This is a genomic window from Streptomyces sp. A18 (assembly GCF_059026065.1).
In genome coordinates, this window is record NZ_JBWLKL010000005.1 from 285,914 (window position 1) to 340,251 (window position 54,338).

Here is a 54,338-nt window from a genome sequence, read left to right on the forward strand (position 1 = left end):
GTCGCCGCGGCGCAGTCGCTCGATGTCCTGGGGCACGGCGAGCAGCGTCCGAGGCCCGGTGACGGGGTGGGTCCGCGGCCGGCCGTCGGCGGTCGCGCTCAGGGCGACGGATGCGCCGCGCACCCGTTCGGCCCCCGCGTCAGTGGCCCGGTGGTGGCCGCGGCAGGCCGCGGCGATCTCGGGGGCGGCCAACTGCCACTCCACCAGGAGGCGGTCGGTGTCGTCCGCGCCGTTGATGCCGTCGTTCATGCGGCCGTAGAAGTTGGGCAAGTACTGCGCGGGCCGGGCGGCCAGCTTGCCGATGTTGAAGTAGGCGTTGCGCCGCACCAGCGGATCGAAGGTCCACGACACCTGGGCGGCGCCCCGCTGCAGCGCCCAGGAGCGCTGGTGCGCCTTGAGGGCGAAGCCGACGCTGCGGCCACGCATCCGGGCCGATACGCCGGCGATGTGGCTGTGCAGGGCGCCGTCGGGCGGTGGGCCGAAGAACCCGATGCAGGCGCCGACCAGTTCGCCGCCCTCCTCCGCTCCGTCGAAGGCTGCCGTAACGTAGCTGCCGGCCTTGTCCATCGCACGCAGCAGTTCGGGGGTCGCAAGTGCGTTCTCGCCGCCGGGTTTCCAGATGCCTTCGAAGAGGCGGCAGGCCGCCTCCAGATCCGCGAGGGCGCTGATCGGCCGCACATGGCAGCCGGCCTCGTACGCCGCGGCACCGGCCGCGGTCAGCGCATCGGCCGCGATCCGATGGCCGGGATCGGGATCGGGCGCGAGCGGAGGGGCGGCGGACCTGTCCGTCATCGGGCACTCCCGCCGGTCGCCGCCGCGTCACTGTCGCGCGCCGAGTGTGGGGCGGCGGCGAGAAGGTCGCCGACAAGTGCCGCCAACAGCGCTGTACGACGCGGGAGTTCAGCGACGACCACGTGCTCGTCGGCGGCGTGTGCGCCGCCGCCGACGGCGCCGAGACCGTCCAGGGTCGGGATGCCCACACCGGCGGTGAAGTTGCCGTCCGACGCTCCTCCCACCGCGGCGGCGGTGAGTTCGCCGATGCCGAGGTCCACGGCCAGTTGCCGGGCACGGCGGTAGAGGGCGTCCGACGCGGCGTGCGGCAGGGGCGGACGGTTGGGGCCGCCGGTCACGTCCACCGTCGCACCGTCGAGCACGGGCCGCAGCCCTCGCAGAGCGGTGTCCACGCGGGCCTGTTCCTCGGCGTCGCGTACGCGGACGTCGACGGAGAACCGCCCGTGGGCCGGGACGGTGTTGGTGGTGGTTCCGGCGGTGAGGACGGTCGGGGTGACCGTCGTACCGGCTTCGGTGTCACAGAGCGCGGCCACCGCGAGCATCTGGTGGGCGGTCTCGATTCCGGCGTTCACACCGCGGTGCGGCTCCAGGCCCGCGTGGGCGGCCCGTCCTTCGACTCGTACCTCGTACAGGGAGACTCCTTTGCGTTCCGTCTTCAGCGCTCCGCCGTCTGCGGAGGCCTCCAGGACCAGCGCCGCGGCGCAGCCCGCCGCCTCGGACTCGATCAGCTCCCGCGACGACGGCGAGCCGAGCTCTTCGTCGCCGGTGATCAACAGGGTCAGGCCATTCATGGCGCCGGTGCCGGAGCCAAGGGCGGCGAGCGCGGCGACGGCATGGAAGGCCATGACGAGTCCGGCCTTCATGTCGAAGCAGCCGGGCCCACGCAGCACGCCGTCGTGGACCGTGAACGGGTGGGTGGCCGATGAGCCGATGGGCCACACCGTGTCGTGATGGCCGAGGAGCAGGACGCGCCGCGGGCCGCTGCCCAGGCGCCAACGCAGATGCGTACGGCCGTCCAGGGTGAGCAGGTCCGGCCCGGCGCCCAGGTGCTGTGCGCCGATGGTGGCGACCGCCTCGGCGCTGCGGGCCACGGCGGCGAGGTCGGCCGACGGGGACTCGGTGCGCACCAGGCGCCCGATGTCGTCGATCATGGCAGGCAGTGCGTCCTCGAACCGAGCGACGCACAAAGGGCCTTGAGGTATCCGGATGTCGTGCTGCCGCTTCACGTCAGGACACCTTCGGGGTAGCGCGGACGCCGAAGTGCAGATACGGCTCACCGCTGGGGAGTGCGTAGAAGGTCACGGGGGTCCATGACCGGCTGCCGGGCAGCCGGACGACGAAGAGGTCGTCCGACACGGGTACGAGGTCGGCCTCCTGCACCGTCTCGGGCACGAGATCGGCCAGCGGCCCGGTCACCGTCTGCCGCAGCCGTGGCCCGTCGACGCCCTGAAGGATCTCGATGCGCGCACCGGCCCGTTCGTACCGCCCCAGATGGCGGGCGGCATCCACCGGCACGGGCTCGGCCGGCGGCTGGAGCGGTCGCTGCGTGGTGACCCCGGCCAACTCGGCGAAGATCTCCCGGAACAGATCCAGGTACAGGTCCTGGGTGCCCCCGCCGTTGGTGAGCAGGGTGACGGCGAGATCCTGCTCGGGCAGCAGGCGCAGGAACGCCGACTGGCCGATGGTGTTGCCGTCGTGTCCGAGGACCTGGTGGCCGCCCCAGTCGAAGCGGATCCAGCCGAGGCCCCAGGAGTCGCCGAGCGAGTGCACGTCCGGCAGGTCGACCTGCTTTTCGGTCATCGCGCGTGCGGCCTGCCGCGACAGGACGCGGGTGCCGTCCGCGGTGCTGCCACCGGCCAGGTGCATCCGGGCGAAGGCCAGCACGTCGGCGGCCGTCGCGGTGATCAGTCCGGCCGGTCCGACGGAGCGGGGCAGGCCCCAGGCGGGGACCGGCCGCGGGTCCTGATCGCCCTGGGCGTCATGTCCCATCGCGGTACGGAAGCGCAACGCGTCCTCCGGCAGCGTGACGGTGTGCGCGAGCCCCAGGGGGGAGCACAGCCGCTCCTTGAGGGCGCTGTCCCAGCTCATGCCCGTGAGCTTCTCGACGATCCGGCCGGCGAGCACGAAGCCCGAGTTGCAGTACGAGAACGTCGCCCCCGGCGGATGGATCTGTGCCGCCGTGCCCAACTGGTCCACGTAGCCCTCAAGGCAGTCGTCCCCGCGTCCGGTGTCGGTGAAGACGTCGCCGTCGATGCCGCTGGTGTGCGTGAGGAGATGCCGGACGGTCACCCGCTTCGCCGTGCCCGGGTCGGAGAGCCGCAGCTCCGGCAGGACATCGGAGAGGGGGGCGTCGAGGTCGAGCTTCCCCTCGTCGGCCAACTGCATGATCAGGGTGGCGGTCCACACCTTCGTGAGGGACCCGATCTGGAAGAGCGAGTCCTCGCTCGCCGTCACACCGGTGTCCTTGTTGAGCACACCGCAGGAGGCCAGGGCGAGTTCGTCGCCGCGGGCTATGCCCAGGACCGCGCCCGGCACCCGGTGCCGGGCCGCCAGCTCGGCGAGGCGTCGATTCCAGTGCCCGACATCCAGTGGGACGCTCGCCCGGCGTCCGGACCCACCTGCATGACGCTCCACCCAGTCGACGATGCGGCGGGAGAGGTCGGCCCGGTGCGAGGGCGGTCCGTCGAGCAGGAACAGATGCGAACCGCCCGGGTAGAGCACGAGGCGGGTGGGCACGCCCCGCAGCCTCAGCGCGGTGAACCACTGCTCGGCCTGCCCCACCGGACAGAGCTCGTCGGCCGCCCCGTGCACCACCAGCGTCGGCGTACGAACGTGCTCCACGCGGGAGTACGGAGAGAGTTCGGCGTACAGCTCGCGGTTCTCCCAGGGCGGTCCGCCCAACTCGCTTGCCGCGAGCGGGTGCGCCTCGTCGCTGGTGCCGCACATGCTCGTGAGGTCGCTGACCACGCCTCCGGCGACGGCGGCGGCGAACCGGTTGTCACGGCTGGTCAGATAGCAGGTCATATAGCCGCCGTAGCTGTATCCGGCGACGGCCAACCGCATTGGGTCGGTGACCTGTTCGGCGACCAGGGTGTCGAGCGGTTCGAGGAGGTCCGGCGCGTCGGCCGTGCCCCACGCTCCGCGTGCGGCGGTGAAGAACGCCTCGCCGTAGCCGTCGCTGCCACGGGGGTTGAGCAGCAGCACCGACCAGCCGCGTGCCACAAGGACCTGGTGGTACGGATGGAAGGGGTCGGCCGCCGCGTTCCAGGCGTTGTGCGGACCACCGTGGACGTCGAGCAGCAGCGGCGCGGGGCCGGTGGCGGCGGGGTCGCGCAGCAGCCACCCCTGCACCGTGGTGCCGTCCGAGATGGTGAACTCCCGCTCCTGCGGCGCGAAAAGCTCCACACCGGCCAGGTCCGCCCCGTGCCGGGTGAGCACCTGCTCGCGGCCGGTGGACACCTCGACGGTCGCGATCTCGCCGTACGAGGTGGGGGTCGCAAGGACGAGGACCGCGGTGTCTCCGACGGCGGACAGGCCGGAGACGACGCGTCCCGCGCCGCCGACCAGCGCGCGGGGCCCGCCGCCGTCGGCGCTCATCGCGTACAGGTGGGTGCAGCCGTGCTCCCGCAGACAGAACAGCACGCTGCGGCCGTCGGCGGCGGGTTGGGGCAGGGCACCCGGGTAGCCGGAGCCGCCGGGCATCACGTTCCGGTCCAGTCCGGCGGTGAGGTCGACCGGTGCGCCTCCGTCCAGCGGGACGCGCAGCACGCTCGCATGCCCGAGGGACGTGTCCTCGCGACCCACGACCAGCAGGGCGTCGCCGTCGGCGGTCCAGTTGACGGCGAGCGCGGTGCCCTCACCGGTCCCGACCCGCCGCGGCTCGGCACCAGAGGTCAGAGTGTCCACGACGTACGCCTCGGACCGCAGCGTCAGGTCGGCGTCGGAGCCGCGTGCCGTGCAGAAGGCGAGGCTGCGCCCGTCCGGCGACCAGGCCGGGCTGCCCGCGTGCCAGTCGCCGTGGGTGATCTGCCGGGTCTCGCGGCCGCCGAGAGCCAGGATGTGCAGGTGGGAGCGGATCGTGCCCAGCAGTCCCTGCCCGTCCGCCTTGTGGCCGAGCCGGTCCGCCACCACGGGGGCCGGCACCGTTCCGGGAGCCGCGGTACTCGGGCTGCTGTCGACCGGGGCCGGGAAGGCGATCGCGGTGCCGTCCGGGTTCCACACCGGCGCCCCCGCGCCTGCCGGAAGGTTCGTGACCCGCTCGGGCTCGCCTCCCTCGGCGGGCAGCAGCCACAGCTGGGACGGTCCGTCGCCGCCGCGCAGGAACGCGATCCACCGGCCGTCCGGAGACCAGGCCGGCGCGGTGTCGGCGTGGCCGCGGGTGAGCCGCCGCGCCGCTCCCCCGCCGGTCGGCACCGTCCACAACGCGCGCTCCTCGCGGTCGTGTTCGCGATCGGCGGTACGCAGCACGTAGGCGATGCGCGTGCCGTCCGGGGACAGGGCCGGCTGCTCCGGCAGCGCGATGGCGTAGAGGTCGTCGATGGCCAGGCGTCGCGTCACGGTGTGCTGTCTCCTCGGGGACGGGGTGGAGGGAACGGCGGTGCGGCACAGGTCGCGTCCGGCGTGGGCCCGGCGGCATGTGGGCCTGTGGGGCCCCAGCTCCGAGCGTCCGAACCGGTGATATCCGGAAGGTAGGCCAAGGGACCCGGCCGACTCTTCGTCCTTCGCGACAAGGCAGAGCGGGCCGGTTCGTCGCGGCCGATGAACCGGGGCGGGGCTGTCGGCGCGGTCCTACGGGCGCGGGCAAGCGGGCCTACCGGCGCGGGCAAGGGGGAAGCGGTATGCACATCCGGCCCCATGACACACGGTCAGGCCATGGCGTCCGGTGTCCGCAGCGTGAGATGCCGTTGCTGGGGCGGCCGCTCCGTGCCAACATCCGGGCCATGCTTCGTCAGCTCATTATCAGCTGCGGCGTGCCGGCACCGAGGTGACCTGGAGGCGACCCCTCCCAGGTGGCTCACCGCCCGCACGCAGACCTCTCGCATTCCGCGAGGGGTCTTTTTGCTTTCGCCCTCCACGCAATCGGACTCACCCGGCCGGCCGACCAGGACGCCGGCCGACAAGACAAGGAACCACCGCCATGACGACAGACGAGTCCCACGCCCTCGCCACGCCCCTACGCCGGCACGCCCACGGGCGCGACACCCCTGGAGGCGACGCCCACGGACGCGACACGCACGGAGGCGACACGCGCACACACCACCGCCCCCAGGCGGGGCACGCCGGAAGCCCACTCCTCCGGTTCACGGTGACGCTCCGCGACAGCCGCGAGGCGCTCGGCCGGATCGTCTCCGCGCTGCGTCCGGTGCCGGTGCGGGAGCTGACCTACGCGGTTCGTGCCCCTGCCCGCGCCACCGCCGAGGTCGTGGTGTCGTCGCCGGACGCCGACCGGGCGCGGAGACGTCTCCATCGGCTTGTGGACGTCCTTGCCGTCGTCGAGTCGGACGCCGACGCGACTTCGGCGCGCTGACAGCCGCCCCTTTCCGGACGTGCCGGCCGCGGCTAAGAGCCGACCTCGTGGGGCCATTCGCCGTAAGCTCGCGTACTCCGCCTGATCCTCTTCATCGGTGCTGGTCAACGCCTCGGGTAGGAAAATGGGGGCGGGCCGGTACGGAGGGCGGGCCGGTCCTTGCCGCGCCGCGGTTGTGCCCGCCCGGGGGACGGCGGATTCTGTAGGGGATGAACGGGGCTGATGTGGCGCCATGACGGCATCGAACGCGGAGCAAAATGCTGACTTTCGTGGCCCCCTCGACATCACCAGGGCGGCCACGGTGGTGGTCGACGCCCAGGACACCGTCGTCGGATGGAGCCCGGCGGCGGAGCGGCTCCTGGGCTACCGGTCGCCGGAGATCGTCGGCCGGCCACTGGCCACGTTCCTGGCGCCCGGCTCGACACCCCCCGTGCTCCCTCTCCCGCACCGGCCGGGGAACGAGATCCGCGTCGCCCGGCACCGTGACGGGCACGAGCTGATCGTCGCCACCGAGACGTGTCCCCTGCCGGGCGCCGGCCCGGCGGGGCGCATTCTCGTGGCGACGGAGCTGAACGATCTCCGGCTGTGGGAATCCCGCCTCGCCCTGCTGCACGGGCTTGCCACCCAGTCACCCGTCGGCCTGGCCATCTACGACACCGACCTCCACCTGGCCTGGTGCAACGCGGCGTACGAACAGGAGATGGGGCAGCCGTTCGCCGAGTTCCGCGGCTCTCGGCCCGACTATCTGTACTCCGAGGGGAAATTCGTCACCAAGGGGCACCCGCCCACCCTCGACGGGGTCATGCAGCACGTCCTGGACACCGGAGAGTCCTTCCTGGACCTGCATTTCCAGGGCCGCCCGCCCAGCGACCCGGAGACGGACCACCTCTGGTCCTGCGCCTACTACCGGCTCCAGGACGCCGAAGGAAACGTACTGGGGGTGTGCGAGGACGCCTTCGACATCACCGATCGCTACAAGGCCCAGCGGCGCCTCGCCCTGCTCGTCGAAGCGGGCCGCGGCATCGGCACCGCCCTCGACGTGACGGCCACCGCCGAGAAGATCACCGAGGTGGCGGTGCCGGAATTCGCCGCCACGGTGACGGTCGACCTCGCGCGGGCCGTGCTGGAGGGCGAAGTGCCGGCCACCAGCGGCTCGGCGGCGATGTCCCTGGTCCGGGTCGCCCGCTGCTCGGCCGACGAAGCCGACCAGGTGAAGCCGGGACAGCAGCCTCCTCCCCCGCCGCTCGTGAACCACTCGCCGGTGGAGTACCCGTCCGGTTCGCCGCAGGACCGCAGCCTCTCCTCCGGCGGACTCGTGGTCGACGACGCGACCATCGTCGTGCCGCTGCGGGCCGGGAACAGCACGCTGGGACTCGTCACCTTCACGCGCACCGGTTCCGCCGCCTTCGACAGCGGCGAGGTGGAACTGGCCGACGAGCTGGTCGCCCGTACGGCCGTGTCCGTCGACAACGCACGCCGCTTCACCCGCGAGCGCACGGCTTCCCTGGCCCTCCAGCGCCAATTGCTGCCGCAGCACCTGCCGGAACGGTCGGCGGTCGACATGGCCTACCGCTACCTGCCCACGGACGACCTGACAGGGGTCGGTGGCGACTGGTTCGACGTCATCCCGCTGTCCGGAACGCGGGTCGGACTCGTGGTCGGGGACGTGGTCGGCCACGGCCTGCAGGCGGCCGCCACCATGGGACGGCTGCGTACGACCGTGCGCGCGTTCGCCCAGATGGACATGGACCCCGTCGAGCTCCTGTCACGGCTCGACGACCTGGTGGCGCAGTCGGCGGAGGAGCAGCGGGGCGAACCAGGAGCGTCCGACGGCGCCTACGCCGATGTGACGACCGGTGCGACCTGTCTCTACGCGGTCTACGACCCCGTCTCGCGGCGCTGCGTCATGGCCAGGGCCGGGCACCTGCCGCCCGCGGTCGTCGATCCGGACGGCCGGCTCTCCTTCCCGGAGCTTCCGGCAGGACCGCCCCTGGGCCTGGGCGGTCTGCCGTTCGAGTCGCTGGAGATCGAGCTGCCGGTGGGCAGCCTGCTCGCTCTCTTCACCGACGGCCTGGTCGAGGCCCGTGACCGCGACATCGATCACGGACTCGACACCCTGGGACGTGTACTGAGCGACCGGCACGCCTCACTCGACGAGCTGTGCGACCGGGCGGTGGCGGAACTCCTGCCGAGCGGCCCGGCGGCCGACGACACCGCCCTGCTGCTCATCCGCACCCGCGAACTCGACACGTCCCAGGTCACCGAATGGGAGCTGCCCGCGGAACCGGTCGCCGCGGGCCGCGCCCGCGAGCTGGCCACCCAGCAGTTGCACGACTGGGGCCTGGAAGAACTGTCGTTCGCGACCGAACTCGTCGTCAGTGAGCTGGTGACCAACGCGGTCAGGTACGCCGAAGGGCCCATCCAGGTCCGCCTCATCCGTGACCGCACCCTCCTGTGCGAGGTCGCGGACCGGGGCCACACCTCACCGCACTTGCGCCACAGCGGCGAGGACGACGAGGGCGGGCGCGGCCTGTTCATCGTCGCGCAGCTCGTCCAGCGGTGGGGAACGCGCTACACCCGCTCCGGCAAGACCATCTGGACCGAACAGGCCTTTCCCTAGCCGCCCGAGTCCCTGGCCGCCCGAGTCCCTGACCGCCCGAGTCCCTAGCCGTTGAAGCGATCCGGGTCGGGGCCCGTCCGCTCGTCGCGGTTCAGTGCGGAGATCTCACCGAGATCACCCTCGCCGAGTTCGAAGTCGAAGACGTCGAAGTTCTCCTCGATGCGCTTGCGGGTCGCCGACTTGGGGAAGACGACGTCGCCGCGCTGGATGTGCCAGCGCAGCGTGACCTGGGCGGGCGTCTTGCCCACGCGCTGCGCGATGCGGTTGATGGTGGGGTCGTCGAGCACCTTGCCCTTGGCGATGGGCGACCAGGCCTCGGTGGCGATGTCGTGCTCCGCGCCGAAGGCCCTGACGTCGTCCTGAGTGAGGTAGGGGTGCACCTCGATCTGGTTGACCGCGGGCACCACGTCGCTGCCTTGCAGCAGCCGGCGCAGGTGGTGGGGCTGGAAGTTGGAGACGCCGATGGCCTTGGCCCGGCCGGAGCGGTAGACCTCCTCCAGGGCCTTCCAGGTCTCCACGAAGTCGCCCTTGCCCGGCAGCGGCCAGTGGATGAGGAAGAGGTCCAGGTAGTCGAGGCCGAGGTCCTTCAGGGAGCGGTCGAACGCCTCCAGGGCGTCGTCGTGCGCATGGGCGTCGTTGTTGAGCTTGCTCGTCACGAAGATGTCGGCGCGGTCGAGACCGCAGTCGCGCACCGCCTCGCCGACCTCCCTCTCGTTGCCGTAGAGCTGAGCCGTGTCGATGTGCCGGTAGCCGGCTTCCAGCGCGGCCAGCGTCGTCTCGCGGGTCGCCGCCGGCTCGATCTGATAGGTGCCGAAGCCGAGCTGAGGGATCTGCACTGCGTTGTTGAGGGTGATGGCGGGTACTGCGTTCACGGTGGCTCTCCTTGTACTGCTGGGTACTGCTGGTCTCGCGTGCAGAGGGGTGCCTGAAGGGACGGCTCTCCGTTCACTCGGCGGCAAAACCTCGTCATCCCTGCCCCGCTCTCGTCGCCGGGGCCACATGGATGCTCAGGTCGCCGAACCGGTGGGCCGGCCAGCCGCGCGCGTACCCCGGAGGCCCGTCCTTCACCGTGGCGAGGGTCGCCGTCGGTGTCCGCTGCGCCGTACGCATCAGGTCAGCCCGGGTGGTGCTGGTGTTGTGCCCCTGCGTCTGGGCGGAGGAGCACCCGGCATAGAAGGCGATCGGCAGCGCCTCGTGCCCGGTGACCACGCACGGCGGCCGTACGCCGAGGCGGTGGAGCTCGGATGCCGTGCGCGCCCAGCCCTTGCGGGAGGCGGTGGAGCGGTCAACGGCGTCCTCAAGGACCGCGTACTGCACCGCCAGATGGCCGCCGAGGGCGAGCGCTACCAGCGTCACCGTCACCGGCCGCCACGCCTGTCGCCCGGCGGTGACCAGGTGGACGAGGGCGTCGGCAACCGGGATGGCGAGCAGCGCGTAGAACGGCAGCAGGAAGCGCGGCGCCGCGTAGCCGATCATGAACAGGTATGGGATGCCCGCCGTCGTGGCGCAGACCAGCGGCAGCAGCGTGCCGGCGGTCCGCCGAGCCCTGACCGCGAGGACGAGGCCCAGTGCGGCGAGGAGCGGCAGGGCGAACCACCACGCGATCAGCTCCGGAGCGGGTACCGAACCGGTGCACGGGCGGCACAGCGTCTGGCCGCGCAGGCTGCGCAGCTGGTCGAGGACGGCGACGTTCCAGCCGAGCCCGCCCTGGATCAGGGAGGCGTCGGCGAGGCGCGCGCCCAGACCCCCGAAACTGATGTACGCCTCGGCCACCCAGGCGGCGCCACCTGTCCCCAGCCCCGCGACGAGCGCCGCAAGCAACCGCGGTCGGCGCCATCGACGTACGCACACCAGCGCGACGAACAGCGGGAGGACCACCCACACGGCGTCGGTGGGCCGCATCAACGCCATCAGCGCGGCGCTCGCGCCCACGCCCCACAGAGCGGCCCGGTCGCGGCGATCCGCCTGCGCGCGCAGGAAGCAGCCGACACCGGCCAGGGCGCCGAGGGCGACCCAGTAGTTGGGCATGACCTCCGGGCCGTAGAACACGGTCACCCAGAGCGTCGCGAACAGCGCGCCCGCGAGGGCCACCACGCGTGCCGGGAAAAGACCGCGCCAGGCCCGCAACGCCAGGAAGAGGCCCAGGCCGGACAGCAGAGCGAGATAGACGCGCAGCATCGAGGTGGACGACGTCCACGAGGCGATCGGCGCGACCAGCAGGGAGATCCCACGGGAACGGGGTGCGCTGAAGAACGCCGCCGGAGCGTGGCCGCTGACCTGGCTGACGTACACCGCCTCGTCCCAGCCGAGGCCCATCCCGGGTCGCACGAAGGCCAGTTGGGCCAGCGTGAAACCCACGGCCACGGCGGCGAGCCAGCCTCGGCCGCCGGTACGCCGCTGCGGCCTCACGGGCGAGATCGGAGCTCGGTACTCCATTCCGACGAGCGGTACGTTCAAGGTCTTGGCCATCGCCCGCCTTCCTCCTCCACGCTGCAGGGCTCCTCCACGGGCCTACGGGGCGCAGGGCGGAAGCCTAAACCGGTGAAAACCTGGACAAAGTAACCCGGCTTGTGCGAGCGCGCAGGGCGAAGGTCGAGAGGGCGCGACCACACGAGGGGGCATGCCTCGCCGGTCCCGGTGGGGCTCTCGCTGGTAGGGGCCGAATCCGCGGGCCGCTCTCGTCCACCACGACCGGAGACGAGGACAGCGCGGGGACAGGGCCACTTGGGGGCAGCGGCTCCCGCCTCGGCGCGACGAGCACCGAGACGGGAGCGTGACGGGGTGTCAGGAGTCGAGACGGGAGCGTGACAGGTCGTCAGAAGCCGAGCCGGAACGTGACAGACCGTCAGGGGCGCCCGCTGAACCCCCACGTGCCGTGCGGCGCCCGATACACCACGTAGCCCGGTTCGGTGCGCACGTACTCAGTGCCCCGCGGCGCCCGCGCGTCCTTGCGCGACGCGGCCGGCACATGGACCTCCGCCATGGAACCCACCGGCACACGCACCGTCAGACGCACGGTCTCGTCCACCCGCGTCCAGGACACCTCGGCAGGGCCCCGCACGGTGTGGAGCTCCGTCCGCGCCCAGGTGACCCCCGTGCGCGCGTCGGGCCGCACGGTGAACGTCCGGTACCCCTCGTCGCCGGGACGCAGCCCCGCCACGTTCTCGTACAGCCACTGCACGACGGTCCCCTGGAAGTAGTGGTCGCGCGAGCGTGAGTCGAGCGGCCACATCTCCCACATGGTGTCCGCGCCGTTGTCGAACCAGTGGCCCCACCCCGGGTACGTCCGCTGGGTGGCGATGGCGTGGGCCACGTCCGAGTGGCCGTGCGCGCTCAGGCAGCGGAGCAGCACGCTGGTGCCGAGGCAGCCGGTGTTGAGGTGGTTGCCCCGCTTCTCGATGTCCGCGAGGAGCGAGGCCGTGACGCTCGACCGTGCGCCGGGCGGCACCAGGCCGAAGGCCAGCGGGATGCAGTTGTTGGTCTGCCGGTATTCGGGGTCCTTGGCCGTGCGGTAGTGCCCCTCGGGGGCGAGGAACGTCGCGTTGAGGCTCTTCTTCATCTCTTCGGCGGTGCCGAGGAAGCGGCGTCGGACATCGTTGTCACCCGCGATGCGCGCCATCTCCGCCGTGTCGGTGAGCGCCCGGTGCAGATAGGCGGTCGCGGTGAGCCGGGTGTCCTCGGGCGGGTTGCCGCCGTAGCCCGGTGACAGGTAGTCACCGAGGGCCGTCACCGCGAGGCCGTCCTCCAAGCGGTCGATCTCCCAGTCCAAGTACCGGATCAGGGCGGGCAGATGCTCCTCGATGACGCGCTCGTCGCCGTAGACCCGGTACATCTCGCGCACCAGGAACGGATAGACCGTGGTCCACTCGGGGGACGGCCCCAGGTCCCCGTACCCCCAGCCGCCGCTCGGCACGATCACCGGCAGCTGGCCGTCCTTGTTCTGGCTGTCCTGGAGGTCGCCCAGCCACTTGCTCAGGAACCGGTGCATGCCGAGGCCGTACATCATGACGGGCGCGCCGACCTGCGCGTCACCGGTCCAGCCGTTCTTCTCGTACATCGGGGTGTCCGTGGGAATGCCGTGCAGGTTGTTCTGGACCGTGCGCCGCATGGCCTGTTCGAGCCGCTCGTAGAAGGGCTCGGAGCACGTGAAGGTGCCGGTGTCGTCGACGGGTGTGTGGACCAGGCGGCCGAGCACGTCGTCCGGGTCGGGCTTGCCGGGCAGGCCGCTGATCTGCACGTAGCGGAAGCCCTTGTACGAGAAGCGGGGTTCCCACACCTCGTCGGCTCCGCCGCCCGCACAGATGTACTCGTCGGTCTGGAAGCGGCCGGGCACATGGCCCGTCTCGGCGTGCACGCTCCCGTCGTCCTTGAGCTTCTCGCCGTGGGCGAGCCGGACCGTCGTACCGGCCTCGGCCCGCACGCGCAGCCGCGTCCATCCCGCCATGGTGCGCCCCATGTCGACGATCCAGTCGTCGCCGTGCGCCTTCACCGCGACCGGCCGCACCGTGTCGATGACCTCGATCGCGTCGTGGGGCTGCGCGCGCAGCGCTCCCTTCGGGGGATCACGTCGTACGGGCTTCTTCCAGTCGCCGTCGTCGAAGCCCGGGTCGGTCCAGCCGTCGGGGTGCTCGCGGGCATCGTACGTCTCACCGGCATAGAGGGAGTTGGTCCGGGTCGGGCCTTCGGTCATCCGCCATGAGCCGTCCGTGGCGACGGTGGTGCGGGAGCCGTCCGGGTGCTCGATCTCGAGCTGGCCGATGAGCTGCGGCTCGCCGTGCCACGGGGGCTTGTGCCAGTTCCATACGTTGGGTGTGGTCATACCGTAGAAGCCGCGGCCGAGGGTCACACCGATGGCATTGGCACCGCGCCGGATCTGGTCCGTCACGTCGTGCACGGCGTAGAGCACCGTCTCCTCGTAGTCCGTGAATCCCGGGTCGAGGACCTGCCGGCCGATCCGACGGCCGTTGAGGTGGGCCTCGTAGTAGGCCAGACCACTGATGTAGAGGCGGGCGCGCGTCACGGCCTTGCGGACGGTGAACTCGCGGCGCAGCAGCGGTGCGGGCCGTTCGGCCGCCGGGACCTGCGCGTCGCTGCCCCAGGGGCCCTCGCCGAACGGTGCGAGCACCTGCGCTTCGGGCCACCCGCTGTCGTCGAAGTCGGCCCGCTGCCAGCCTGCCTGCTCCGACTCCGCACAGCGCCAGCCATCCCCGGTGTCCAACTCGTGGGCGCCGCCCACGGATTGCACCAGCAGGCGGACGAGCAGGCCACCGGGGTTGACCGAGGCGCTGCCGCGGTTCGTCGCGCGCGCGGCGACCACCACGCGGCGACCCGCTCCCCGTACGCGCTCGGTCACGTCGGCGAGCCGGGCGGTGCGCCAGCCGTCGGTCTGCTCCGGGGCGTGCAGTACTTCCTCACCGTCCAGGAAGAGGGTGAAGTCGTCGTCGGCGGTTGCCACCACCTGGGCGGCGGACACATCGATCCCCTCAGGCAGTTCGAGCACCCCCCGGAACCACCTCGCTCCCGCCGGAGCGTCCTGTGAGGTGGAGCCCGGCGACCAGATCCACGCCGATCCCTCGAAGCCCGGCGCCTTCGGCGGCTCGCCCGCGCCGATCCAGTGCCCCTTCCAGGCGTCCTCGGCCAGCGCCATCTCCCACCAGCGCGAGGTGCTCCAGGCGGAGGCCCGGCCGTCGGCACCCCAGGCCCGTACCTGCCAGTGGTAGCGCGTACGGGGCTTCAACGCGGGCCCGCCGTACGGGACTCCGATGGTGCGCGGGGACGTGACCCGGCCCGAGTCCCACACCACGCGCGATCTCGCCTCGCCCGGAGCAAGCGCGACCCTGACCTGATAGGCGGTCTGCCGTGCGCCGTGGCCGGGCGCCGACAGCTCCCAACTCAGCCTCGGCGCGGCGACGTCCGTGCCGAGGACGGACGTCGCGTACTCGACCGTGGTGCGCTCGACCCTCAACTCCCCCACCTCCTGGGGCACTTCGCGCCGGTCGTCGGCCGCGGCGACGTCCATGCCCTGGCTCAGCGCGAGGACGCCCACTCCGGCGCCGGCCGCTGACGTCCTCAGAAAGGCCCGCCGATCCCACGCGCTGTCGCGCCTCGATTCACGCTCTTCGCTCATCACACGTCCCTTGGATGATGAATCCGAGTGCCCAAGATATGAATGAAACGTTTCATCCACGGCTCGGCAAGCCTAGGTCGAGCACTGCGGGCAACTCAAGGGGTGTGCGAGGAGGCGGGTGACATCAGCCGCCTCCTCGCAGGCGCGGTTCAGCGGCACAGGGCCGCATCCACGACACGGTCGACATGCTGCATGGTCGCCTTGCCGGTCGGCTGAATGGTCACAGCGACGTTGGCCGCGCGGCCGTCGGCGGTGACTCCGCCCCGGGTCTCATATCCCGTGGTGCTGCCGCCGTGGCCCCAGTACACACCGCCGCACGACAGTGGAGTACTCACGAGCCCCAGTCCATAGCGGGCACCGGAGGAAAAGGGAGGTCCGGCGGGGACGGTGGTGCGCATTTCGGCGAGCTGAGCCACCGGGAGGAGGCGGCCGGCCAGAAGCGCCGTGAAGAACCGGTTGAGGTCGGAGTTGGTGGAGATCATCTGCCCTGCCGCCCAGCCCCAGGAAGGGTCCAACTCCGTGCCGTCGCGCAGAGGTGCGTCGGCCGCGTCCTGGTAGTAGCCCTTGGGGTGAGGCTCTCTGATGGTCACGTCACCGGGGGCGGGGAAGTAGGTGTGGCGCAGCCCGATGCGCTTGATGATGCGCTGGTCCAGTTCCTCGGCGAGGGGGCGGCCGGTGACCTTCTCGATGATCAGGCCGGCCAGCACGTAATTCGTGTTGCTGTACTCCCACTTCGCTCCGGGAGCGAAGTGGGCCGTGTGCCGTAGGGCGATGTCGAGGAGTTCACGGGGTTCGTAGTGCCGGACTTCCTCGCCGAGGTACTTGACGTAGTTGGGAAGTCCGCTGGTGTGCTGAAGGAGCTGACGGACGGTGATGCGACGTCCGTCGATCCCCTCCCCGCGTACGACGCCCGGCAGATAGGTGTCGACCCTGGCGTCGAGGCCGATCTTCCCTTCGCCGACCAGCTGCAGCACGACCACCGCGGTGAACGTCTTGGTGTTGCTGCCGATCCGCACCTGACCGTCCCTGGGCACCTCAGAGCCAGTGGCCAGGTCGCCGACCCCCGCGGTGTAGGCGCGGGTGCGCCCTTCACGGCCCGCCACGCTCGCGAGCGCGGCGGGCACGCCATCGGAGTGCACCAGCGCGTTCAGGCCCTGTTGGACAGTGCCCGGCCCGGCGGTGGCGGACGCCGCGGTCGGCGACAGGCCGCCCATCGTCACCACGCCGACCACCACCACGGCCGTAGCCTGCACGGCCCTGCGCCAACCGCCCTGCTGCCTGGGAGAACTGAACCTCTGCCATACCTGCTCACGCACGAGCCAACTCCTACGGGATCATCGGGAAACCAGCGGCGTATGCCGGTCCCAACATTCCCGGATGCGGCCGTCCGGGACGATCCTGCTGACCGCCCAGCTCCAGGTAGGGCTAACCCCCGACGCCCCAGCAGATGGGGAACCAGGGGCGAGTCTTCACCCGCGGCTCAGCCCGCGATCGAGTCCAACTGCTCGGCTGCCGGACGCAGCGCCCACAGGTCCCCGCCCGGAGGCGTCTCCAGCTTCGGGACCGCCTTGCGCGCCGCCGCATCCCCCGCGTCGGCCGCCGCGTGCACGACATCGCTGGCCGCGAACCGGTGGAACTCCAGCTCGGGGTGGGGCCACTCGGCCGCCCCCGTGGCCGCGGGCAGCAGATAGCCGACGGCCTTGAACAGGCTCTGCCCGTCGGGCCCTTGGTGCGACCAGAGGTCCACGCCCACGTTCCGGCCGATGGCCGCGAGCCGCGTGTAGGCGACCAGGTCGAAGGTCGAGTAGTGCCAGCTCCGGGTCCGGGCAAGCTCCTGCGGCTGGCTTCCGTCGGCCGCGATCTGCGGGTCGATGCGGCGGGCTCGGGCGTCGAGGACCGTGCGACGGGCGAGGGCCGTGTCGCCCGTGGCGTGGGCGAGGGCGGCGACCTGCATGTCGTAGAACGTGCCGTGATTGTTCTGCGCGGCGCTCTCCTGCTTGCCGAAGTCACTGTTGACCAGCCAGCCGAGGAAGTCCTTGTTCCATTTCCGCATGGCGGAGCGGTCGCTCTTCGACCACCCGGGCGCACCCGTGCCGAGGATCGCGATCGCGTCCACGACGCTCGTGTACGACTGGGAGAAGTCGATGATGCCGATGGCCCGGCCGTCGTACTTGCAGGGGATGAACTGCGCGTGGTCCAGGTTCGGATTCATCCTGGTCCGCGGATCGAGGAACCAGGTGCGCAGGACGGTGGCCGCCTTCTCGGCATAGCGCTTCTCACCGGTGTAGTACCAGGCGAGCGTGAGGTCGTAGGTCGAGTCGAAGACCTTCTCCACGTCCAGGCGGTCCGTCCCGGTGTCGACCTCGGGGTTGCGCTGTCCGTCGCGCTGTTCGTAGGGGCAGCCCCACGGATTGTCGGCGGTCGGTGTCTGCGTGGGCCACCAATAGGGCGCCTGGCTCAGGTAGTCGTGCACATCGCCGCCGGGCGCGGGCTTCGGCTTGTCGACGACCGTCCAGGGCCCTTGGTCGAGCCAGGTGTCGGCGCGGTCCCTCACATCCCGTACAGCGCGCTTCAGTTCAGGGTCGCCGCGATCCAGACGGAGCTTGGTCTGCTGGAGCCGCTCGCCGTCGAGGACGGCGGTTCGCGGGGCTCCCTCGATGGCGGTGGCGTTCGCGGTCGGCATCAGAACGGAGGCGAGGGCCGCCGCCGCGGTGAGCAAGGCGCCGAACCGTACCCGGGATCTTGCACGCATCACACACTCCAGCCATGGATGATCAGGGATGTGAACAACGTTCGCCATATGGATCGGGTGAGCGTAGGACCCACGGGGCCGCCCAGGCAACGGCTGCGACAAACGAGCCCTCTCCCTCACGCCCTATAGGACGGAATCTGACCTATACGCCGCATAGCGTGGTCCTTGACCGGCGAAGAGGAAATCGGAAGGCGGAGACCATGACCGCGAACGAACCGAACAGCGACCGCGACCTGGCACAGGGCCCGGCCGTCACCGGCGAACGTGCCGAATGGCTGGACACGCTGGCCAAGCACCGGCACTTCCTTCGCTTGACCACGCGTGACCTCACCGACGAGCAGGCCGGCCTGCGAACCACCGCGAGCGAGCTGTGTCTGGGCGGCCTGATCAAGCACGTGAGCGAGGTCGAGCGGTCCTGGGTGGACTTCATCCTGAACGGGCCTGCGTCGATGGCGGACTCCACGGACATGACCGAGGACGACTGGGCCGACAGGAACGACGAGTTCAAGCTGCTGCCCGGCGAGACGTTGGCGGGTGTCCTGGCCGACTACGCCGATGTAGCCCGCCGGACCGACGAACTGGTCGTCGCTCTGCCCGACTTGGACGTCTCGTGGCCGCTGCCGAAGGCCCCGTGGTTCGAGCCCCGTGCGCAGTGGTCGGCCCGCCGGGTACTGATGCACATCGTCACGGAGACCGCTCAGCACTCCGGCCACGCCGACATCATCCGTGAGTCCATGGACGGCGCCACCAGCATGGCCTGAGTCAATTCCGCCGCTGAGCCGGCGCATGCCGAGCCCTTCGAGCAGGGCGGCGAGCCGCTCGCCGGCCGCGGCCGGGGCGGGCGCCGGGGTCATCGGCCGCGCCTGTCCAAGGAGGGCGGCCACCTTCCGCCAGCTCCAGGAGGAGGATCTGCTCCAACCTCTCCGCGGGGACAGCCTGTAGCAGGCGCGGTGGCGCCTCGAAGCGGTCGGCCGCCGCCGACCGGTTCGAGGCGTCGTACGCGCACTGCCCCCTCCCCCGCGACGCGGGCCACGCCCTCCGGGGAAGGGGATCAGCGCGGGCATCAGCGGACGTCAGTTGCCGCCTGCGCCGATCTCGGCGCCGACCGCCTCCAGCGCGGTGGTCACGGGCTGGAAGAAGGTCTCGCCGCCCACGGTGCAGTCGCCGCTGCCGCCCGATGTGAGGCCGATGGCGCTCCCGTCGGTGGTGAACAACGCGCCACCGCTGTCTCCCGGTTCGGCGCAGACGTCGGTCTGGATGAGTCCGGTGACGGTGCCTTCCGCGTAGTTCACCGTGGCGTTGAGCCCGGTGACCACGCCGTCCTGGAGCCCGGTGGTGCTGCCCATGCGGGATACCTCGAGCCCGACCGCGGCCTCCGCGGCCTGCGCGATCTCCGTGGTCTGACCGTCGCCGGTGTTGACCACGCTCGGGGCGTCGGCGGCCGGGTCGTCGTACGTGACCAGCGCGAAGTCGCCCTCGCCCGGGAACGTCGCGGCCTGGACCGTCCCGATGGCCGCGCCGTCCTGGGCATCGGACCAGCTCTCGGCGGCCACCCCGCAGTGCCCGGCGGTGAGGAAGCCCGAACTCCCGTCGTCGGTCGTCACGTTGAAGCCGAGCGAGCAGCGGGCGCCGCCGCCGAAGATGGCGTCGCCGCCCGCGGCGAAGGTCTTGAACTCTCCCGCGGACTTCTGGATGCGGGCCATGCCCGTGCCGAGGGACTGGACGGTCGACTCCAGCTTGTCCCAGCGCTCACCGGTGACCGTGCGGTCAGCCGTGACCACGATCTGATTGGTCTTCGGGTCCGTGGCCCACGCCGTTCCGGCCATCGTGGCCCGGTCGGTCAACGTCTGTGTGGCGGACCGCAGTTCACCCGTGCTGTTGTCGACGCTCCGCGTCACCACTCCAGCTCTCTTCACCTGGACGTTCACCGCGTTGTCGTCGCCCACGACGTTGACGACGAGCTGCTGCTTCGCCTCGTCGTAGTACGCCCCGGCGTAGGCGTCACCGAGCTGCGAGGCCAACGGCTTGACGAGCCCCGTCGCCGATTCCGCGCTGATCCTCTGGGCAGCGGAACCTGAGGCGTTCTCCGTCCCTGACTGCGAGGCGTTGGCCTGCTGCAGCAGGACGGCCGTCGCGACCATGCCCATCACCGCGGCCCCGGCCAGAACGGCCTTTCGCTTGGGTATTCGCTTGTGCCTCAACTCGTCGCCTCCTGTGCGGATGCCGAATTCGACCACCGACCGAAGCCGGGGACATGTTCGGACCTAGATACGCGTGGGACGAGAGGAGCGTTCATCGGTGCGGCTGAAGAACGTGACGGGCCCATGTAATTGACGGGTAGTCAGGCCTCGGTTCCCGGCGGGTCACCAGATTCAGGAGGCGCGTGCCGGGGTAGTCTCACGCGGCTATGCCCAAGGATCCAACTGGTGGCGCGAAGCCTGACAAGCCGGCGTTCGACGACGTGTTCTGCGGCCTCCTGCCCAGGCTCTATCGCCGGGCGGTGATGTTCTCCGGATCCCGGCAGCTCGCCGAGGACGCCGTGCACGAGGCCTATCTCAAACTCGCCGGCCGCCCCGAACGACTGCTGGCCCACCCCGAGCCCTACGCCTACGCGTTCTCGGCACTGCTGAGCGCCGTGCGGGACGCGTACCGCCGGGAGAGACGACAGGTGCTCATCGAGGACGTAGAGACACATGCCGGGGTGAGGTCCCTGGAGAGCGGGGGCGCGCACGGAGGCGCCTTCGTCGACGGCGCCTGGGACGGCGGGCTCGAGCGGCGGCAGGGCGAGTGGGAAGCCGTCCGGCTCCTGAGCAGACTCTCGGCGCGTCAGGCGGGCGTCGTCATCCTGGTCGACCTCGACGGCTACACCATCGACGAGGCCGCGAAGATCATGAAGGTGCACCGGGGCACGGCGGCACGTCATCGCACTCGCGCCCTGGACAGTCTGCGGGGCATGCTCGTCGAATCGCGGTCAGGACGGAGCCCCGAGGAAGGGAGGGCGTCATGAACTCGACTCCGGGCCCCCAGGGGCGGCCCCCCTCGGACGGCACGAAGCACACGCGGCACAGCGGCGCTGCGGACGACGCCGCGGTCGCCGTGTTGCGCGAGCGCCTGCGCGCGGCCGACGAGGCGATCGAGGTCCCGCACGGGCTGTGGGACCGCGTCCGGGCCGACGCCCCCGCCGGACGCAGGCAGCGCTGGGCGCACCGCCTGGTTTCCCTCACCGCGTCGAGTCGCCGCAGCCCCCGCCTCGCTCTCGTCGTCGCGGCGGCGCTGGTCGGTGCGATCGCGCTGGGGACGTGGTGGCTGGTACGCCCGGCCACGCAGCACCAGCCGGCACCGCCCGCGGGGGCACGGAGCACGACCATCACGGTGCACAACGCGGAGTCGGCCTGCCGCGAACTGCGCACCCTGGAGTGCGCGTTGCGCGTCGCGAAGGATCCGTACGAGCGGTACGCGGCGCCCGGCAACCGCGCGGCACTGGCCTGGCACGGCGACCAGATGGAAGCGCTGTGCGTCGTCACCGACGGCACGCTCGTCCAGGACGAGAAGGGGATCACCTCCACCCGCTGGTACCTGGTGCGCACCGCGCTCGGCACGGAGGGCTGGCTCCCCGGTGTCCGTACGCGCAACAGCGCGGAGGTGCCGGACTGCGTGAAGGGCAGTTGACACCCCCCCGACAGATGTGTGACGCAGGTCACACAAATCGGTGTCATACAGGAGCCGGTCGCGCCTCGTGTAGCGCATGAAAGTACGCACTACACGGGGAGAACGAGCAATGAGCGTACGTACCTTTCTGACCGGGAGCGTGGCGGCCGTGGCGCTGGCCGCGGGCGGGCTTGGCCTGACGGCGGGCACGGCGTCCGCCGATGCGGCGCCGAAGGCCGAAGCGGCAGCGGCCTTCACCGTCTGGGCGACCGACGTGAACGTCCGCGACAACCCGCAGTCGCCCGCGACCTGCGACGGGTTCCCGTCGCCGGGTAACTGCCCGGTCGTGTCCGGCAAGTTGCAGCCCGGCCAGCAGTTCGAGGCCCGCTGCCAGCGCAAGGGCGAGACGGTGAGCGGCAACGACTGGTGGGTCTTCATCGAGCGGGGCGACTCGCGCGGGTGGATCGCCGGCTACTTCGTGGACACGCCCTCGAACCAGCTGCCCGGCGTGCCGGTCTGCGGCGCCTGACGGAAACCGAACCCAACCACCCACGGGGAGCTAGAAATGCGGAATCTGCGAAAGACAGGCCGGATCGCGGCGCTTTCGGTGGCCGTCGTCGCGCTGGCGTTGACCGCGCCGGCGACGGCGTCGGCAGCGGCCGGCAGCGCACCGATCGCGGTGAAGGCGGCGGCACAGAACGCGCAGGAGGGCAAGGAGGTCCAGGTCTGGGCCAGCAATGTGCGCCTGCACGTCGAACCGTTCATCAACTCGCCCTCACCGACCACCTTCGGGCCGGGCAAGCTGATCGACTTCTGCCAGCGCCAGGGCGACTTCGTCTCCGAGCCGGGTCAGGGATCGAGCAGTTGGTGGTCCTACGTGGAGCTGCCCGGCGGCAGTGACGGACTGTGGATCAGCAACGTCTACCTGGTCGGCGGGGAGAAGATCGACGGGGTGCCCGACTGCTGACCCCGCCCTCTGTCCCGCGCCCCTCGCTGCCACCCGAAGCAGCGGGGGGCGCGCCCGCGTCTCGGGCCAGGCAGGGGACGGCACCGACGTGGCCGCGCCTCATGGCTGCTCGGAGTCCGGCACCGGTGGGGCCGCCGCTCCGGCCGCCAGCAGTCGATGCGCCAGCGCGCGGCACCGCGCGCCGAGCTCCGGAGGGTCGAGCACCTCGAAGTCGTGGCCCAGCAGGAGCACATGCATCAGCACGGCGTCGAGGCGCTCGGCACCGCTGAGCACCTCGCAGCGCCCGCTCCCTCGGGGGCGTACGACGGCCGCCGACGCCGGAATCTGCGCGCGGACCGTGTCGGCCGACGCGTGCACGAGGAAGCGCGCCCGGTGCGGATAGACCCGACTCGCCACCCCCTCCTGTACGTACGTCGCCGCGTTCGGCGCCTCGCGCGGGCAAAACCGCCAGGTCCGGGCGGACGCGTCGGTCATCCGGTCGACGCGAAAGGTCCGCCAGTCGTCGCGATCGAGGTCATAGGCGAGGAGATACCAGCGCCGGTCGGACGCGACCAGGCGGTAGGGCTCGACCCGCCGCCTTCGCGTCTCGTCCCCCGAGGGGTAGTCGAAGCCGACCTCGACCTCGTCCCGGCAGGCTCTGGCCAGCGTCATGAGCGCCTCCGGATCCACGGCCGCCCGGCCACCGCCGAAGGACTCCACCGAGCCGGAGAGCGCGCGTACCTCGTGCCGAAGCCGCGCGGGCAGCACCTGGTCGAGCTTGGTCAGCGCCCGGAGCGCGGCGTCGCCGGCACCGGCGACCGCACCGCCCGCGCCGGCGAGCAGCGAGACCGCGGTGGCGATCGCCTCCTGATCGTCGAGAAGCAGCGGCGGCAACTCCTGCCCAGGGCCAAGACGGTAGCCGCCGCCGACGCCCTGACCGGCGTGCACCGGATAGCCGAGCGAGCGCAACCGCTCCACGTCACGCCGCACCGTGCGCGCCGTGACCCCGAGCCGCTCGGCGAGCTCGGGGCCGGTCCAGACCTGGCGCTGCTGCAACAGCCCGAGCAGCGTGAGCACCCGCTCCGTCGTGCGCCGTTCGTCACGGCGAGCCCCGTCCATGGCGCCCACCCTGCCAGAGATGGCGGACCGATCCTGTCCGCCATCGATGTCACGGTGGATCCATGAACGCAGACGAACGCGACGGGAACCGGACGGACTGGAGCCGGACGCTGCGCGAGCAGTGGGAGGTCCACTGGAACCATCAGCTCCGGGCCCGGCTCGACGGCCTCACCGATGACGAGTACTTCTGGTCTCCGGTGCCGGACGCGTGGAGCGTGCGGCCACGCGGCAGTTCGACGGCCCCCATGCAGGTCGGCGCCGGGGATTTCACCATCGACTTCGCCGCCCCGCAGCCGGTCCCCGCGCCCTTCACCACGATCGCCTGGCGGCTGGGCCACGTCAATCATCGGCGTGCTCGCCACGCGCGACGCGGCGCACTGCACACGCATCCCGCTACGAACGGAGCAGTCCGATGAGCCGCCACATCCAGGTCACCTTCGACGCCCACGACCCACGGGCACTGTCGTCCTTCTGGCGCGAGGCCCTCGGCTACATCCACCCCGGCCCGCCCGGAGTCGACCTGCCCGAGGGCGCCGATGCGCTGGCGGCGTGGGACGACTTCCTCGCACAGATCGGCGTACCGGAGGAGCAGCGCAATTCGAGGTCGGCCATCGAGGACCCGGCCGGGCACGGCCCGCGGGTGTTCTTCCAGCAGGTGCCGGAGGACAAGGTCGCCAAGAACCGCGTCCACCTCGACGTCCGCGCGGCTCCAGGGCTGCGGGGAGAGCAGCGGATGGCCGCGCTGGAGGCCGAGTGCGGCCGCCTCGTCGCGCTGGGGGCCAAACGTGTACGCCGTGACGAGCCCGCTCCCCCGATGAGCGAGGGCTACATCGTGATGGCCGACCCCGAGGGCAACGAGTTCTGCCTGGACTGACCGCCCTCTTCGCGACCGCCGTCACCGTGTGTGACGACTGGACGCGCGGGGTGACCGTGAGCCGCATACGTTGATGGCAGAGGCCCACACCACAGGTGAGACCGGTGGGCGCTGTACCGACAAAGGAGTGGTCATGGCTGACAAGGGCGGCATGGACAAGATGAAGGGCAAGGCCAAGGAGATGACCGGCAAGGCCACGGGCGACCGCGGCAAGCAGGCCGAGGGCAAGATGGACCAGGCCAAGGGCGAGGCCAAGAAGGCCATGGGCGACGTGCGCGACCGGGCCCAGGAGTCGCGGGAGTCCCTCAAGCGCCGCGACAGCTGACCAGACTCCGTCGAAGCCCCCGCACACCCGTGTGCGGGGGCTTCGACGTCGGCGGCCTGTCCGGCTCTGGGCCGCCCCGATGAATCGGACCGGTCGCCACAGCGTGTCGGACGCGCACGCTCTGCCCGCCGGGACGGCATGAGGCATCGTCGGATCGGATCAGAGACCGGCTCGGACCAGAGACCGGCTCGCGGAGTACGGCGATCCCCTCGAAGGAGAGCGAATCTGGTGCGCGGTATGCGCGGAGCGAGACAGGGTGCCCTCGCGGCGGCGCTGCTCGTCCTGCCTGCCGCGCTGAGCGGCTGCGGCGGCGTCCAGGAGCGCGAGGAGGCGGCCGCCGCGGCGGTGTTCCGCTTCCACGAGAGCCTGCGGGCCTCGGACACCGCGCGCGGTTGTGCGGCGCTGGCCCCGGGGACCCGCGACGAGTTGGAGCAGACCGCCGAGCTGCCGTGCGCGCGTGCCCTGCCCGATGCGGGACTGCCCGATGCGGAACTGCCCGCGGCGGACGACGTGCGCGTCGTCGACGTGTACGGGCGTCAGGCACGCGTCGTGACGCGACGCGACACGCTCTTCCTGTCGGCCTTCCCCGGCGGGTGGAAGATCACGGCCGCGGGCTGCACCGAGCGCCCGAACATGCCGTATCAGTGTCTGGTCAAGGGGAGTTGACGGGTGCGGACGCTGTTCACGCTGTATCTCCTGATGGTGACCGGAGGCCTGGTCTACTGCATCGCGCTGGGGCTGATGCAGCGGTGAAGCGGGCCGGGCGCTTTCTGCGCGACAACGGACTGACCCTGGTGTTCGGCACGGGATTCGTCCTCACTCTGGTCGGTCAGGCGATCAGCGGGCACGCCGACTTCAACAACCACCTCGTCGCCGAGCAACTGCATCCGGTGAGTTTCGGCGGCTACCTCCTCACCTCGGACTTCGCCGTGGACGTGACGGAGAACTGGCAGTCCGAGTACCTGCAGTTCTTCCTCTACATCTTCGGCACGGTCTGGCTGCTCCAGAGGGGGTCGCCCGAGTCCAAGAAGCTCGACAAGGCGGGCCTCGAGGCGGACGAGGACCAGAAGGTCGGCCGGTACGCGAAGGGGGACTCGCCCCGCTGGGCGTCAGCGGGCGGCATCCGCCAGGCCTGGTACTCCCGGTCCCTGGGCATCCTCATGTGCACACTGTTCCTGCTCTCCTGGCTCGCCCAGTCCATCACCGGCGTGGCCGCGTACAACGAAGAGCATCTGCGCGAACTCCAGGCCCCCCTCAGCTGGTTCGAGTACCTGGGCGCCGCGGACTTCTGGAACCGCACGCTGCAGAACTGGCAGTCCGAACTCCTCGCCGTCGGATCCATGGCCATCTTCTCCGTCTACCTGCGCCAACGCGGCTCACCGGAATCGAAGCCGGTGGGCTCGGCCCATGAATCGACCGGGGTCGAAGGCGGCTGAGAGACTCGCGCGTCGGCGGGCCGCGCCCGCCCGCCTCACTGATCACCGCTGCCCGCCCGGGAGTGCGTAGGGCGGGATGTCCGCCTCGCCCGCCGCCTCCCGCAGGACGTCCTTGAGCATGTCCGGTGTCAGACGGCCCGTGAACGTGTTGCGCTGGCTGACGTGGAAGCAGCCGTACAGGGTGACCGGACCCGGGCCTTGGCCCTGCCCCGATCCCGCGGGTGCGACGGCGCCGGTGCGGCCTGCCGGTTCCCGCACGGCCTCACGCTCCAGCGTCACTCGCGTGCCGTGCGCGAACCCCGGCCGAGGCTTCGGCACTCGCCACCCCGCCGCCGCGAACGCGGGCAACGCCGCCTGCCATCCGAAGGCCCCCAGGATCACCGCCGACCGCAGACGCGGCCCCAGCAGCTCCAGTTCCCGCACGAGCCAGGGCCTGCACATGTCCCGCTCGCCCGGGGTCGGCTTGTTCTCGGGCGGGGCGCAGTGCACCGGCGACGTCACCCGCACGCCACGCAGCGTCAGGCCGTCGTCCGGGGAGACCGCCAGCGGGCTTGAGGCCAGGCCCAGTTCGAACATCGCCTTGTACAGGACATCTCCGGAACGGTCGCCCGTGAACATCCGGCCCGTCCTGTTCCCTCCGTGCGCCGCGGGCGCCAGCCCGATGACGAGCATCGAGGCATCGGCCGGTCCGAACCCCGGCACCGGCCTGGCCCAGTACGTCCAGTCCTTGAAGGCGGCCCGTTTGACCCGCCCCACTTCCTCCCGCCAGGCGACCAAGCGCGGGCAGGCCGTGCACCCCGCGATACGCGTGTCCAGCTGGGACAGTGGATGTGCGGGATCCATGTGATCCATGGGGTTCGTGGGATCCATGGCGTTCATGTGGGCCCGAACAGCGCGTCGTCCGTCGAACGGACCATGCGCGCCTGCATGTTCCGCTCCATCATCTGCAGGGCGGCAGCGGCGAGGTCACTGTGGATGCTCGCGCAGGCGTCCTCGGCGACGACGACTTCCAGATGTCTGATGTGCGCGTCGAGCGCCGAGTAGAGGATGCACTGCTCGGTCACCTGACCGCAGAGGACGACCGAATCGATGCCGCGCTGGCGGAGCAGGTACTCCAGCGGGGTGTCGTAGAAGATCGAGTGCCGGGCCTTCACGACGAAGAGCGAGTCGCCCTCGGGGCGGATCGGAGCGACCAACTCGGCGTGGGGGCCGCTCAGGACGATGTCCAGCAGCTCGTCGTGGTGCGAGCGCCACAGGCCGAAATTGTCATTGGCGTAGATCACCACCATGTCGTCGGCCCGCGCCCGCTCGATCATCCTGCGGACGTTCGGCAGCACCTTCCTGACCGACTTACGGAGGATCTCCGCATCCGGGTGGTCGTACAGGTTGATCATGTCGACCACGATGAGAGCCTTCTGAGCCATGCCCCGAGTCCATCACGCGGCTCACGCGTGCGCGCGGATGCCCCGCCCGTAAGGAGGGTGCTCCCGATCGTCCGTGAGCTGGAGGCCGCCTCGGCCGAACACCGACGGTGCGTTCGCCGCGGGGCGTCAGTGGTCGGCATCCTTCCCGATGTAGATCTCGGCGAACGCGGACGCGGCGGCGGGTGAGCCGAGGATCCTGCGTAGCCGGGCGCCCGCGGTGCCCGCCTTGAACGGGTCGCCCGATGACGCCCCGTGCAGCAGGTCAGAGAGCCACTGGGAGAACTCCTGGTACTGCCATACGCGGGGCAGGCAGGCGTCCGAGTAGTCCCGCAGGCCGCTGTCGTCGCCGTGCGCGCAGTGGGCGACGAGCGCGTCGCCGAGGACCAGCGCGTCGTGCAGGGCGAGGTTCATGCCCTTCGCGGCGATCGGAGCGGCGAGGTGGGCGGCGTCGCCCGCGAGATACAGCCGCCCGTGCGCCATGGGCTCCATGACGTAGTTGTGCATGTCCAGGACGCGCTTCTCGATCAGCCGCCCCTCGGTGAGCGGCGGCGCCCCGGCCGCCGAGAGGCGGGCGTGCAGCTCGGACCAGACGCGCTCGTGGGGCCAGTTCTCGGGGTCGTCGCCGGGCGGGCACTCGAGGTAGTAGCGGGTGACTTCGGGGCTGCGGGCCATGTGGGCAGCGAAGCCGCGGGGGTGGAGGCCGAAGACGACGCAGTCCGATGACGGCGGCGCCTCGGCGAGCAGGGCCAGCCAGCCGATGCCGTAGTCGTGCCGGGCGACGGTGGCCCGCTCCTCCAGGTAGGTCCGCGTCACGCCGCGCGCGCCGTCGCAGCCCGCGACGGCCTCGCAGTCGATCCGTACGCGCTCGCTCGTCTCCGGTTCCGTGTACGACACCGAGGGACGGCCCGTGTCGATGTCGCGCAGTTCCACGTCGCGTACGCCGAAGCGGATGTCGCCGCCCGCGCTGTCGGCATAGGCACGCACCAGGTCCGTCACCAACAGGGGCTGGGGATAGACGAAGTGGAGGTCGCCGGACAGCTCGCCGTACGAGAACCGCCGGCGCTCCCCCGCCCATCGGAACTCGCATTCGCTGTGGGCCTGCGCGCGCTCCACCAGCCGGTCGGCCAGGCCCCGCTGTGCCAGGGCGCGCACGGCCCACTCCTCGATGAAGCCCGCACGGGGCCGCGTTTCGATGAACTCCCTGCTCTCCGTCTCCAGGACCACGCAGTCGACGGCAGCAGAACGCAGGATGTTGGCGACGGTGAGCCCCGCCGGTCCGGCTCCTACGACGACGACGCGGGCACGTCGTCGCGGCGCGGATGGCTCGGCAGGAGAAGGGGTCGAGGCGAGGTTCATTCGGAAATTATGACGGGGACACGACGAGAGAGGAGACCCCCGAGGAGACATCCGGCACCGGCCTCCGCGCCGAGGGGACGGTCGTGGCCGACTGCCGAGCAGGACAGCAACCCTCTGGTGCGACAATCTGCCCAGGACCACACGCCCCGTGCCCGCTCTCCGGTGCGTCGGTCTCGTTGCGGGAGGCGCCGGTCACGGACGTCCCCGGGGCATCGGCGCCCCGGCGGACCGGCGGTGGGAGGAGTCGATGGTGGTGGAGTGGCGGTACATCGCCAAGGGCGTGCGGGTGGTTCCCGAACCCGTGGCCACACCCTTCATCTGGACCGGCGCGTACGCGGGCGCCTTCGGCCTGGTGACTTTGCTCGACCTGCTCGGTGCGCTCGACCGCACCGGGCTCGCGCTCGCGGCCCTCTCCGTGCTGGCCGCGCTCCTCGGTCTGCGGGGCCGTTACGTCGCGGCACCGGGCACGGCCCTGGCGTGCTGGATGCTGCTGAACTTCTTCGCCGTCCACCCCATCGGAGAGATCTCCTGGGCCGGGCACCGCGATCCCGAATGGATGGCCTGCCTGCTGGCCGCGGCCCTCACCGGCACGACGGCCGGCCGCGTCCTGCACGCGCGCGCCGCGTACCGCCGTGTCAGCCCGTACGACGGCACGGGCTGATCCCCCGCAAATCCGTTTTCCTGTGGCGCGGTGATGCTTCTACTGTGGCGCGGTGACGACTCAAGTGATCGTTCTCAATGGTGGTTCCAGTTCCGGGAAGTCGGGCATCGCGCGGTGCCTGCAGGCGGTGCTGCCGGACCCGTGGCTGGCTTTCGGCACCGACACGCTGGTCGAGGCGATGCCCGCGTCCATGCGCACCTCCGAGGGAATCGAGTTCGCCCCCGACGGCGAAGTGAGTGTCGGCCCCGAGTTCCGGACGCTGGAAGCGGCGTGGATCGAAGGGATCGCGACGATGGCCCGCGCGGGCGCCCGGGTCATCGTCGACGAGGTGTTCCTCGGCGGTACGGCCTCCCAGCAGCGGTGGCGGAAGTCCCTCGGCGATCTCGGGGTGCTGTGGGTCGGCGTCCGCTGCGACAGCGCGGTCGCCGCGGGCCGGGAGACGGCACGGGGCGACCGGGTCACGGGGATGGCCGCCTCACAGGCGGATGTGGTCCACGACGGCGTCTTCTACGACATGGAAGTGGACACCACGAACACCGAGTCCCTGGAGTGCGCACGGGCCATCGCCGCCCGCATCGCGTGAGCGACGGCCCCTAGCCGTTTGGGCCCGTTCTTTATCAGCACACCCGCGTTGGAAATTTGATCGACGAAAACAGTTTTCCCGATCACTCGCGGGGCAGCCGGGGGATGAGGCCGTGCGGCGACGCACGGTATTTCGTCACTACCGATCCACGGCTCTATGGAGGCCCCACATGCTGAAGGCCATCGCAGACGTTATTCGCGCCATCGGTGGAGCCATTGCCACAGTTGTCACGCTGCCGTTCCGCGCCGTCGCGCGCCTCTTCGGCGGCGCTTCCGACAGCGCCCACGGCCGCCACTGAGCCTTACCGGAAAGCCTGATGGCGTCCGAGGCACGAGGTGCCTGGGACGCCATCAGTGTCAGTGGGGTCGGTCAGTGACCCGGGCCCAGGCCGCCGTAGTAGCCGCCGAGCTGGTCGCGGTAGGCGGGGTCGCCCAGGTGCTTCTCCTTGTCGAACTCCGGAGCGTTCTTGATCTGCTCCTTGGTGCGCGAGACCAGGATCTTCCGCTCTTCGTGGTCGATGGCGGTGACGGTGCTCGCGGGGAGCAGCACCTCCTTGCCGAAGATCCACACTCCGGTGTCGACGACGAGGTACTGGTCGGCGACATCGTTCGAGTGCTTGTCGACCTTGCCGATGTGCCCGTCCGCGGCGTCGACCTTGTAGCCCGTCAGGTCGTTGTCCGGGCCGTGCCCCGCAGTGGGGCCGTAGCTCCAGATTTCGTTGCTCATCGAGAACTCCTCAATTGCCTTTCCCCGAAAGGCAGGGATTCAAATAACGGGAGGGGATGATCAACCTCCGCTGCACCGGGTGCCCTGCCGGAAAGAGGCCAAACAGAAGAATCCGGCCGTCTCACATCAAGTCGCGGGGCACCGTTTCGTTCCACGTCCGCGAGAACACCCGCCGGTCGCCCTCGTAACCGTCCAGGGTGGCGTTCACCCGGAAATTGTTCTCGTCGCAACTGAGGACCGTGCGCGTCTCCACGCGTACGTCCCAGTCGTCGCGCCGAAAGGACATCGTCCAGGCCGACTCACCGCTGGCGGAGGTGAAGTCCTCGGCCACGGACGTGTAGCGCTCGTAGGCCCGGCGGCCGATGTCGAGGCCGATGTCGTCGAGCCGCACCGTCCCCCGGTCCTTGACGATCTCCAACTCCGCGGCGTAGTCGACCAGATCACGCTTGACCTGCCAGCGCTCCTCGGGGGCGATCAGCTGCGTCGAGGTCCTGGGCCGCGTGCCCTCCGGCTCCCCGAAGGGCTCATCGGGCAGGGCATCGGGCTCCGCCGACGGGCGGACCGGGAGCGTGAGGGTGCTGGACGTCTCGTACACGGTCAGGAGCACCGGCTCGGGCGGCGGCCAGGCCAGCGGCCAGTACGAGGTGGACAGCGACAGGCGGATGCGGTGGCCGGGCGGGAACGCCTGGGCGACGCCGTTGAGCGGAATGACCGCACGGTAGCGGCGCCCGGGTTCGAGGGGTCGCGGATCGCTGTTGTGCGCTTCGTTGCGGGTGAGGTTGAGCAGCCCGTAGCTGACGCGGGTGGCGCTGCCGTCGGGGGCCACGTCGGACAGGCGGGCCGCGACCATGGCGACGGGTTCACTGACGCTCAGGTCGAGTTCGACGCGGGGCGAGCCGAGGATCTCCGTGCGCTCGGCCAGCTGCTCGGTCTCGAAGACGAGTGAGCCGCCGTCCTCCTCGCGCTGGTCGTAGGGCAGGTCGGGGGGCGCGTTGTAGGACGCCCACTTCCCGCCGAACTGGCCCACCGACAGCGGTGATTGGACGGAGAGCCCCTCGCCGGAACGCTCGCCGTCATGCTCATGCACGTCCGCGGCCTCTGCCAGCGCCTTCGACGCCTGAGCCTCCGACTGAGGGATCGGGTCGGAGAGGCTGTGGCGTGTGAGGCGCCGCACGACGGGAGTGATGTGCGGTGACGGCCAGGACGGCTCCCCCACCCAGCGGCCCGGACGTTCCTCGTACGACGTGGACGGCGGCACGCTGTCCTGCATCCACGTCCGCAGCATCGGGCCGTCCATGACGCCGTTGTCGACGCCCTTCAGCCAGTGGTCCCACCACCGCACGACTTCCTGGAGATACCCGATGGCGGGGCCCGGTTCGCCGAGGTGCGGGAACTTGTGCGACCAGGGGCCGATCAGTCCCTTGCGCGGCACGTCCAGGTTGGCCAACAGTCGTGTCACGGCGTTCGAGTAGCCGTCCGCCCAGCCGCTCGACGCGAGGACGGGACAGCGTACGGCCCGGTAGTCCTCGCAGACCGAGGCGTGGCGCCAATAGTCGTCCCGGCGCTGGTGCTTGAGCCATTCGAGCACCCAGGGGCGGGTGCCCTCCATGCGCTCGTGCCACATGCCGCGCCACCGGTCCCCCACCGTGGCGGGGTCGGGCGGGCAGGTGCCGTAGGCGAACATGGTGCCTGCTTCGGCGAGGTTGTCCGACAGGAGGGCGCCGCCCATGTAGTGCATGTCGTCGGCGTACCGGTCATCGGTGAAAGACGCGATGACGATGCCGCGCAGGCTCGCCGGCTGCCGCGCGGCGACCTGGAGCGCGGCGAAGGCACCCCAGGAGATCCCCATCATTCCGGTGGTGCCGTCGCACCAGGGCTGGTCGGCGAGCCAGGCGAGGATGTCCTCGGCGTCGGTCTGCTCCTGCTCCAGGTACTCGTCCTTCAGGACCCCTTCGGAGTCCCCGGTGCCGCGCAGGTCTACGCGTACGCAGGCGTATCCGTGCCCGGCGATGTACGGGTGGTGGATGGAGTCGCGCTCGGCGGTCAGGTCACGCTGGCGGTAGGGGATGTATTCCAGGACCGCGGGGACGGGTTCCTGGTCGGAGGACGTCGGCCGCCAGATACGGGCCGCGAGGCGGGTTCCGTCCGCCGCGGGGATGGTGACGTGCTCCTCTTCCTTGGTCTCGTACGGAAGGTCGCTCACATAGCGCAAGCCGGGGTCGCTCCTTCGTGCTTCGGCGGGTTCGCGGTGCGGGAGCCGGTCAGTCGTTCTTCGTGTCGCGGCTGCCGGGCTCGGCCTCGTCGAAGGTGAGGCCGAGGGCCGCCACGCACTGGTCGTACTTGGCCCGCATGTCGTCCTCGTCCGCACCACCCGTGAAGATGTGGGCCAGCTCGTAGCTGTAGCTGTCCTGCGGGGCCACGTCCGACAGGCGCTGCCCCTCCTCGACCAGCACGTCGATGCGCACCCCTGGGATGCGGCGCTCGATGCTCTCGATGTCCTTGCGGGAGGGAACGTCGTGCACTGTGGCGTCGGCGAACCAGCGGTGGTACCACTTGGCGGCCGTGCGGTAACTGCCTTCGCGGTGCGGGAGCTTGGGGTCGTTGCCGAGCGCGAGGCTCAGCATGCAGTGGTGGTTGGGCACCCCGTCGACGTACTCGAACATCTCCGCGTGCGACTGGGAGTGACGCGGATTGATCTCCAGCAGGTTGAGCGCGTCGGACCGCGGGTCGTAGAAGTACTCGATGCTGAAGGTCGCCGCGTCCATGCCGATCTGCCGCATGACCCGCTCCGACACGTCCCGCAGCCGCTCCAGGACGGGCTCGGGGAGCTGGGAGGGGTACTGGTGGCGCAGGAAACACGGCGAGTCGGGGTACTGGATCGAGTCGAGGACGCCGTAGACGGTGACCTGCCCTTCGTGGACATAGCCCTCGACGGCGACCTGGATGCCGTCGAGAGCGCCTTCGGCCAGGCACACCTGGCCGCCCACGTCGGCCATCTCCGCCGGCAGCTCGACGCGGTCGAGTATGTCCTCGAAGGGCCGCCCGATGCGCCCCATCCCCTCACGGATGCGATCGGCGGCCTCGGCGAACTCGGCCTGGTCCTTGACCCCGTAGGCCAGTTCCGAGGAGTACGACAGTGCGGGCTTGAGCCACATGGGGAACTCCATGCCCTGCGGAGGCTTGGGGTCGGCGCTTTCCATGTCGACCCGGCCGAACGGCGGGTGCGCGCCGCTGACCCGCTGCTGCTCCAGACGGCTCCAGTACTTGTGCTCGCACTTCACCACGGAGTCCAGGCTGGTGCTGCGCGTCCCGTAGCGCTCGCTGAGGATGGGCACGAGGGTGCTGACGGGGAAGTCCCAGTAGCCGACGATGGCGTCGATGTGGCCGTCGAACGCGTCGAGGACCCGCTCCGCCTCGGTGAGCAGCCCGGGGACCGACACCTCGCCGCTCTGCAACTCGTCGACCGTGAGCAGCGGGTGGAAGACGTAGTCGTGTGCGCCCGGCACAGAGCGCAGGGTCGGCAGATTGGCCTCGTCGAGGCCGAGTACGAAGATGTTGTGCGGCATGGCGCCCTTTCGGTCCTGGGGTGCCGGCAGCTGGTGCGCCGGGGGGCAGGACTGGCCGCGTACCCACGCCTCAGGGGCGCAATCACCCCCCATCCTGGCCGCCGGCGCCCGCTCCCGGTCCTCGTGGCTTCCAGCGGGCAGCGCACGTGTGCGTCACGGGTCTCCGGGCACCAGGCACAACGACAGTCGCGGGAGCGAAGGCCGAGCATCCAAGGAATCCATGAGGCCAGAGGTGCACCCAGGAGGCCCTAAGCGTCACTGTGCGTCACCACCCGAGTGGTGGCCCGTGCCGGAGCGACGGAGGCTGGTAAGTGGGCGCAGGAGCGGACCGCGGTCCGCGACGCCCACGACCACCGGAGGTACGTGATGGTCGCAGCAGCGGCCCCGGAACGCCTGATGACTCTCCTCGGGGTCTACGCACCGCAGGAGGACACGGGCCTCCTCGCCCACGCACTGCGCCGCGAGGACATCGGTCCTGGCACGGACCTCCTGGACCTCGGCACCGGCAGCGGCGCGCTGGCCGTCCACGCGGCGCGGCTCGGTGCCCGGGTGACGGCCGTGGACATCGCCTGGCGTGCCGTCCTGACCGCCCGCCTCAACGCGAGGGTGGCGCGGCAGCGCGTCACCGTCCTGCGGGGCGACCTCACGGCCGCCGTACCCGGCCGGTCCTACGACATCGTGGCGAGCAATCCCCCGTACGTGCCCTCACCCGTCGGCCGGCTGCCGCGGCGCGGCGCGGCGCGTTCCTGGGACGCGGGGCGGGACGGCCGCGCGGTGGTCGACCGGATCTGTGACGCGGCTCCCCAAGCGCTGCGCCCCGGAGGCGTGTTGCTGATGGTCCACTCGGCGCTGTGCGACACCGATGCCACGCTGAGCCGTCTGTCGAAGGCCGGCCTGGAGGCGACGGTCACCGACCGCGCCCTCATTCCGTTCGGGCCCGTCCTGCGCTCGCGCCGGGCCTTCCTGCGCAGGCAGGGGCTGCTGGGCGACGAAGACGACGGAAACGACGAAGACAAGGAAGACAAGGAAGAACTGGTGGTCATCCGTGCCGAACGCACCTGACGCCGAGCCGACCGCGCCTGACCCCGTGCCGACCGCGCGGGACGAGCGGCCCCGCCGGGTCACGATCGACCCCGAGGGCCCGCTGCTCGTCGAGGGGCCTGTCGAAGTGGTCGGGGACGACGGCGAGGTCATCGCATCCCGGCGCTTCACCGCCGCGATCTGCACCTGCCGCCGCAGCCGGACGTACCCGTGGTGCGACACCAGTCACCGCCGCCGCGTCGGCTCCGCCGCCGAGAAGAACACCGCTGGGGAGGAAGCAGACGATGACCGCTGAGAACGAGGCCCACTCCCCCGACGCCCGCCCACAGGAGTCACGCCACACCGCCCCCGCCCTGCCCGATCCCCGCGGCGTCCTGTCCCGCCTCGTGATCAACACCTTGCGCGCCGGGGGGAGTTCTGGCCCCATCCCCCTGGACACCCACGACGCCGACCCGTACGGCGACGACCTCCACCTCGCCCTCTACACGCTCTACGAGCTGCACTACCAAGGCTTCGACGGCGTCCGCGAGGACCTCGAATGGGACCCCGAGCTGCTTGCACTGCGCCGCGCGCTGGAAGGGCGGTTCCTGAGCGCCCTGCGCGCCAACTGCCGCTCCACGGACAGCGCCGAACGCGCCCTGGCGGGCCTCCTGGTGGAGCCCGTCGGACATGACCCCGCCAGTGTCAGCCACCACCTCCAGCGCGACGGCGAACTGTGGCAGCTGCGGGAGTACGCGGCGGCGCGCTCGCTCTACCACCTCAAGGAGGCCGACCCGCACGCCTGGGTCATTCCCCGGCTGCACGGGCGGGCCAAGGCGGCCATGGTGGCCGTCGAGTTCGACGAGTTCGGGGCCGGGCGCGCCGAGGACATCCATGCCCGGCTGTTCGCCGACCTCATGGCGGACCTCGCACTGGAAACGGCGTACGGGTACTACCTCGACGCCGCTCCGGGCGAGGCGCTCGCGACGGTCAACCTGATGTCCCTGCTCGGCCTGCACCGGGCGCTGCGCGGCGCTCTGGTCGGGCACTTCGCCGCCGTCGAGGTGACCTCGTCGCCGGGCTCGCGGCGCCTGGCCAAGGCGATGCGCAGAAGCGGCGCCGGGCCGGCGGCCGAGCGGTTCTACGACGAGCACGTGGAGGCCGACGCCGTTCATGAACAGGTCGTGCGCCGCGACGTCATCGGCGGTCTCCTGGCGAGCGAACCCGGCCTGGAGTCCGACGTGGTCTTCGGCATCGAGGCCACGGGCTTCCTGGAGGACCGCCTCGGCTCGCGGCTCCTGGCCGCGTGGCACGACGAACGCAGCGCTCTGCGCGCGCCGTTGACGCCGACCGGCTGACGGCGAGGGTCATCCGCGCCGCTCGGAGGTGCTCTCCCCGCGCACCCCGCCGATCTGGTTCAGCGCCTCCCGCAGGTGGTGGGCCGCAGCGCGCCGCGCACCGCGGGACCCGCCCACCCGGGCCCGCCCAGCATGACGACGGGACGCCCGCGGGCGCCGCGCACGCCCCAGCGCGTGTCGGCGATGTGCCGGGCCAGGGGGACGAGTTGCCGTGCGCGAGCGGCTGTTCCCAGGATGACCGGATCGCGGCGGCGGTCACGGCGCGACTGCCCGTTTCCGTTCGGTCGTACGGCGATTGCGATCACCTCGATGAGCTGACGGAGCCTCGATGAGCACATGGGTGCCACACACCCTCGGCGGGGACGAAGAGAGCCTCAGCACGGTGTGCACGCCCTGGCCCAGCGCGCGCCCGGCGACAGCCGTGAGGCGGAGGACGTCACGCGGCAGGTGTTCCTCGCCGCATGGCGCGGCAGGACGGGCTACCGACCCGACTTGAGTCATGCGCGGCGCGGCATCCGCAGTCTGCGCCTCCGTCTGGAGGGCGTGCGGGACGACCGCTGAGAGATTCCGGGTGCCGGTGCATCCACGCGCCCGGTCCAAGCAGAAGCATGGGGTAGCTCGTCGTGACCGTCATGGCATGAGGTCGGCAGGAGCGCCCGGACGCTGCTTCCTGTTCGGCCTCAGCGGAGTCGGTGCCGCTGAGGCTGCCGCCGGTGCCCCCCGACGGCGGCGGAACGGACCGTGGGCGGCGCACGTGCCGTGCGCCGCCCACGGTCTCGACTCACTCGCCGGCCGCGTCGCTCACTGCCCGACGCTCAGGCGGCGTACCCCTTCGGCGGGATCAGGGTGGCGAGCTGGTCGAAGGAGAGCCAGTAGATCTGGTTGCCGCCGAAGGACGCGGGGTCGGCGATGAGGACCGTGCGGTTCGCGTCGTCGTAGCCGATGACCGTGAAGTAGTGGTAGATCGTCTGGTCCGAGGGGTAGCCGGGCGGCTGATTGCCGGGCGGGGCCACGATGTTGGTCACCAGTGGGTAGTTGTTTTCGATGTCCAGGACGATGTCGTTCCACAGCAGGTCCTTCTGGGCCTGGGTGGGCGGGTCGTTCGGCATCTCCTTGGTCTCGTACCAGCCCGTGCCGAGGTTGGCGTTGAGCACGCCGGTCACCTGGCTGATGTGGTCGGTGCCCGCCTCGGTCGTGCCGAGCTGCGCGGCCAGGGCGCCTTGGCTCGGCGGGGCGATCCGCGCGGACAGGGCGATACGGGTGGCGGCGGGGCCGCACCAGTAACCGGTCTCCTGGACCTGGTAGTCGACGGGGAGCGTGTGCGCGCTCGCGGTCCGCGCGCCGCCGACGCGCAGTCGGGTGCCGGGCTCGTTCTGTCCGCTGACGATCGCGGTCCCGGCCTTCGAGCCGTGGCCGAGCACCGACACGCTCTGCGGGTGCGGGGGCTCCCCCTGGGCGGCGGCCGGGGTGACGAGGGCGGCGACGGCGGACACGGCGATCGCCGTGGTGACAAGTCTCTTGCGCATACGGGCTCCTGGTGTGAGGGGTGAAGCGTGCAGGGGCGTACGAGACGCGAGGCCTGGCGGTGGGGTCAGGGGATCGGCGGAACCGAGGGCCCTTCCTGGGCGAGCAGGTCGCGGGCGAACTGTTCCCACTGGGCGTAGCGGTCGGGGTAGGCCGAGACCTGGACGGCCTGGCAGACGTCGCCCGGGGGCATCGTCTGCCAGCCGTCGATCTGGATCAGTCCGGGGTTGGTGCCGAAGGGGGCCACTCCGTAGAAGGACTTGGACGAGGTGGCGACGTCGGTGATCTGTTCCGGAGTGCCCCAGCCGGTGCTCGGGCGCTGCTGGAAGATCCCCAGGGAGTCGTGGTCCACGGGCGTCAGGTAGTTGACGAACTTCGACTCCTGCATGGCCGTCATCAGCGCGATGACCAGGCCCTGTTCGGGAATCTGCGCGCCTTTGCCGACACCGATGACGGTGCGTGCGTTGGCGAGTTCCTCGGGTCCGAGGTCGGCCGCGCTCCGGAAGGTCCGGCGCAGTTCCGCGTCGGGTGCCTGCTGCAGGGCTCTGGCGGTCGCGCCGTCGACCGAGCCGGTCCTGGGCAGGCCGTGCCGCTCCTGGAACCACTTCAGGCCGTGTCCGGAGGATGCCTCGGACGCCGTGGGGGGCGTGGAGGCATGGGCGCCGCCGGGCACGGCGCACAGGGTGCCGATCACGGCGAGCGAGGCGGCCACGGCCGCGCGGCGGGTGAGGGTACGAGTAGTAGTGCGCAACGCCACTCCTTCATCGGATCGTCGATGCGTCCCTTCACGCCGAACGCGGAAGTACTCAGGTGGACGCGCGTTGAACGGCGCGCGCAGCGCGGGGAGTCGGGACGCAACGCGGTGGGGGGATGCGTGGGCAACAGCCCGGCCAGCTTCCTTGCATGCCCATGCCAGAAGCAATCGATGAAAGCCCAGACTTACGCCTCGCAGCTGCGCAGCAGCGCACGCCCTTCCGCGGTGGTGACATGGAGCGACCGTCCCGCCCGGCGGACCGTGGTCACGAGGCCGGCCGCACGCAACACCTTGACGTGCTGGCTGATGGCCGGGTGGGTGACCGCCAGGAGACGGGCGAGCTCGACCGTGGACGCGCCGGTGCACGACGACTTGAGGACAGCGGCGCGGGTGTGCCCGATGAGCGGCCCCAGCGCGCCGTCGTCCGGACGGTCGGGGGCTGTGGGGTGGGTCCAGTCGGTCGCATGGTCGATGGGATACACCAGGACAGGGGGCAGTTCACCGTCGGCGAGCGTGACGGGAGTGGGCCAGCAGAAGAACGAGGGCTGCAGGGTGATCCCCCGGCCGTCGAGCCGCAGTTCCTGATCCACGGGATAGTCGACCTCCAACACGGGAGGATGCCAACGCAGTTGCGGCCCCAGGCCCGCGAGCAGCCCGTCGGTCCCGCCGTCGAGGAGAGTGTGCAGGCGGACGATGCGGTCGGCGTCGATCTGGGCGTGGACGCGCGGCCAGAAGGGTGCCAGCGCCTCCAGGTGGTAGGTGTGCAGGGCGTTGCCCAACTCCCGTAGAGCGGCGCCGTCACCGCGCGCCAGCGACTCCGTCCAGCCCGGCAGACGACGGGATGCGGCCACCCGCGTCAGATCGGTTCGCAGCCGCGGAAGCGGGGTGCGCACGAGGGTGTCGACCGCCGCTTGGAGCGTCTCGCCTCCGCCGTGGGTGGGGGTGAGGAAGTCCGGGGAGCAGCCGTGCGGTGGCAGGAGGGGCGACAGGAGACGACAACTTCCCGACAGGCGGGGCCTCGCCCAACGGCGCCAGTCCCCGAACACCCTCGCCCCGTCCCGCCGTTGCAGCGTCTGTACGCTGTTGCCGATCTCCCAGAGGAAGTCCGGCCCCGAGGCGACCCGCACCCGCGCCAGGTCCTCGGCCGTGAAGTACACCCGCAACATGGCCCGCCTCTCCCCCTGTGCCCCGTACCCCGGTTCCGTGGCCCACCGCGTCGCCGCGCGGCAAGGCTCCAGGCGATCGCCGCGGGGCGGCTGCTGTCAAGTGAGGCGGGTGGGGACGGAACCCTCAAGTCTTGCTCTGAAGCGACGGGTTGTGGGGATGTGCGCTCCCGGCATCGGGCACCACAGCCGAAAGACGGGCTGTCCGAAGGGGGTGGGGGCATGCGGAGTTACTTCAGGCGGGCCACGACAACGGCGGGACCCGGACCGGCCCTTGGCGTGTACGACGTGGCGTATCTGGCGGGCGGGCCGCGGCGGGTCGTGGAGTGCGCGGTGATCGCGCTGACCGAGGGCGGGCGGCTCAGGCTCAGGGCCTCACGGATGAGCGCCGTGGGCGGGGAGCTGCCCGAGCACCCGATCGAGCGCGCCCTGATCACGGCTTGCCCGCGCAGCCGCGCCACGGCCTCCGTGTGCGCGGAGTTGCGGGAGTCCCCGGAGATGGAGCAGATCGGTGACCGGCTCGCCGAGTGGGGCTTGGTGACCGGGGCCCGCCACCAACTGACCCGGGCAGGCAGGCAGCGGCTCCAGACGGCCGAACAGGACGGGAGCCTCCCCGCGTACGTGTTCGGCGGCGCGGAGGTCCTCCCGCAGGGGACGGTCCGACGCGCCGTCACGGCGGGGCAGTTGATCCCGTCGGGCCTCGGCCGGGCCATGATCCGCATGGGCAACGCCCTGGACCACGACACGAGCTCCGGCCACTCGGACTCCGGCTGTGGAGGCGGCGGAGGCGGGGGTGGTGGCGACTGAGGAGGACCGGGCGAGCCCCGGCTCCTAGCGCAGAGCGCTGCCGAAGAGCGCCGCGACGTCCGGCGCCGCCACGTCCTTGGGGCCGAAGGCCACGGAGTTCGTGGCGGTCGGGCCGGTGGAGGTGCCGCGCAGCGACCACAGCGCACCCGCCTTCGCGTTCTCCAGGGCGGAGGACGCCGCGAGGTCGCCGTGGCCGTCACCGGTGACGTCGAGCAGGGCCACGGCCGCGCCGAACCGGTCGTCCTCCTCGGCGACTCCGGGGACGCCCGCGGTGTCCTGGTGGAAGGCCTGGGCGCCGGTGCCGGTCACGCCGTTCGCGCTGCCGTGCACGAGGACGACGGCGCCCGCGTCGGCGACCGTGCGGACGTCCTCGCCGATGACGCCGAGCGCGATGTCGGCGTACCCGTCGCCCGTCACGTCGCCGACGGAGACGGAGCTGCCGAAGCCGTCACCGTCCTCCTCGGCACCGGGGACGCCGGGCAGGTCCTGGTCGAACTTCTGGACGTCGCCCTTGATCCCGCTCGCCGAGCCGTAGCCCACCACGGCCTTGGTCTCGTCGTTGCCGTTGCCCACCACCAGGTCGTCGAAGTGGTCGCCGTTGATGTCGCCGACGCCCAGGGCCCCGCGGCTGCCCGGTGCGGCGCCGCGCGTGAAGCCGGTGGGGCTGCCGTACAGGATGGCGTTGGCCCACACGCCGTCGCCTTCGTAGTCGTTGACAGCGATGTCGGCGCGGCCGTCACCATTGAGGTCGCCGACGGCCTGCGGGCCCACCGGGCCCTTCACGGACCGGGGCCCGTCGACGCAGGTCTCGGGCTTCTCGCCGCAGGCGGGGTCGGGGCGCTGGTCGCTGTCGTAGCTCCACCACTCCGACTTGTCCATGAAGTCGAGGGTGGCGGCCGGAGTGCCGGTGCGCGCGATGGGCCCCTTCCACAGGCGGGCCTGCTGGCTGACCGGGTCGTCGCCGTACGACCCCGCCCCGGAGAACAGGGCGAGGTCGGTCGTGCCGTCACCGTCGAAGTCACCGGCCTGGGGCGAGAATCCGAAGGTGTCGATCTTGGTGCCGCCGGTCGGGCCGGAGTCGGAACCCCACAGGATCACCGCACCGCCGCCGGTGATCGTGTCGCCGGAGCCGATGACCAGGTCCGTGTGGCCGTCGTGGTCCACGTCGCCCTTGGTGAACGTCTTGCCGAACTGCTGCTTGGCGGTGGCCGCACCGGGCACACCGCTCGTGGAGCGGCTGATGATCTTCTTCTTGGCAGGGTCGAGACCGTCCTTGGAGCCGTACGTCACCACCACGTACCCGGCCTTGGCCTTGCCGGAGACGGTGCCGCCCGGGGCGCCGACGACGAGGTCGGCGTATCCGTCGCCGTTCAAGTCGTCGGTCGCCTTCGCGGCCGCCTGGGCGCTGCCCTGCCCGAGGGCCAGGGCCGAGAGGCCGCCGCCCACGAGCAGGGAGGCTGCGATCAGGGGCAGGGTGCGACGGGCTGAGCGATGGGCGCGCGACATACGAGGTCCCTTGGTTCAGTGGCCAGTTGGACGGCCGCCCTGCGGTGTTCACCGCTGGTTCATACCGGCCGATCACTTGACTCTCCACGGTCACCAAAGGTTGTACGGCGCCCCTTGTCCCCTTCCTCGGTTACGGGGTCAGGAGGGCTGCGGCACGTTCAGGACGAAGTCGAAGTCCGCCTCCTTCGCGTTTCCGACGGTGCGTACGTTCATGAGCAGCCGGGCGTCGAAGATCGGGTCCGTGTCGTTGCGCGGCTCACCGGGGAAGTACAGCTGGGTCGTCAGGACCGGGTGTCCGGGGGCCTGCACCTTGACGTGCAGGTGCCGGGTGCGGCCCGGGTAGAGGCCGGGCACGATCGTGGTGAGCCTGAACGCGCCGCCCGCGTCGGTGAATTGGTGCCCCCGGAAGCGGAATCCCGTGTTGTCGTACGTCCCGTAGGTGTCGGCCTGCCAGAAGTCCATCAGGACCCGGGGTATCGGTTTGCAGGCTCGTCCGAAGACGTAGCCGGTGACGGTGAGCCGTACGCCCGGCGTCCCGGGCTGGAGGAGCGAGGTGCGCCGGGGCGAGTTGGGTTTGAAGTAGGGCCCCTCCATCTGCGGGGGTGTCGGGTCGTCGCCGTCGTCGCAGGCCGGGGTCGCCTCGGGTGCCACACCTCGCTCGCCCGCGGTCCGGGCCAGCGCCGGGACCCCCATGAGGGCCACGGGCAGGGAGATGCCCACCGCGGCGGCCGCTCGCAGGACGGTCTTGCGGCTGGGGCCGCCGCCCCGGTGCGCCTCCGGGGGACTCGACTCGCCTCCATGTCCGCCGTCGTCGCGTATGCCGTCTCCGGTCGTGCCGGTCTCGCGCTCCATCGCTCCTCCTGAGGGGGGTGAGGTGGGTTCCGGATCGGCTCCGAAGCTATGCGGAGGGCCGGGCGCGGGCGATGGACTCAAGCCGGTGGTCGTGGTGAATATCGCCGTCGCCGCGCCGGAAGTCCCCGGGGCTGGCGCCGGTCTCGCGGCGGAAGAAGCGACAGAAGTAGGCCGGGTCCCCGAAGCCGACCCGGCCCGCTATCTGACGGACCGACAACTCCGTACGCAGCAGGAGCCGTTTGGCCTCGTGCACCCGGGCCTGCCGGATCAGTTCGCCGGGCGTGCGGCCGGTGGAGGCCTTCACCGCCTCGCTGAGGTAGCTCACGGAGACTCCAAGCTGCTGCGCGCACGCGCGCACGGACCGCAGGGCTCCCTCCGGGGTGCCGAGCAGGGTCAGGAACCGTGCGGCGACCGAGCCGGGCCGCGAGCGCGGCGCGGGCGGGGCCGCCGCCGCGTCCTGTGCGGGCAGCCGCGCCGCCCGCACCACCAGGACGTGCAGCAGGGCCCGCAGCACGCTCTGGAATCCATCGGCGCCCGCCCGGTACTCGCCGTCCATCTCGGCGACCAGGCGTGCGGTCCGCTCGGCCGCCTCGCCCGGCAGTTCGAGCCAGGAGCGCCGACCGAGCCCCCGCAGGGCGTGGCGGTCCGCGGGGTGGTCCAGGAGGAAGTCGTCGGTGAAGAGAATGACCCGCCCCTCCAGGCCGGTGACGTTCTCCCAGTGGTGGACCTGGCCGGGGGCGATGAAGCACAGGTTCGGCGGCCGCAGCGCGAAGCGGTTCAGGTCGACGACATGGCGGCCGGTGCCTCCGGTGACGTGAACGATCTCGTGGAAGGTGTGCCGGTGCGGGAACGACGCGCGTGACATCGGCCCGATGGTGTCGAAGGTGCCGATGGCGAAGGGCAGCGCGTTGGGCATGGGCACTTCCAGGCGATGCGTCGGCAGTTCCTGTCCGCCCTCACCCGGTAATCCGCTGTTGCCCTCGCCGGGCAGGACCGTCGTGCCGCGCATGCGTGAGCCCCTCACCACGACCGAATGCTGGTCCGGACCAGCCGAGCCCTCACCATGGCACGCGCGGTCACCCGCGGGCAGGGGGCGGCCACGGTCCGCCACTGAGCCGAGGGCGGCTCCCGGCGTGACAATGGTGGTGCGGAGCACGCCTGCCGTTGCGGAGAGGCGGGACAGGGATGCCCTACATAACAGTCACCGCGCTGAGCCACCCCGGACTCGTACGCGATCACAACGAGGACAGTCTGGCCGTCGGACCGTGGACGCTGTGCGGGACCATGACCGAGAACCCGCAGACCCTGGGGTTCCCGCTCGGCAACCCCCTCGTCGTCGCGGTCGCCGACGGCATCGGCGGCCAGCCGGGCGGCGAGGTGGCCAGTGGCCTCGTCGCGCGGCAGCTGGCGTCCGTCGGGCCGTCGCTGGCCAGCGAGCAGGCCGTTCGTGACGCGCTCAACGCCTGCAATCACGCCGTGTACGCGGCCGCCGAGCGCGACCCGGAGCTCACCACGATGGGGACCACGGTCGCCGGTGTCGTGGTCCTCGGGAAGGAACTGCTCGTCTTCAACGTCGGTGACAGCAAAGTGCTCGACGTGAGCCGCGGCGGCGCGGGCGGGACGCTGCGCCAGGTGAGCGTCGACGACAGCCCGCCGCTCGCCCCGGGCCGGCGCACCACGTCGGTCGTCACGCAGGCGCTCGGCGGCGCGCTCCGGTTCAGCGCGGTCACGCCGCACGTCAGCACGTCGCCGCTGCTCGGGGGTGAACGCTTCTTGGTGTGCACCGACGGCCTGACCGACCCCGTGCCCGAGGACACCCTCGACGACATCCTCGCGGCCCACGACGCCGGCCGTGCGGTCTTCGAACTGTGGAGGGCGGCCATCGAGGCCGGCGGCCCCGACAACATCACGCTCGCGCTGATCACCGTCGTCGACGACGACTAGCCCGCAGGGGCGGCTGTGCCCGGTGAGAAGCCGGGGTCCGCCGACGCGATCACGTACGCTCGGCGGATGGCGAAGTATTTTGACGTGCACCCCGACAACCCCCAGCCGCGCAGCATCAGCACCGTGGCCGACAGCATCCGTTCCGGGGCGCTCGTCGCGTATCCGACGGACTCCTGTTTCGCGCTGGGATGCCAGCTGGGCAACCGCGACGGACTCGACAGGATCCGGAAGATCCGGAACCTCGACGATCGCCACCACTTCACCTTGGTGTGCGAGAACTTCGCGCAGCTGGGTCAGTTCGTGCACATCGACAACGACGTGTTCCGTGCGATCAAGGCCGCGACGCCGGGCAGCTACACCTTCATCCTCCCCGCGACGAAGGAGGTGCCGCGCCAGCTCCTGCACCCGAAGAAGAAGACCGTCGGAGTCCGCATCCCCGACCACGTCGTCACGCAGGCCCTGCTCACCGAGCTCGGTGAGCCGCTGCTCTCCAGCACGCTGCTCCTGCCCGACGAGGAGGAGCCGCTGACGCAGGGCTGGGAGATCAAGGAGCGCCTCGACCACGTGGTGGACGCGGTGGTCGACTCGGGCGACTGCGGCACGAGCCCGACCACGGTCATCGACTTCTCCGGCGGCGAGGCCGAGATCGTGCGCCGCGGGGCGGGCGACACCTCGCGGTTCGAGTAGCCGCCGGGGTCACCCGGTGAGGCCGGTGACCCGCATCGTGATGTTCAGGCGGCCCGAGGCCAGGCCGGTGGCGGGGTTCGCGGTGCCCTCGTGGACCTTGGGCACGCCGTGGAAGATGTAGCGCGAGGGGCCGCCGAAGACGAACAGGTCACCGGAGGCCAGTTCGATGTCGGTGTAGGGCTTGGTGCGGGTCTCGGTGTTGCCCACGCGGAAGACGCAGGTGTCGCCGATGGACAGCGAGACCACGGGGTCCGGCGACCGCTCGTCCTTGTCCTGGTGCATGCCCATCTTGGCCTGCCCGTCATAGAAGTTGATCAGCGCCGTGTCGGGCGTGTAGTCGGCCGCGGCCGACGCGTCGCCGTACGCCGCCGTCAGCGCCCGGCGGCCAAGATCGACCATCCAGTCCGGGAACGCGGCGACCCGCCGGCCGTTCACGTCTCCGGCGGTGCGGGTGTACCGGTACGGCTGCCAGTGCCAGCCGACGCACACCGTCTGCACGGACATGACCCCGCCGCGCGGCAGTTCGGTGTGGCGGATCGGCACCGGCCCGGTGGCCCAGGCGCGGCACGCCGTGACGAGTTCGCGCTGCTGCTCCGGCGTGAGCCACTGCGGCACGTGTACCGCGCCGGGAGCGATCTCCGTGGTGGGACGGGGGATCAGGGCGCCCATGAGGTCACCTCCGTGGGCGGGTGGGTGGTGACCCAGCGGTGGCGTACGTCCCAGGTGGCGCCGTCGGCGGTGACTCCGCGCAGGCCGTGGAGGACGTCGTCCCCCGCGAGTGCGGCGACACGGGAGTCCTGCAGCGATGCGAAGGCGTAGGTGCGGGCCGGGTCCCAGTCGGTGGAGTGGCGCAGGCGGCGGGCCAACTGGGCGAGCCCGAGCGGCGCCGCGGCCATCACCCAGGCGTCCGGGAGCTCCGCGGTGAGCCGCTGCGCGGGGCGCAGCCAGGACGCGGCGGTCTCGGGCCAGCTCACCGTGGTGAGGATCGTGCCGCCGCGGGCGGTCCAGGCGGCGGCGAAGGCTTGGGCGGCGGCTCGGGAGGCCGGGTCGCGGCTGTGGCCGATGGTGACGGTCTCGATCCGTGCTTTCGGACGCGTCAACAGGCTGATGAGGGCGGTGAGTTCGTCCTCGGTGTGCGGGGCGGGCGCGGGCAGGTCCGCGTGGGCGGCGAGCTCGGCGGCGCCGATCAGGGGCGAGCGGGAGGACTCCCGCTCCTTCAGGATGCTCATGGTGTGCCGGTGCTTTCTGGGTCTGCTTTCCAGCGAGCGTACTGAGCGGGCAGGCAGACCGCACAGGGACGGTATCCGGCCGCGATCGCGGTGGCCTCGTCAGGGAAGAACACCCGGTGGGTGGCGTAGCGGCCGCGGGCGAGGGCCCGCAGCGCGGACGGGCAGTCGAGGCGGCCGTACAGCCGTCCACGACGGTGGCCGCCCAGAGTGCCCGGCGTGCCGCTGCGGTACGGCGCTCCGTCCGGGCCGCACAGCGTGTACGTACGCGGGTCCGGGCGCCCGGCCGGGGCGGCGCTCACGTCGCGTCGTGGAAGACCAGACCGAGGGTTCGCCGCCGTCCGGAGCGGACGGTGCTCACACCGTGCCGCATCGGCCCGGTCGACCAGCCACGCTTGGAGGCCACGGGCCGGTCACGGGTCGTGAAGACCAGCCCGTGGCCCTGCGGCAGAGTGGTGGACGATCCGCGCGACTGGGCGCGGGGGCGCTGCTCGGTCATGATGAACTCGCCGCCGGTGAAGTCGGTTCCCGGGACGTCGAGACCGATCACGACCTGGAGCGGGAAGAGCATCTCTCCGAAGACGTCTCGGTGCAGGGCGTTCCAGTCGCCGGGCCCGTAACGGAGCAGGATCTGCGCGGACTTGGCCTGCCCGGCCGCGTGGCACATCTCCACCCACTCCCCCAGGCTGTCGGGCCAGGGGGCGGGCTTCCCGAGCTTCGCGGCCCAGTCGCGGGCCACGGGCAACAGCCGGGGATAGAGAGCCTCGCGCAACTCCCTTACGACATCCGGGAGTTCGTGGGTGAAGTAGCGGTACTGGCCGGATCCGAAGCGGTATCGGGCCATGTCGATGGTAGCGCGGAAGCGGTCGTTGTCGTCGTACAGGGCGGCGACGTCGCGGCAGACGTCGGGGGTCAGGAGCTGACCGGTGAGGGCGTGGCCGTGCTCGTCGAGCTCGGCGGTCAGGGCGTCCCAGTCCCCGGAGGCGACGCGTTCGCCGACGCGGGTGTCCGCCGCATGAGTGGTGTCGGTCATGGCGAGGGGTCCTTCGTGGTCGTGCGGGTCAGATGAGGGCGGGTTGCAGGGCGCCCTCGTGGGTGAGGAGTCGCACCTTGCGCTCGACGCCGCCCGCGTATCCGCGCATGGAGCCGTCCGCGCCGATCACGCGGTGACACGGGCGTACCAGCAGCAGCGGGTTCGCGCCGATCGCGGCCCCCAGGGCCTGGATCCGCCCGCGCTCCACGCCGATGCGACCGGCGAGTTCGCCGTAGGTCGTCGTGGTGCCGTACGGGATGTCCTTTAGGGCGCTCCAGACACGCTGCTGGAATTCCGTGCCGCTCGGGGTGAACTCGACGTCGAACGCGGCGAGTTGGCCGGCGAAGTAGGCGTCGAGCTGACGGGCGATCTCCGCGAAACGGCTGGGGTCGCGGTCCCAACCTCTGTGTACGGCGGGGGCGTTCTTCTGTCCGGGCATGGACAGCGACGTCAGCGTGACGCCGTTCTGCGTCGGCTCTCCCACCAGCAGCAGGTCGCCGAGCGGGCTGGTGACGGTCGTGTGCACGGTCATCGTGACCTCCCTCTTTCCTGTCTCTGATTACCTCTCCTTGCTTCCCTTCTACGTCCAACTGTGAGGTGTCGCGCTCGCGTGCGCTGGCGGGATTCGGTCATGGCCTTCAACGTCCACCGGATCCGGATTCCGCTTCCGCCGGCGCGTCATGCCCACCCCGACGAGTACGACCGCCATCCCCGCTGCCACCCGGAAACTGAAGGCCTCGTCAAGCACGAGGGCACCCAGCGCCACGGAGACCACCGGCAGCAGATACCCGACGGTCGCCGCGTTGGTCGCGCCCTCGTCCGCGATGATCCGGTAGGTCAGGTGGAAGGTGATGCCGGTGGCGAAGATCCCCAGGATGACCACGGCGATCAGGGCCGTGTGATCGACGTGGATCGTCTCCAGGCCGCCGACCGGCAGGGCCAGCGCCGTCAGGCCCGTCGCCGCCATGAGCTGGGCCGCGGAGAGGGACAGGGTGGGCATGCCCTTTCCGACGAGGTGATGCCCCATGTACGCGAACCCGACGGCGTAGCTCGCCGCCGCTCCCACGATCGCGAGGGCACCCCAACTCGTCAGCCCTGACTGCTGCCACGGGGCGAAGATCAGCGACGTGCCCGCGAAACCGAGCAGGAGTCCGGCGAGGCGGACGGGGCGCAGCCCGCGCTCCGTGCCGATGGCGAGGCCGATCAGGACCGACCACAACGGGGTCGTCGCGTTCAGCGCGCCCGCCACCCCGGAGTCGACGGTCTGCTGGCCGACGCTGAAGAGGCCGAACGGCAGGGCGTTGCAGAAGAAGGCGGCGACGAAGATGTGCTTCCACGTCGCGAGGCCGCCGGGCAGACGGTTGCGCGTACCGAAGAGCAGGACCGTCAGGGTGGCCGCGCCGAGTGCGCAGCGCAGGAGGGTGACCTGCACGGGAGACAGGCCCTCCAGGGCCAGTTTGATCCAGAGGAAGGTCGATCCCCACAGGAGGGCGAGTACGCCCACCCTTGCCGCTGCCCAGGTTCTTCCGGGGACGCCGTTCACGGATGCTCTCCTCGCTCAGGCCGATGTCTTCGGGCCGATGCCTTCGGGCCGATGCCTGTGAACGATGCCGTCACCGACCTGAAAGGACAAGCAAACAGTTTTGAACTTTCCTTAAGCTCAGCTACATCCGCAGCGCCACCTCGGGAATCACGCGGGAATCGGCTCAGGAATCACCTCAGGGTCACCTCCTCAGAACGCTGACCCCGTTCGCCGTCACGATCGCCGCGATGGCAAGCCACTCCACCCAGCCCAGGGTCTGCCCCAGGACGACCATGCCCACCAGCGCCGCGAGGACCGGGTTGACGCTCATGAAGATCCCGAAGAAGCGGGCGTCGACCCGGCGCAGCGCGAGCAGGTCGGCGAGGAACGGAACCGCGGAGGAGAGGATGCCCGCGGTGGCCGCGCAGGCCAGAGCGGTTGCCGTCGGCGGGTGGTGGACCAGCACCGCGATGCCGACCGGCAGATAGAGGAACCCGGAGATGCCCGCGGCGGCGGCCGACCCCTCGATGCCAGGAAGGCGGGCTCCGACCGTGCGGTTGAGCAGGATGTACGAGGCCCAGCAGGCCGCGGCGAGCAGGCCGAGCGCGATGCCGACGTAGTCCGTGCTGGGTTGCGGGCGGGCCAGGGCGACCACCGCGGCCCCCGCCACGACCGCGCAACCGAGGTCCACCGCACGGCGGGACGCGGCGAGCGCGACCGCCAGCGGGCCGAGGAACTCCAGGGTCACCGCGAGGCCGAGGCCCACCCGGTCGATCGCGGTGTAGAGGGAGAGGTTCATGGTGGCGAAGACCGCCGCCAGGCACAGCAGCGGCCACCACTGGCGCCAGGTGAAGGCCCGCACCTTGGGCCTGCCCACCGCGAGGAGCACGGCTCCGGCGACCCATTGCCGCACGGCCACGACACCGGCAGGACCGATGACGCCGAACGCCAAGGCGCCCGTTGCCGCGCCGACTTGGTTGGACAGGCCGCTGCCGACCATCATCGCCATGCCCGGCAGACGACCCCGTGGACTCTCCGCCGGGCCCCCCGGGGTCACGACGGTCGGGGCTTCGCTCTGGGACGTTCGCATGCACCGCAGAATGCGCCACCCACGCGCATACGAAAAATGCATGCGAGGGTTCATCTATACGCTCTGGTTATCCATCCGCTCCGATTGTCCTTACGCTGTGGTCATGGATCTGGAACTGCGGCATCTGCGCTGTCTGGTCGCCATCGTCGACACGGGCGGCTTCACCGATGCCGCCGCCGAATTGGGTGTCTCCCAAGCGGCGGTCTCGCGCACCCTCGCCGGGCTCGAGGAAGTGCTCGGCGTCCGCCTCCTGCACCGCACCAGCCGGAGCATCACGCCCACGACCGCGGGAGTGCAGGTGCTCGCACGGGCCAGGCATCTGCTCGCGGAGGCCGATGACCTCATCCGCGAGGCGACCACCGGACACACGCGGCTGCGCATCGGCCACGCCTGGTCGGCGATGGGCCGCCACACGGCGGAGTTCCAGCGCCGCTGGGCCGCGGGACATCCCGACGTCGAGCTGTACTTGATCCGCACGAACTCCGCGACCGGCGGCCTCGCCGAGGGCCTGTGCGACCTCTCCGTCGTCCGCACCACCTTCGACGAGTCCCGTTTCGCCGGCGCCGTCGTCGGTCACGAGCGCCGCTTCTGCGCCTTGGCGAGCGACGACCCGTGGGCCAGACGGCGCTCCGTCCCGCTGGCCGAGATAAGGGAGCGGACGCTCCTCATCGACCGGCGCACCGGCACCACCACCGCCGAGTTGTGGCCCGAAGAGGCCCGCCCCCCGGTGGAGTACACCCAGGACATCGACGACTGGCTGGCCATCATCGCGTCGGGTCGCTGCGTCGGCCTCACCCCGGAGAGCACTGCCAACCAGTACCGCCGCGACGGCATCGTCTTCCGCCCGCTGCGCGACGCGGATCCCATCGCCGTCCACCTCGTCTGGCGCCGCCACGACCCGCACCCGATGACGCACGCCGCGGTCGCACTCCTGACCGATCTCTACCGGTCGTGACGGTGCGACCGCAGCCCGCTGTCCGCCCCCGACCTGCGTCGTTCGATTCCTCAACACCCCATGCCCGAGCTGATGTTGCTGTGACAGACTGCGGCGACCAGCGTCTCGCAGCAACGGAGTACGTCATGACCGCAGGTGCGCCCAAGCCGACGATCGACACCAGCCACCCGCATCCCGCGCGCGTGTACGACTGGCTGCTCGGCGGCAAGGACAACTACCCCGTCGACGAGGCCGTGGGCGAGAAGCTGCCGCCCGAGGCTAAGGACGCCGCACGGCAGAACCGCGCGTTCATGAACCGCGCGACCGCCTGGCTCGCCACCCAGGGCGTGGACCAGTTCCTCGACATCGGCACCGGCATCCCCACCGCGCCGAACCTGCACCAGATCGTCCAGGAGATCGTGCCGTCGGCGCGGGTCGTCTACACCGACAACGACCCCATCGTGCTGCGCCACGCGGAGGCCCTGCTGGTCAGCCGCCCCGAGGGAATGACCGACTACATCCAGGCGGACGTCCGCGCTCCGCGGGAGATCCTCGACCACGCCCGCGGCCTGCTCGACTTCGAGCGCCCGATCGCACTCTCCCTCATCGCGCTCATGCACTTCCTGCCCGACGACCAGGACCCGTACGGCATCGTGGAGACGCTGGTCGGCGCCCTGCCGTCCGGCAGCCACCTGGTGCTCTCGCACGCCTCGTCCGACATCTTCCCGGAGCTGTCCGCGCAGGTCACCGCGGAGTACGCCAAGGGCGGCATCCAGCTCGGCTTCCGCACCGGCAGCGAGGTCAGCCGGTTCTTCGACGGGCTCGACCTCGTCGAGCCGGGCCTGGTGACGGCCCCGGAGTGGTTCAAGGACACCGCGCGCCCGGACGCCGAGGGCAGCGGGATCTACGCGGCGGTGGCCCGCATCCCCTAGTCGTCGTCACCGCCTGGTTGTCGTCAGCCGTCGTCAGCCGTCGTCACCGACTAGTCGCCGTCGAAGCCTTCGGCTGCCGCCGCGCTGCGTTCATTGGCACGGTCGACCTCCGCCATGTGCTCCTCGGCCCACGCCCTGACCGCGGCGAGCGGTCCCTCCAGGGACAGGCCCAGGGTGGTCAGCCGGTAGTGCACGCGCGGCGGCACCGTCGGCTCCACCCGGCGGGCGACCAGGCCGTCACGCGCCATGCCCTGCAAGGTCGTCGACAGCATCTTCTGCGAGACGCCCGGCATACGACGACGCAGCTCGGCGAAGCGGACCTCGTCCGGCTCGGCTTCCGCGAGGACCTTGACCGCCATGGACGTCCACTTCGTACCGATGCGGTCGAGGAGGCGGCGGGTCGGGCAGTCGGGGGCGAAGAGATCACCGCGCTGCCCCACATCGGGAGGGGTAGTCACCTCGGGCTCACCACCTGTCGGGAAAGTGCGTTCTTGGCAGGGCAGCAGGGGTTACCTAGCCTCATGTGGTCACCAATGGTAACCACATCGGAGCGATCACCATGCGTCTTCCCCCAGTCGAAGCGGAAGCCGGACCACGAGCCGAAGCCGAGCCCGCCGCCCCCGGCATCTCCCTGCGGCAGATCACCGCCAACGGCATCACGTCCCACGTGGCGATCGCGGGCACAGGACCCGCGGTCCTGCTGCTCCACGGCTTCCCCCACACCCGGCAGCTCTGGGGCGAGGTCATGCCCCGGCTCGCCCTGCGGCACCGCGTCATCGCCCCGGACCTGCGCGGCCTCGGCGCCACGCGGGCGGACGGCGGCTACGACGCGGACAACCTCGCCACCGACGCCGAAGCGCTCCTCGACGCGCTCGGGGAGCGGAGCGCGGCAGTCGTCGGCATCGACGTGGGGACGCCGCCCGCCTTCCTGCTCGCCCTGCGACGGCCCGACCTCGTACGCAGGCTCGTCGTCATGGAGGCGCTCCTGGGGCCCCTGCCTGGCGCGGAGGACTTCCTCGCCGGGGGCGCTCCGTGGTGGTTCGGTTTCCACGCGGTTCCGGACCTCGCCGAGCGCGTCCTGGCCGGGCACGAGGCCGAGTACATCGACTGGTTCCTGGACGCCGGCACGCACGGCCGCGGTGTACCGGACCGCATCCGGGACGCCTTCCACGGCGCCTACGGCGGGCCCGGCGCCCTGCGCCGCGCGTTCTCCCACTACCGGGCCATGCCCACCAGCGGGCGGCAGATCCAGGACGCCGCCGCGCACGCCCGGCTCACCATGCCGACGATGACGATCGGCTCCCACCCCGTGGGAGCGGCCCTCGAACGGCAGGTACGTCCCCTCGCCGACGACCTGACCGGCCACCTCATCGAGGACTGCGGTCACATCATCCCGCTGGACCGCCCCGAGGCCCTGCTCGACCTGATCGGCCCCTTCCTCGCCGCCGATCTCCTCGGCGGGGGCGACTAGTTGCCGGCGAACATGTCGAGCAGGCCCTGCGGC

General features: G+C 71.1%; 54 protein-coding genes and 3 pseudogenes (2 of these 57 running past the window's edge). 25 read left to right on the forward strand and 32 right to left on the reverse strand.

Annotated features, from left to right (window positions below; genetic code table 11):
- The 3 genes from AC5P1C_RS11315 to AC5P1C_RS11325 all read right to left on the reverse strand — a co-directional run.
- Window positions 1-792 carry the 5' portion of a GNAT family N-acetyltransferase gene (locus AC5P1C_RS11315; RefSeq protein ID WP_493865608.1) on the reverse strand. It extends 129 nt beyond the left edge of the window, so the window shows 792 of its 921 coding nt (coding positions 1-792); it begins with the start codon at window positions 790-792; its stop codon lies beyond the left edge, outside the window.
- Window positions 789-1,943 (reverse strand): M20/M25/M40 family metallo-hydrolase, encoded by a 1,155-nt coding sequence (locus tag AC5P1C_RS11320; RefSeq protein ID WP_493865609.1) that lies wholly within the window; start codon window positions 1,941-1,943, stop codon window positions 789-791. The genes AC5P1C_RS11315 and AC5P1C_RS11320 overlap by 4 nt, the downstream gene beginning before the upstream one ends.
- A gap of 76 nt (window positions 1,944-2,019) precedes the next feature.
- Window positions 2,020-5,349, reverse strand: coding sequence for an LpqB family beta-propeller domain-containing protein (locus AC5P1C_RS11325; RefSeq protein ID WP_493865610.1), 3,330 nt, complete (start codon window positions 5,347-5,349; stop codon window positions 2,020-2,022).
- A gap of 580 nt (window positions 5,350-5,929) precedes the next feature.
- Between AC5P1C_RS11325 and AC5P1C_RS11330 the strand changes: the two genes are divergently transcribed.
- On the forward strand, window positions 5,930-6,319 hold the full coding sequence (locus AC5P1C_RS11330) for a hypothetical protein (protein WP_493865611.1): 390 nt from the start codon (window positions 5,930-5,932) through the stop codon (window positions 6,317-6,319).
- A 232-nt stretch (window positions 6,320-6,551) separates the two neighbouring features.
- The gene (locus AC5P1C_RS11335) at window positions 6,552-8,939 is read left to right on the forward strand and encodes a SpoIIE family protein phosphatase (RefSeq protein ID WP_493865612.1); all 2,388 of its coding nucleotides are present in this window, start codon (window positions 6,552-6,554) and stop codon (window positions 8,937-8,939) included.
- A 44-nt stretch (window positions 8,940-8,983) separates the two neighbouring features.
- On the opposite strand, the gene AC5P1C_RS11340 is transcribed toward AC5P1C_RS11335, so the two are convergent.
- The 5 genes from AC5P1C_RS11340 to AC5P1C_RS11360 form a co-directional block, all read right to left on the reverse strand.
- The gene (locus AC5P1C_RS11340) at window positions 8,984-9,811 is read right to left on the reverse strand and encodes an aldo/keto reductase (RefSeq protein ID WP_493865613.1); all 828 of its coding nucleotides are present in this window, start codon (window positions 9,809-9,811) and stop codon (window positions 8,984-8,986) included.
- A gap of 94 nt (window positions 9,812-9,905) precedes the next feature.
- Window positions 9,906-11,408: a glycosyltransferase family protein gene (locus AC5P1C_RS11345; RefSeq protein ID WP_493865614.1), complete on the reverse strand. Its 1,503-nt coding sequence runs from the start codon at window positions 11,406-11,408 to the stop codon at window positions 9,906-9,908.
- A 376-nt stretch (window positions 11,409-11,784) separates the two neighbouring features.
- The gene (locus AC5P1C_RS11350) at window positions 11,785-15,066 is read right to left on the reverse strand and encodes a family 78 glycoside hydrolase catalytic domain (RefSeq protein WP_493865615.1); all 3,282 of its coding nucleotides are present in this window, start codon (window positions 15,064-15,066) and stop codon (window positions 11,785-11,787) included.
- Between the two features lie 149 nt (window positions 15,067-15,215).
- Window positions 15,216-16,319: a serine hydrolase domain-containing protein gene (locus AC5P1C_RS11355; protein ID WP_493865710.1), complete on the reverse strand. Its 1,104-nt coding sequence runs from the start codon at window positions 16,317-16,319 to the stop codon at window positions 15,216-15,218.
- A 227-nt stretch (window positions 16,320-16,546) separates the two neighbouring features.
- Entirely contained in the window at window positions 16,547-17,818 is a 1,272-nt protein-coding gene (locus AC5P1C_RS11360; RefSeq protein WP_493865616.1) for an alginate lyase family protein, read from the reverse strand.
- A 200-nt stretch (window positions 17,819-18,018) separates the two neighbouring features.
- Between AC5P1C_RS11360 and AC5P1C_RS11365 the strand changes: the two genes are divergently transcribed.
- Complete coding sequence (locus tag AC5P1C_RS11365; RefSeq protein ID WP_493865617.1) at window positions 18,019-18,579, forward strand: DinB family protein; 561 nt, start codon at window positions 18,019-18,021, stop codon at window positions 18,577-18,579.
- Between the two features lie 312 nt (window positions 18,580-18,891).
- Here the strand turns inward: AC5P1C_RS11365 and AC5P1C_RS11370 are convergent, their stop codons facing one another.
- Window positions 18,892-20,019 (reverse strand): S1 family peptidase, encoded by a 1,128-nt coding sequence (locus AC5P1C_RS11370; RefSeq protein ID WP_493865618.1) that lies wholly within the window; start codon window positions 20,017-20,019, stop codon window positions 18,892-18,894.
- A 206-nt stretch (window positions 20,020-20,225) separates the two neighbouring features.
- Here AC5P1C_RS11370 and AC5P1C_RS11375 point away from each other — a divergent pair, with 206 nt between their 5' ends.
- The 4 genes from AC5P1C_RS11375 (at window position 20,226) to AC5P1C_RS11390 (ending at window position 22,433) form a co-directional block, all read left to right on the forward strand.
- On the forward strand, window positions 20,226-20,825 hold the full coding sequence (locus AC5P1C_RS11375) for an RNA polymerase sigma factor (RefSeq protein WP_493865619.1): 600 nt from the start codon (window positions 20,226-20,228) through the stop codon (window positions 20,823-20,825).
- Complete coding sequence (locus tag AC5P1C_RS11380) at window positions 20,822-21,487, forward strand: hypothetical protein (RefSeq protein WP_493865620.1); 666 nt, start codon at window positions 20,822-20,824, stop codon at window positions 21,485-21,487. The genes AC5P1C_RS11375 and AC5P1C_RS11380 overlap by 4 nt, the downstream gene beginning before the upstream one ends.
- 109 nt (window positions 21,488-21,596) lie before the next feature.
- Window positions 21,597-21,995, forward strand: coding sequence for a hypothetical protein (locus AC5P1C_RS11385; RefSeq protein WP_493865621.1), 399 nt, complete (start codon window positions 21,597-21,599; stop codon window positions 21,993-21,995).
- 36 nt (window positions 21,996-22,031) lie between these two features.
- Window positions 22,032-22,433: a peptidase M23 gene (locus AC5P1C_RS11390; RefSeq protein WP_493865622.1), complete on the forward strand. Its 402-nt coding sequence runs from the start codon at window positions 22,032-22,034 to the stop codon at window positions 22,431-22,433.
- A gap of 99 nt (window positions 22,434-22,532) precedes the next feature.
- Here AC5P1C_RS11390 and AC5P1C_RS11395 read toward each other — a convergent pair whose 3' ends face one another.
- Window positions 22,533-23,531 (reverse strand): helix-turn-helix transcriptional regulator, encoded by a 999-nt coding sequence (locus AC5P1C_RS11395; RefSeq protein WP_493865623.1) that lies wholly within the window; start codon window positions 23,529-23,531, stop codon window positions 22,533-22,535.
- Window positions 23,532-23,593: 62 nt separating this feature from the next.
- Here AC5P1C_RS11395 and AC5P1C_RS11400 point away from each other — a divergent pair, with 62 nt between their 5' ends.
- The 5 genes from AC5P1C_RS11400 (at window position 23,594) to AC5P1C_RS11420 (ending at window position 26,166) form a co-directional block, all read left to right on the forward strand.
- Complete coding sequence (locus AC5P1C_RS11400) at window positions 23,594-23,947, forward strand: hypothetical protein (RefSeq protein ID WP_493865624.1); 354 nt, start codon at window positions 23,594-23,596, stop codon at window positions 23,945-23,947.
- Window positions 23,944-24,405 carry a VOC family protein gene (locus AC5P1C_RS11405; RefSeq protein WP_493865625.1) on the forward strand — a complete coding sequence of 154 codons (462 nt, stop codon included), beginning with the start codon at window positions 23,944-23,946 and terminating at the stop codon, window positions 24,403-24,405. Before AC5P1C_RS11400 ends, AC5P1C_RS11405 begins: the two co-directional genes overlap by 4 nt.
- Window positions 24,406-24,538: 133 nt before the next feature.
- Window positions 24,539-24,730, forward strand: a complete 192-nt coding sequence (locus AC5P1C_RS11410) for a CsbD family protein (RefSeq protein ID WP_493865626.1) — start codon at window positions 24,539-24,541, stop codon at window positions 24,728-24,730.
- 237 nt (window positions 24,731-24,967) lie between these two features.
- Entirely contained in the window at window positions 24,968-25,396 is a 429-nt protein-coding gene (locus AC5P1C_RS11415) for a hypothetical protein (protein ID WP_493865627.1), read from the forward strand.
- 83 nt (window positions 25,397-25,479) lie between these two features.
- Complete coding sequence (locus AC5P1C_RS11420) at window positions 25,480-26,166, forward strand: DUF6766 family protein (protein WP_493865628.1); 687 nt, start codon at window positions 25,480-25,482, stop codon at window positions 26,164-26,166.
- Window positions 26,167-26,208: 42 nt separating this feature from the next.
- Here AC5P1C_RS11420 and AC5P1C_RS11425 read toward each other — a convergent pair whose 3' ends face one another.
- From AC5P1C_RS11425 to AC5P1C_RS11435, 3 genes are all read right to left on the reverse strand, one after another.
- Window positions 26,209-27,009: a uracil-DNA glycosylase gene (locus AC5P1C_RS11425; protein WP_493865711.1), complete on the reverse strand. Its 801-nt coding sequence runs from the start codon at window positions 27,007-27,009 to the stop codon at window positions 26,209-26,211.
- Window positions 27,010-27,041: 32 nt separating this feature from the next.
- Window positions 27,042-27,590 (reverse strand): cysteine hydrolase family protein, encoded by a 549-nt coding sequence (locus AC5P1C_RS11430; RefSeq protein ID WP_493865629.1) that lies wholly within the window; start codon window positions 27,588-27,590, stop codon window positions 27,042-27,044.
- 126 nt (window positions 27,591-27,716) lie between these two features.
- Window positions 27,717-28,946 (reverse strand): 4-hydroxybenzoate 3-monooxygenase, encoded by a 1,230-nt coding sequence (locus tag AC5P1C_RS11435; RefSeq protein ID WP_493865630.1) that lies wholly within the window; start codon window positions 28,944-28,946, stop codon window positions 27,717-27,719.
- A gap of 148 nt (window positions 28,947-29,094) precedes the next feature.
- Here AC5P1C_RS11435 and AC5P1C_RS11440 point away from each other — a divergent pair, with 148 nt between their 5' ends.
- From AC5P1C_RS11440 to AC5P1C_RS11450, 3 genes are all read left to right on the forward strand, one after another.
- Entirely contained in the window at window positions 29,095-29,607 is a 513-nt protein-coding gene (locus AC5P1C_RS11440) for a hypothetical protein (protein ID WP_493865631.1), read from the forward strand.
- 52 nt (window positions 29,608-29,659) lie between these two features.
- Window positions 29,660-30,190: a chloramphenicol phosphotransferase CPT gene (cpt, locus tag AC5P1C_RS11445; protein ID WP_493865632.1), complete on the forward strand. Its 531-nt coding sequence runs from the start codon at window positions 29,660-29,662 to the stop codon at window positions 30,188-30,190.
- A gap of 169 nt (window positions 30,191-30,359) precedes the next feature.
- Window positions 30,360-30,488 carry an LPFR motif small protein gene (locus AC5P1C_RS11450; RefSeq protein ID WP_493865633.1) on the forward strand — a complete coding sequence of 43 codons (129 nt, stop codon included), beginning with the start codon at window positions 30,360-30,362 and terminating at the stop codon, window positions 30,486-30,488.
- A 71-nt stretch (window positions 30,489-30,559) separates the two neighbouring features.
- Here the strand turns inward: AC5P1C_RS11450 and AC5P1C_RS11455 are convergent, their stop codons facing one another.
- The 3 genes from AC5P1C_RS11455 to AC5P1C_RS11465 all read right to left on the reverse strand — a co-directional run bounded on the left by AC5P1C_RS11455 (window position 30,560) and on the right by AC5P1C_RS11465 (window position 34,482).
- Window positions 30,560-30,916: a PRC-barrel domain-containing protein gene (locus AC5P1C_RS11455; RefSeq protein ID WP_493865634.1), complete on the reverse strand. Its 357-nt coding sequence runs from the start codon at window positions 30,914-30,916 to the stop codon at window positions 30,560-30,562.
- Window positions 30,917-31,037: 121 nt separating this feature from the next.
- Window positions 31,038-33,128 carry a CocE/NonD family hydrolase gene (locus AC5P1C_RS11460; protein ID WP_493865635.1) on the reverse strand — a complete coding sequence of 697 codons (2,091 nt, stop codon included), beginning with the start codon at window positions 33,126-33,128 and terminating at the stop codon, window positions 31,038-31,040.
- Window positions 33,129-33,177: 49 nt separating this feature from the next.
- The gene (locus AC5P1C_RS11465) at window positions 33,178-34,482 is read right to left on the reverse strand and encodes an ATP-grasp domain-containing protein (protein WP_493865636.1); all 1,305 of its coding nucleotides are present in this window, start codon (window positions 34,480-34,482) and stop codon (window positions 33,178-33,180) included.
- A 366-nt stretch (window positions 34,483-34,848) separates the two neighbouring features.
- Between AC5P1C_RS11465 and AC5P1C_RS11470 the strand changes: the two genes are divergently transcribed.
- The 3 genes from AC5P1C_RS11470 to AC5P1C_RS11480 are packed head-to-tail and all read left to right on the forward strand — an operon-like array spanning window position 34,849 to window position 36,860.
- The gene (locus tag AC5P1C_RS11470) at window positions 34,849-35,544 is read left to right on the forward strand and encodes a HemK2/MTQ2 family protein methyltransferase (RefSeq protein ID WP_493865712.1); all 696 of its coding nucleotides are present in this window, start codon (window positions 34,849-34,851) and stop codon (window positions 35,542-35,544) included.
- Complete coding sequence (locus AC5P1C_RS11475) at window positions 35,528-35,818, forward strand: CDGSH iron-sulfur domain-containing protein (RefSeq protein WP_493865637.1); 291 nt, start codon at window positions 35,528-35,530, stop codon at window positions 35,816-35,818. The genes AC5P1C_RS11470 and AC5P1C_RS11475 overlap by 17 nt, the downstream gene beginning before the upstream one ends.
- Window positions 35,808-36,860, forward strand: coding sequence for an iron-containing redox enzyme family protein (locus tag AC5P1C_RS11480; protein WP_493865638.1), 1,053 nt, complete (start codon window positions 35,808-35,810; stop codon window positions 36,858-36,860). Before AC5P1C_RS11475 ends, AC5P1C_RS11480 begins: the two co-directional genes overlap by 11 nt.
- 59 nt (window positions 36,861-36,919) lie before the next feature.
- Here the strand turns inward: AC5P1C_RS11480 and AC5P1C_RS11485 are convergent, their stop codons facing one another.
- Window positions 36,920-37,198: a hypothetical protein gene (locus AC5P1C_RS11485; protein WP_493865639.1), complete on the reverse strand. Its 279-nt coding sequence runs from the start codon at window positions 37,196-37,198 to the stop codon at window positions 36,920-36,922.
- A 46-nt stretch (window positions 37,199-37,244) separates the two neighbouring features.
- On the opposite strand from AC5P1C_RS11485, the pseudogene AC5P1C_RS11490 reads away from it, so the two are divergent.
- Window positions 37,245-37,352 (forward strand): annotated as a pseudogene (locus AC5P1C_RS11490) (siderophore-interacting protein); the annotation flags it as partial.
- A 323-nt stretch (window positions 37,353-37,675) separates the two neighbouring features.
- Here AC5P1C_RS11490 and AC5P1C_RS11495 read toward each other — a convergent pair.
- The 3 genes from AC5P1C_RS11495 to AC5P1C_RS11505 all read right to left on the reverse strand — a co-directional run bounded on the left by AC5P1C_RS11495 (window position 37,676) and on the right by AC5P1C_RS11505 (window position 40,304).
- Entirely contained in the window at window positions 37,676-38,386 is a 711-nt protein-coding gene (locus AC5P1C_RS11495) for a C39 family peptidase (protein ID WP_493865640.1), read from the reverse strand.
- Window positions 38,387-38,451: 65 nt separating this feature from the next.
- Entirely contained in the window at window positions 38,452-39,078 is a 627-nt protein-coding gene (locus AC5P1C_RS11500; RefSeq protein WP_493865713.1) for a peptidoglycan-binding protein, read from the reverse strand.
- 245 nt (window positions 39,079-39,323) lie between these two features.
- Complete coding sequence (locus tag AC5P1C_RS11505; protein WP_493865641.1) at window positions 39,324-40,304, reverse strand: ArsR/SmtB family transcription factor; 981 nt, start codon at window positions 40,302-40,304, stop codon at window positions 39,324-39,326.
- A gap of 219 nt (window positions 40,305-40,523) precedes the next feature.
- Here AC5P1C_RS11505 and AC5P1C_RS11510 point away from each other — a divergent pair, with 219 nt between their 5' ends.
- Entirely contained in the window at window positions 40,524-41,108 is a 585-nt protein-coding gene (locus AC5P1C_RS11510; protein ID WP_493865642.1) for a TIGR04222 domain-containing membrane protein, read from the forward strand.
- Window positions 41,109-41,132: 24 nt separating this feature from the next.
- Here the strand turns inward: AC5P1C_RS11510 and AC5P1C_RS11515 are convergent, their stop codons facing one another.
- From AC5P1C_RS11515 to AC5P1C_RS11525, 3 genes and pseudogenes are all read right to left on the reverse strand, one after another.
- Window positions 41,133-42,614 carry a hypothetical protein gene (locus AC5P1C_RS11515; RefSeq protein WP_493865643.1) on the reverse strand — a complete coding sequence of 494 codons (1,482 nt, stop codon included), beginning with the start codon at window positions 42,612-42,614 and terminating at the stop codon, window positions 41,133-41,135.
- Window positions 42,615-42,761: 147 nt separating this feature from the next.
- A pseudogene (locus AC5P1C_RS11520) lies at window positions 42,762-43,466 on the reverse strand (dioxygenase family protein); the annotation flags it as partial.
- 46 nt (window positions 43,467-43,512) lie between these two features.
- On the reverse strand, window positions 43,513-44,475 hold the full coding sequence (locus tag AC5P1C_RS11525; protein WP_493865644.1) for a helix-turn-helix transcriptional regulator: 963 nt from the start codon (window positions 44,473-44,475) through the stop codon (window positions 43,513-43,515).
- Window positions 44,476-44,651: 176 nt separating this feature from the next.
- Between AC5P1C_RS11525 and AC5P1C_RS11530 the strand changes: the two genes are divergently transcribed.
- The gene (locus tag AC5P1C_RS11530; protein WP_493865645.1) at window positions 44,652-45,410 is read left to right on the forward strand and encodes a PP2C family protein-serine/threonine phosphatase; all 759 of its coding nucleotides are present in this window, start codon (window positions 44,652-44,654) and stop codon (window positions 45,408-45,410) included.
- Between the two features lie 66 nt (window positions 45,411-45,476).
- On the forward strand, window positions 45,477-46,097 hold the full coding sequence (locus tag AC5P1C_RS11535) for an L-threonylcarbamoyladenylate synthase (protein ID WP_493865646.1): 621 nt from the start codon (window positions 45,477-45,479) through the stop codon (window positions 46,095-46,097).
- A 9-nt stretch (window positions 46,098-46,106) separates the two neighbouring features.
- Here AC5P1C_RS11535 and AC5P1C_RS11540 read toward each other — a convergent pair whose 3' ends face one another.
- From AC5P1C_RS11540 to AC5P1C_RS11570, 7 genes are all read right to left on the reverse strand, one after another.
- Window positions 46,107-46,766: an alpha-ketoglutarate-dependent dioxygenase AlkB family protein gene (locus tag AC5P1C_RS11540; protein ID WP_493865647.1), complete on the reverse strand. Its 660-nt coding sequence runs from the start codon at window positions 46,764-46,766 to the stop codon at window positions 46,107-46,109.
- The gene (locus AC5P1C_RS11545) at window positions 46,754-47,326 is read right to left on the reverse strand and encodes an ABC transporter substrate-binding protein (RefSeq protein ID WP_493865648.1); all 573 of its coding nucleotides are present in this window, start codon (window positions 47,324-47,326) and stop codon (window positions 46,754-46,756) included. The genes AC5P1C_RS11540 and AC5P1C_RS11545 overlap by 13 nt, the downstream gene beginning before the upstream one ends.
- Entirely contained in the window at window positions 47,323-47,625 is a 303-nt protein-coding gene (locus AC5P1C_RS11550) for an Ada metal-binding domain-containing protein (RefSeq protein ID WP_493865649.1), read from the reverse strand. The genes AC5P1C_RS11545 and AC5P1C_RS11550 overlap by 4 nt, the downstream gene beginning before the upstream one ends.
- A complete protein-coding gene (locus AC5P1C_RS11555; RefSeq protein WP_493865650.1) occupies window positions 47,622-48,356 on the reverse strand; it encodes a 2OG-Fe(II) oxygenase in 735 nt (244 codons plus the stop codon). The genes AC5P1C_RS11550 and AC5P1C_RS11555 overlap by 4 nt, the downstream gene beginning before the upstream one ends.
- Window positions 48,357-48,384: 28 nt before the next feature.
- Window positions 48,385-48,888 carry a methylated-DNA--[protein]-cysteine S-methyltransferase gene (locus AC5P1C_RS11560; RefSeq protein WP_493865651.1) on the reverse strand — a complete coding sequence of 168 codons (504 nt, stop codon included), beginning with the start codon at window positions 48,886-48,888 and terminating at the stop codon, window positions 48,385-48,387.
- 48 nt (window positions 48,889-48,936) lie between these two features.
- Window positions 48,937-49,899, reverse strand: a complete 963-nt coding sequence (locus AC5P1C_RS11565; protein WP_493865652.1) for a DMT family transporter — start codon at window positions 49,897-49,899, stop codon at window positions 48,937-48,939.
- 181 nt (window positions 49,900-50,080) lie between these two features.
- Window positions 50,081-50,968, reverse strand: coding sequence for an EamA family transporter (locus tag AC5P1C_RS11570; protein ID WP_493865653.1), 888 nt, complete (start codon window positions 50,966-50,968; stop codon window positions 50,081-50,083).
- Between the two features lie 103 nt (window positions 50,969-51,071).
- On the opposite strand from AC5P1C_RS11570, the gene AC5P1C_RS11575 reads away from it, so the two are divergent.
- On the forward strand, window positions 51,072-51,923 hold the full coding sequence (locus tag AC5P1C_RS11575) for a LysR family transcriptional regulator (protein WP_493865654.1): 852 nt from the start codon (window positions 51,072-51,074) through the stop codon (window positions 51,921-51,923).
- Window positions 51,924-52,048: 125 nt separating this feature from the next.
- On the forward strand, window positions 52,049-52,834 hold the full coding sequence (locus AC5P1C_RS11580; protein ID WP_493865655.1) for an SAM-dependent methyltransferase: 786 nt from the start codon (window positions 52,049-52,051) through the stop codon (window positions 52,832-52,834).
- A gap of 50 nt (window positions 52,835-52,884) precedes the next feature.
- Here AC5P1C_RS11580 and AC5P1C_RS11585 read toward each other — a convergent pair whose 3' ends face one another.
- A complete protein-coding gene (locus tag AC5P1C_RS11585) occupies window positions 52,885-53,292 on the reverse strand; it encodes a winged helix-turn-helix transcriptional regulator (RefSeq protein ID WP_493865656.1) in 408 nt (135 codons plus the stop codon).
- Window positions 53,293-53,393: 101 nt separating this feature from the next.
- Here AC5P1C_RS11585 and AC5P1C_RS11590 point away from each other — a divergent pair, with 101 nt between their 5' ends.
- The gene (locus tag AC5P1C_RS11590) at window positions 53,394-54,305 is read left to right on the forward strand and encodes an alpha/beta fold hydrolase (protein WP_493865657.1); all 912 of its coding nucleotides are present in this window, start codon (window positions 53,394-53,396) and stop codon (window positions 54,303-54,305) included.
- Here AC5P1C_RS11590 and AC5P1C_RS11595 read toward each other — a convergent pair.
- Window positions 54,302-54,338: pseudogene (locus AC5P1C_RS11595) on the reverse strand (FAD-dependent oxidoreductase) (it continues 1,101 nt past the right edge of the window). The gene AC5P1C_RS11590 and the pseudogene AC5P1C_RS11595 overlap by 4 nt on opposite strands.

Bases quoted from the DNA above. Each gene is read 5' to 3' on its own strand.
- AC5P1C_RS11320 (WP_493865609.1), bottom strand. From the start codon at position 1,943: ATGATCGACGACATCGGGCGCCTGGTGCGCACCGAGTCCCCGTCGGCC.
- AC5P1C_RS11330 (WP_493865611.1), top strand. From the start codon at position 5,930: ATGACGACAGACGAGTCCCACGCCCTCGCCACGCCCCTACGCCGGCAC.
- AC5P1C_RS11335 (WP_493865612.1), top strand. From the start codon at position 6,552: ATGACGGCATCGAACGCGGAGCAAAATGCTGACTTTCGTGGCCCCCTC.
- AC5P1C_RS11345 (WP_493865614.1), bottom strand. From the start codon at position 11,408: ATGGCCAAGACCTTGAACGTACCGCTCGTCGGAATGGAGTACCGAGCT.
- AC5P1C_RS11350 (WP_493865615.1), bottom strand. From the start codon at position 15,066: ATGAGCGAAGAGCGTGAATCGAGGCGCGACAGCGCGTGGGATCGGCGG.
- AC5P1C_RS11360 (WP_493865616.1), bottom strand. From the start codon at position 17,818: ATGCGTGCAAGATCCCGGGTACGGTTCGGCGCCTTGCTCACCGCGGCG.
- AC5P1C_RS11365 (WP_493865617.1), top strand. From the start codon at position 18,019: ATGACCGCGAACGAACCGAACAGCGACCGCGACCTGGCACAGGGCCCG.
- AC5P1C_RS11375 (WP_493865619.1), top strand. From the start codon at position 20,226: ATGCCCAAGGATCCAACTGGTGGCGCGAAGCCTGACAAGCCGGCGTTC.
- AC5P1C_RS11380 (WP_493865620.1), top strand. From the start codon at position 20,822: ATGAACTCGACTCCGGGCCCCCAGGGGCGGCCCCCCTCGGACGGCACG.
- AC5P1C_RS11385 (WP_493865621.1), top strand. From the start codon at position 21,597: ATGAGCGTACGTACCTTTCTGACCGGGAGCGTGGCGGCCGTGGCGCTG.
- AC5P1C_RS11390 (WP_493865622.1), top strand. From the start codon at position 22,032: ATGCGGAATCTGCGAAAGACAGGCCGGATCGCGGCGCTTTCGGTGGCC.
- AC5P1C_RS11395 (WP_493865623.1), bottom strand. From the start codon at position 23,531: ATGGACGGGGCTCGCCGTGACGAACGGCGCACGACGGAGCGGGTGCTC.
- AC5P1C_RS11400 (WP_493865624.1), top strand. From the start codon at position 23,594: ATGAACGCAGACGAACGCGACGGGAACCGGACGGACTGGAGCCGGACG.
- AC5P1C_RS11405 (WP_493865625.1), top strand. From the start codon at position 23,944: ATGAGCCGCCACATCCAGGTCACCTTCGACGCCCACGACCCACGGGCA.
- AC5P1C_RS11410 (WP_493865626.1), top strand. From the start codon at position 24,539: ATGGCTGACAAGGGCGGCATGGACAAGATGAAGGGCAAGGCCAAGGAG.
- AC5P1C_RS11415 (WP_493865627.1), top strand. From the start codon at position 24,968: ATGCGCGGAGCGAGACAGGGTGCCCTCGCGGCGGCGCTGCTCGTCCTG.
- AC5P1C_RS11425 (WP_493865711.1), bottom strand. From the start codon at position 27,009: ATGGATCCCGCACATCCACTGTCCCAGCTGGACACGCGTATCGCGGGG.
- AC5P1C_RS11430 (WP_493865629.1), bottom strand. From the start codon at position 27,590: ATGGCTCAGAAGGCTCTCATCGTGGTCGACATGATCAACCTGTACGAC.
- AC5P1C_RS11435 (WP_493865630.1), bottom strand. From the start codon at position 28,946: ATGAACCTCGCCTCGACCCCTTCTCCTGCCGAGCCATCCGCGCCGCGA.
- AC5P1C_RS11450 (WP_493865633.1), top strand. From the start codon at position 30,360: ATGCTGAAGGCCATCGCAGACGTTATTCGCGCCATCGGTGGAGCCATT.
- AC5P1C_RS11455 (WP_493865634.1), bottom strand. From the start codon at position 30,916: ATGAGCAACGAAATCTGGAGCTACGGCCCCACTGCGGGGCACGGCCCG.
- AC5P1C_RS11465 (WP_493865636.1), bottom strand. From the start codon at position 34,482: ATGCCGCACAACATCTTCGTACTCGGCCTCGACGAGGCCAATCTGCCG.
- AC5P1C_RS11470 (WP_493865712.1), top strand. From the start codon at position 34,849: ATGGTCGCAGCAGCGGCCCCGGAACGCCTGATGACTCTCCTCGGGGTC.
- AC5P1C_RS11480 (WP_493865638.1), top strand. From the start codon at position 35,808: ATGACCGCTGAGAACGAGGCCCACTCCCCCGACGCCCGCCCACAGGAG.
- AC5P1C_RS11485 (WP_493865639.1), bottom strand. From the start codon at position 37,198: ATGTGCTCATCGAGGCTCCGTCAGCTCATCGAGGTGATCGCAATCGCC.
- AC5P1C_RS11495 (WP_493865640.1), bottom strand. From the start codon at position 38,386: ATGCGCAAGAGACTTGTCACCACGGCGATCGCCGTGTCCGCCGTCGCC.
- AC5P1C_RS11505 (WP_493865641.1), bottom strand. From the start codon at position 40,304: ATGTTGCGGGTGTACTTCACGGCCGAGGACCTGGCGCGGGTGCGGGTC.
- AC5P1C_RS11510 (WP_493865642.1), top strand. From the start codon at position 40,524: ATGCGGAGTTACTTCAGGCGGGCCACGACAACGGCGGGACCCGGACCG.
- AC5P1C_RS11515 (WP_493865643.1), bottom strand. From the start codon at position 42,614: ATGTCGCGCGCCCATCGCTCAGCCCGTCGCACCCTGCCCCTGATCGCA.
- AC5P1C_RS11525 (WP_493865644.1), bottom strand. From the start codon at position 44,475: ATGCGCGGCACGACGGTCCTGCCCGGCGAGGGCAACAGCGGATTACCG.
- AC5P1C_RS11530 (WP_493865645.1), top strand. From the start codon at position 44,652: ATGCCCTACATAACAGTCACCGCGCTGAGCCACCCCGGACTCGTACGC.
- AC5P1C_RS11535 (WP_493865646.1), top strand. From the start codon at position 45,477: ATGGCGAAGTATTTTGACGTGCACCCCGACAACCCCCAGCCGCGCAGC.
- AC5P1C_RS11540 (WP_493865647.1), bottom strand. From the start codon at position 46,766: ATGGGCGCCCTGATCCCCCGTCCCACCACGGAGATCGCTCCCGGCGCG.
- AC5P1C_RS11545 (WP_493865648.1), bottom strand. From the start codon at position 47,326: ATGAGCATCCTGAAGGAGCGGGAGTCCTCCCGCTCGCCCCTGATCGGC.
- AC5P1C_RS11555 (WP_493865650.1), bottom strand. From the start codon at position 48,356: ATGACCGACACCACTCATGCGGCGGACACCCGCGTCGGCGAACGCGTC.
- AC5P1C_RS11560 (WP_493865651.1), bottom strand. From the start codon at position 48,888: ATGACCGTGCACACGACCGTCACCAGCCCGCTCGGCGACCTGCTGCTG.
- AC5P1C_RS11570 (WP_493865653.1), bottom strand. From the start codon at position 50,968: ATGCGAACGTCCCAGAGCGAAGCCCCGACCGTCGTGACCCCGGGGGGC.
- AC5P1C_RS11575 (WP_493865654.1), top strand. From the start codon at position 51,072: ATGGATCTGGAACTGCGGCATCTGCGCTGTCTGGTCGCCATCGTCGAC.
- AC5P1C_RS11580 (WP_493865655.1), top strand. From the start codon at position 52,049: ATGACCGCAGGTGCGCCCAAGCCGACGATCGACACCAGCCACCCGCAT.
- AC5P1C_RS11590 (WP_493865657.1), top strand. From the start codon at position 53,394: ATGCGTCTTCCCCCAGTCGAAGCGGAAGCCGGACCACGAGCCGAAGCC.